Origin of the sequence: Petrotoga sp. 9PWA.NaAc.5.4, assembly GCF_002895485.1 — a bacterium.
GTDB lineage: Bacteria > Thermotogota > Thermotogae > Petrotogales > Petrotogaceae > AZRK01.
Genome location: NZ_AZRK01000006.1, coordinates 1 through 57,671 on the forward strand (window position 1 = coordinate 1; position 57,671 = coordinate 57,671).

Consider the following 57,671-nt stretch of genomic DNA (forward strand, 5'->3'; position numbering starts at 1 on the left):
AAGTGCCCAAGAGATGAGTTCAGCGATGGACAGAGTAGCAAAGGCAGTAACAGAAATAAGCCAGCAGTTAGAAAGATCGAGAAAGATAATAGACAACCAAGTAGAACAAGCTATAGGGATAAATGAAGATGCTAAAGAATTAAATGAAATATCTTCAGAGTTGAAAGGGTTAGTTGAGAGCTTTAAGATATAAATCCAAAAGGTAGTAAAAAATTTTCTAAAACAATGTTTTTGATTTTACAATGAGTTAAGGGCGGAGCCCTCTCCCCCTCTCTTGGTACAAGTACCGAAAAGTTAAAGAAATTTATATTTTGTAAGAATTAAACAGGTACTTTAGAAACGATAATTTTCAGAAAATAAGCTTTTGAATTTAAAATGGGCCCAGGGCGGAGCCCTCTCCCCCTTTCTTGGTGCAAGTACCGAAGAAGTTAAAAAAATAGAAAATTGGTCAAAATTATATAGTGACTTCAGAAATAAAGGTTTTCTAAAAATAAGATTTAATGTTTATAACAGGTCCAGGGCGGAGCCCTCCTCTCTCCTTCGGTAAAAATACCGAAAAAGTTAAAGAAATTTATATTTTGTAAGAATTAAACAGGTACTTTAGAAACGATAATTTTCAGAAAATAAGCTTTTGAATTTAAAATGGGTCTAGGGCGGAGCCCTCTCCCCCTCTCTTGGTACAAGTACCGAAAAGTTAAAGAAATAAATAATTAGTGAATATTAAAGTTATGAGGGTGTTTTTGAAAAAACTAAAAGTTAAAACATTGATAAAAATTATTTTTTAAAATTTGTAATGTGAGTAAAATATAAGAATTCAAGGAGGAATAATAAATTGCAAATATCTTTAAACGGAAAATGGAAAGTATATGACAATGAAAACGAGTTTAATTTTGAAGGAAACGTTCCAGGAACAGCTCAAGGTGACCTTGTAGATTTGAAACTTATGCCTCACCCTTATATAGGGAAAAATGAAAAACTTTTTAAAAGACTTGAATGGAAAGATTGGATTTATGAAAGAAATTTTAATATTGATAATATAAATCAAGAAAATAGGTATGATTTAGTTTTAGAAGGTGTAGATACACTTGCAAACATATACGTAAATGGTCAGTATGTAGGAAAAACCGAAGATATGTTCATTGAATACAGATTTAATGTAAAAAAATATCTAAAAGTTGGAGAAAATTCTATAAAAGTAGAAATATTATCTCCTATAGATATACCAACGAGATTAGAGAAAAATTATGGAAAGCTTCATGCAGGGGAAGAAACTGCAAGAGTTTATATAAGAAAAGCACAATATTCATACGGATGGGATTGGGGAGCAAGGATAGCTACAAGTGGAATATATAGAAATATATATATAGATAATTATAAAAACGGAAGAGTATTTGGTTCTACTGCATATTTAGAGGATTTAAACGGAAAGGTCAATTTTACAGGTTATGTTGATATTAATTCAGATAACCCAGAAGATTATAAAGTTGAAATAACTTTAAATGATTTCATAAGTTTTGTTTTGCCAGTAATTAACAGTAATAAAGGATATATATTTAGAGGAACCAAAATCATAGAAGATATTAAGTTATGGTATCCTCATGATTTAGGCGAAAGTTATCTTTACAAAGTTGAATTTAAACTTTTGAAAAAAAATGAAGAACTATATTCAGAAAAAAAGAGAATAGGATTTAGAATAGTAAAAGTTATAAGAGAAAACGATGGAGAAGGAGAGAGTTTCATATTTGAGATAAACGGAAAGAAAATATTTGCTAAAGGAGCTAACTGGATACCTGCAGAAAATATTTTAAGCTGGCTTAAAGAAAAAGACTACGAACAATTAATTAAAATGGCTAAAAATTCTAATATGAATATGTTGAGGGTTTGGGGTGGAGGACTTTACGAAGATACTACTTTTTACAATAAATGTGATGAGTTTGGCATTTTAGTTTGGCAAGATTTTATGTTTGCGTGTGCTGAATATCCCGATCATATTGAATGGTTCAGAAAATTGGCTAATGAAGAAGTAAAATACAATGTAACAAAGTTAAGATACCATCCATGTATAGTACTTTGGTGCGGTAACAATGAAAACAACTGGGGTTTTGAAGAATGGGATTACAAGATAAAAGTCGATGGGAAAAATTTAGGTAATAGATTGTATTTAGAAGATTTTCCAAAAATATGTGCTGAAGAAGACCCTACAAGATTATATTGGCCATCTAGTCCATATGGTGGGAGTAAGGCTAACTCCAATGAAGCAGGCGACAGACATGTTTGGGAAATTTGGTCCGGTTGGCAAGATTTTAAATATTATACGAAAGATACTTCAAAATTTGTAAGTGAATTTGGATTTCAAGCTGCACCAGATCCTAAAACTATAGATTTTTTTGCTATGGATGAGCAAAAAGAAATGTTTTCTGAAGTGATGTTAAATCACAATAAACAAGTAGAAGGACCTGAAAGGTTATTAAAGTTTATTAACTCTCATAACGGTTTGATAACTAATTTTGATTCTATAGTTTATTTGACACAATTGAATCAAGCTGAGGCCATAAAAACAGGTGTTGAACATTGGAGAAGTAGAAAATATAGAACAGCCGGCACTCTTTACTGGCAAATCAATGACTCTTGGCCTGTTTTTAGCTGGTCATGCATAGATTATTTTAAAAGACCTAAAGCATTATATTTTTATACTAAAAGGTTTTATAACCCGATATTACCAATCGCCAAAAATAAAGACGGGAAAATCATAATCTCTATTATTAACGATAGCTTTGCTACAAAAGTTGATTTGGAATTTCAACTGTGGTCTCTAAACGGAGAATTAATTAAAAAAGAAGAGTTTTTAAATGTAAAAATTGCTGAAGATTCTGTAATTACTGTTGAGCAATTGGATGTCTCAAACATTGATGTTGAAAACACTATTGCTTATATTAATTTAAAGCAAAACGGAAAAACAATAATTGAAAATCATGAATTATTCGCAGATCTTAGAATTAACAAATTAAAAGATCCTATGATAACTATTAACAAAGAAGGAAACGACCTAATTTTAAATTGCGAAAAACCTGCTTTAGGCGTGAATATAAGAGTGAATGAAGAAAACTATATTGACGATAATTTTTTTACTCTTTTTCCTTCTAATTCTAAAACATTAACAAACATCAAAGGAGATATAACTATAAAAAGTACTTATGATTTTTTAAGGAGATGAAATATTATGAATTTTGTGTTTGATCATTTAGCCATTACTGTTTCTAATTTAGAAGAATCCATCGATTTTTATACTAATATTCTTGGTTTTAAAATATTGGGAAAATTGGTTCAAGATAATGGAAATTTTACTATTGTATATCTTTATATGGGAGATAAAGTTTTAGAACTATTCTATTTCGTAGAGAAAGGTAAAAGTATAACTTCTTATAACGATAAAGATATAGGAATCAAACATTTCGCTTTCAAAGTTGAAAGTGTTGATAAGACTTTTGAATATTTAAAAGAAAAAGGAGTAGAATTCACTATGCAACCTACCGATGCTGAAGGAGGTGTAAGAATCGCCTTCTTCAAAGATCCTAATAATATATTAATAGAGATAATTGAAGGAAATCTTAAGTTAGAAAATTATTGAAATGAATTTTTTGAGGTGAGATAACTATGCCCACCATTAGAGATGTCGCTAAAATGTGCGGTTATTCTATTGCTACGGTATCCAGAGTTCTTAACGGTTGTGAAAACGTTTCAGAAGAAACAAGAAACAAAGTTTTGAAAGCTATAAAAGAAATAAATTATAGAAGAGGTGAAAACATAAAAGGTAGCTCCTATAGAGTAGTTGGAGTATTAGTTCCAGATTTAAAAGCCGATTATTATGGAATGATAGCTGAAGGAATAGAAGAATCTTTGATTATAAACAGTTACGAAATGTTTCTTTCAACTTATAGGCATTCTTTAAAAAAAGAAAAAGAAGCCTTAGATGAATTTTTCGCAAGGAAAGTAGATGGTATAATACTATGCACCACATATAACGATGATGAATTTTTAGAAAAATTCTTTGAAGCAGGCATTCCTGTTGTGGCGGTTGATAGAGAAAAATCAGACCTAAAAATAGATATCGTTAGTATAAACAATTATTCATCTTCTTTGGAAACAGCTAAATATCTATATAAAATGGGACATAGGAAAGTTCTTTATGTCGAAGGAATGATAGAGATATATTCTGCCAGGGAAAGAAAAAAAGCTTATATAGACTTTTCTTCAAAGAAAAATGATTTTGAAGTATTTTCTCTCCCCGGTGGTTTTAGTGTAGAAGAAGGTTATGAAGCTATAAAAAAATATCTTGAAAGAGACGGGAAAAATTTTACGGCTATTTCCTTCCCTAATGATTGGACGGCTTTGGGAGGTATTAAGGCTTTAAAACAAGCTGCCATTAATTGTCCAGAAGATGTTTCTGTGGTTGGCTTTGATGATGCGACATTTTCTAAGTATATTCATCCATCTTTAACAACTGTTAAACAACCCACCTATGAAATGGGGCTAAATGCTGCAAAACTTTTAATAGAAAGAATTGAAGGAAAAATTGAAAGCAAAACAAAAAGACGAATGATTCTTCCTACAAAGTTAATATTAAGAGATTCTGTAAAAAAAATCGATTAGACCCTCACTTTGACCCTAATATAAATTCAAATGCTTATTTTTACAAAATAAATTTTAAAAAAAAGCTTCTATATATTATAATATATTAAAATAAGGGAAAATATTTACTCCATCTGTTTTTAAAACATGGTCAAAAAGGAGGGCGCTTATGGGGGCTATTTTTCAATTAATTGCAGTAATAAGTGGGGGGATAGGTTTAATTTTTACTGTTTTCTTAGTTTTTAATATCTTAGAGAAACCAGCCGGAAATGAAAAGATGCAAAAACTTTCAAAGGCTATCCAAGTCGGAGCAAAGTCTTTCCTGTTCTCAGAATATAAGATACTTTTCTTAGTAATTATCCTATCGGCAATACTTTTATGGCAAATTTCTTCTTTTGAAATGTCTTTATCTTTTGGGTTAGGTGCAATGTTTTCAATACTTTCAGGTTTCTTTGGAATGTCAATCGCAACTCGGGCTAATACAAGAACTACTCAGGCAGCTATAAATAGTTTAAAAGGAGCTTTAACGATTGCTTTTAATGCAGGAGCTGTTATGGGAATAACTGTAACTTCTTTGGGATTGATAGGATTAGGGATGATTTTTTATTTTGGCGGTGGAAACACAGAAATGATGGGTGGTTATGCTATGGGAGCTTCTTTTGTTGCTCTTTTTGCAAGAGTTGGGGGGGGAATATTTACAAAAGCCGCTGATGTTGGAGCAGACTTGGTAGGAAAATTGGAAGCAAATATTCCTGAGGATGATCCAAGAAATCCTGCTGTTATTGCAGATAATGTTGGAGATAATGTGGGCGATGTTGCTGGAATGGGTGCTGATTTATACGAATCTTATATAGGATCTATATATTCTGCTTCCGTTTTAGGTGGACTTGCTTATTCTCTTAAAGGAGCAATTTTTCCTTTTTTTGTAGCCTCTTCTGGCTTAATTTTGTCTATCATCGGAATAGTCAGCGTAAATTATTTTATTAAAAAAGCTAAAAATATAAATCCACAAAAGGCCTTAAATTTTGGTACTTATCTGACAAGTTTCTTACAAGCAATAATTGTTTTATTTTTATCTAAAATTATTTTAAATACTTTTCAAGCCGGCTTGATAGTTATCTCTGGCATGATTGTTGGCATTTTAATTGGAGCTATAACTGAACATTATACTTCAAAAAAGCCTGTTTTTAAACTTGCTCAGAACGCTCCTTCAGGTTCTGCACCTCTTATTATAAATGGTTTAGCTTTAGGAATGGAATCAACCTTATTTCCCATAATTTTTATAGGGGCTTCCATTGTTATTTCTTTTACTTTTTACGGCCTATTTGGAATAGCCATAGCTTCAGTTGGAATGCTTTCAACCTTGGGTATGACGCTATCTATAGATGCATACGGACCTATAGCTGATAATGCGGGAGGAATTGCTGAAATGGCCGGACTTGAATCATCTGTTAGACAAAGAACGGATAAATTAGATTCGGTAGGAAACACCACAGCAGCTATAGGAAAAGGATTTGCTATTGGATCTGCTGCTTTAACAGCTTTAGCTCTTTTTGCTTCATATATTCAAGTTGCTAATGTTTCTTTGATAGATTTGAATAATGCAAATGTTTTTACTGCGTTATTAATTGGAGCTATGTTACCTTTTCTTTTTTCAGCATTAGTGATGAAAGCAGTAGGAAACGCTGCTACCCTTATGGTTCAAGAAGTTAGAAGACAATTCAACGAAATAGTTGGATTAATGGAAGGCAAAGCAGAACCTGATTATGGAAGGTGTGTTAAAATCGCAACCAACGGTGCTTTAAAGCATATGATCCTTCCTGCTTTAATAGCTGTTATTTCTCCTATGATTGTTTATTTTCTCTTAGGCAAAGAAGCAGTAGCAGGAATGTTGGCTGGAACTACAGTTTCAGGAGTTATGTTAGCAATATTTATGGCTAATTCTGGAGGAGCATGGGATAATGCAAAAAAGTATATAGAAGAAGGAAATTTAGGTGGAAAAGGTTCTATGGCTCACAAAGCTGCCGTTGTAGGAGATACTGTAGGTGATCCCTTAAAAGATACAGCCGGACCTTCTATAAACATTCTAATTAAATTAATGTCTATAGTATCTATAGTGGTAATTCCGCTTCTTATTAGAATTTTTGAGTAATTATATCATAATTTAGAAAATCAATCATTGAAAGGGGTGATAATAATGAAAAGAGTTGCTGTTTTGAATGTAGGAGGAGATTGCCCTGGTCTTAATGCTGTAATAAGAGCGCTTATAGTTAAAGGTGCTGATGATGATATCGAAATTGTAGGTGTATATGATGGATTTTTAGGACTTGTTCAAGATAAAATGACTATTATGGTTAAAGAACATGTATCAGGCAAATTACCAGAAGGTGGAATCATTTTGGGCTCATCAAAATATGATCCCACTGAAAATCCAGAAGACTTGAAAAAACTCAAGGAAAATTTCCAAAAATATCAAATTACCAGTCTTATTTTACTTACAGGACATACTGGTGCAAAGATTGCTTTAAAATTAGCCGATGAAGGTATCCCTTCCATTATAATACCTGCTACCATTGATAATGATTTAGCTTGGACAGACATAAGTATAGGATTTTTAACCGCCTTACAAGTAGTTTCCGATGCTTTGGATAGACTACATTCTACTGCAAGTGCAGGCCATCGAGTAATAGTGATTGAAGTAGGAGGAGACGAAGCTGGTTGGTTAGCTACAATTGGCGGTATGGCGGGAGGAGCTGACTACATTATTACCCCAGAAATTGAATTTGATCCTGATAACTTGTTAGAAAATATTAAAAAAAGGTATGAAATAGGTAGAAAATTTTCACTCATAGTAGTTGAAGAGAAGGTTAAACTTCCCGAGAAAATAAATGCTGTGGTTACAGATCCCAAAGTTAGAAATTTTATGAGACCTTCGGAATTAATTACAGAATATATAAAAGAAAATTTAAAAAATATAGAATGTAGAACTGTTAACTTAGATTACTTACAAAGAGGAGGTACACCCTCTTCCTTCGATAGATATTTAGCTTTTAAATTTGGTTTTAGTGCAATAGCTGCTGTTAAAAAAGGAAAAGCTAATATTGCTTTGGGTTTAAAGGGTTTTGAAGTCATAGAAAAACCTTATACATCTGATATTTTAAAAAATAAAGAAATAAGCAAAGAATTATATGAAATGGCAAAATTATTTTTTTAATAAATCATCTATTTAGCGATGCATAAAAACTCGCATCGCTAAATTTTTATTTCAAACTGGAAAGAAATTACTATGAAATTCGAAGTTTCCCCATAAGGCCCGGCCCATTGTAAACTATCTATTTTCCTTTCATCTTCATATGGAGTAGAAAGATCTATCTCTCCTTTCAAATATCTTTCAAATATCAATTTATAACTAACATTATCATTAAAAATATCTATACCTATTAAAAAACCTTCCATATCATTCCCATAATCAAATCCTATTGGGAATTCCTCATTCCCATAAAATGCAGTCCATTTTAAATAAGGTAACCATTGATTATACATCCAAGTATAAATTTTATAATATTCAATTTTAGGAGAAACATAGAAATTAGAACTTTTATAAACTTTTCTTGTACCAAAACTCCAGGCTAAGGCCGTTGGCTTGTAATCCTCTGCACCAGATTCTGTAGACTGTACAACAAAATCATCCATTGCAAATTGACCATATATTTGAAAACCATCGAATGGAATTAGAGAAAAATCTAAACCCATCATGCTATTTGAAAAACCTTCTCCTAAATTGTTATGAGAAACACCAAATGGATTTGCATCAGAAAGATCGGGATATTTACCTCCAATAAGATTTAATTCACTCAAAGATAACCTTAATTTTTCAAAAAAAATCCATTCTACTCTATGTATAAAAAGTACTTTGGATGGATCAGAATATCCAAAGTTTTCTATACGATATCTGTCCGAATTTCTATCGTAACTTGTGTTTCTTTGTCTTAAAAATGATTCTTCATCAAGATAAGGATCAAAAAAATATAATCCTGATATTATTCTCATATTACCTGCATCATATCCACCCATAAATCCTTTTACATATGGTATTGAATCAGATAAATACAATCCTCTTTCAAAATCCGACCAATTTGTTTTATAAATTCCACTAATCAACCATATTGGATCTATATCCCAATAAATAAAATAGGGTTCAAATCCAGAATAAGCTTCATCATAAATTGGATAAGGAAAAACGTTGGTGAAATCTTTTCCTTCATAAATTGATTTTAAAAGATATTTTTGATCTATGGCAACTTCACTGAACACAAATATATTACTGAACAATAACAACAATAAAATTGTAACCTTACCAAATTCTTTCATTTTCTCTCCCTTAAAATCATCCATATTAGAAGCTTTCAAATTTATACTTCATAACTATTTTATATCTATACTTTTCTGATCCTTACTAACTACAAATTTCTTTAATTTATCTTTTTTCTTTTCTATTGTAATCACGTTAATATTTATTAAAAAATTCTTCTTCTGTCATTATCAATGTTCCATATTGTTGAGCCTTTGCTAATTTTGATCCTGGATTTTCCCCTACTACAAGAATATCAGTCTTTTTAGTGAGAGTTTCTGTAAATGTACCACCTTTTGATTCTACATATTCCGCAAATTCTTGTCTCGTCATCCTTGATAGTGAACCAGTTTGACAAATAATTTTTCCGTTAAGAGGCCCTTCTTTTTTTACTTGAATATAACCCATATTAACTCCAGCGTCTTTTAACTTATCTATTATTTTTTTAACTTCTTCTTGAGAGAAAAAATTTATAATAGCTCGCGCTGTATCTTCACCAATTCCTTCTATTTCAACTAAATCTGAAAAACTCGCATTCATTAAATTTTCTATTGATTTGAAATGATAAGCTAAATCTTTCGCTGTTTTAGCTCCAACATTTGGAATCCCTAAGGCATTTATCAAACTATACAAATCTCGATTTTTTGAGTCTTCTATTTGATTCAGAATATTTTGTATAATTTTATCACCTATTCCTTTACCTAAACTTCTCAATTTCTCATCATTCAAATAATAAAGATCTGCTATATCTTTTATTAAACCCGCATCAATCATTCTTTTTAGAAGTTTTTCTCCTAACCCTTGAATGTTCATACACTCTCTTGATACAAAATTCTCAAGAGATCTCAATAATTTTTCAGGACATGAAGGATTTAAACATCTAATAGCAACCTCTTCAGATTTTATTTTCCCAACTTTTCCTCCACAAACCGGACATTCTTTTGGTGGTTCTATAATTTTTTCTTCTCCAGTTCTCTTTTCTTTTACTGGTCCAATAACTTGAGGTATTATACCTCCTGCTTTTTCAACAATTACATAATCGCCTTCTCTTATATCTCTCTCTTTCACATAATCAAAATTATGTAAACTTGCTCGTTTTACAATTGTTCCTTCCAGTCTAATGGGACTGAATTCAGCTACAGGAGTTATTATACCTGTACTTCCAACTTGAAATTTCACTTTTACTAATTTTGCTTCTTTTTGCTCAGCTTGAAATTTAAACGCTATAGCCCATCGGGGAGATCTAACAGTTTCTCCTAATATTCTTTGTATATCAAATTCGTTAACCTTGACAACTATTCCATCTGCCTCATACTCTAATTCTCTTCTCATGCTATTCCATTTTTTCCAAAAATCTATAACTTCATTTATATTTTCAGCTTTCTTGTAATTTAGATTTACTCTAAAACCTAACTCTTTTAAAAAAGTTAGAGCTTCCTCTTGCGTTTTTAAACCGTAATTTTCAGGAAATATTATATAATATATAAAAGAATTTAATTTCCTTTTTGCAACTTCTGTACTATCCAATAGTTTCAATGTTCCCGCAGTTGCATTACGAGGATTGGCAAATATTGATAATCCTTTTTCTTCCCTTTCAACATTTATTCTTACAAACTCTTTAATTGGCATATATATTTCACCACGTACTTCGATATCTATGTTCTTTCTTAGTTTTAAAGGAATACTCGCAACTGTTTTTACATTTTCTGTAATATCTTCGCCTATTAAACCGTCTCCACGTGTTAAAGCGAGATCTAATAGTCCATTAACGTATCGAATTGCTACAGAAACTCCATCTATCTTTAATTCACATAAATAATCCACATTATTTCTATTCGAATTTTTCAATACTCTTTTATGAAACTCCATAATTTCTTCTTCATTGTAGGTATTATCAAGAGATAACATGGGAACGGAATGAGCAACTTTATTAAAACCCTCTAAAACTGTACCTCCTATCCTTTGGCTCGGAGAATCAGGAGCTTTTAATTCCGGATACTTTTTTTCTATTTCTAAAAGTTCTCTAAAAAGTTTATCGTATTCTTGATCGGAGATTATTGGATCTGCTAATACATAATATCTATAGTTATGCTCTTCTATTTCAGCTTTCAATTGTTCATATCTTTTTTTTACATTTTCAGGAACTGACATTATTAAAGATCCTCCTATGATTCTTTCAATATACTTACTTTAGAAATTATGAAACTCAAATTCTATAAATGTTTTGACATTTAATTTTTTCAGAAATACTTTCTCGATTCTAATCCTTACAAAATATACACTTCTTTAATCTTTTCGGTGTTTTTATCAAAGGGAGGAGGGCTTCGCCCTTAACCCACTTTAAATTCAAAAACTTATTTTTATTTTTAAAAACTCTATTTAAACACTTCTTCACTTTAATCAATTAACTCTTAAAATAATAGCCGACTTTGCAGGAATTAACAATTCTTTTTTCCCATCATAATAGGATTTATCCTTTAGCTCAAAACTTACAGTTGAAAATATTAATTCCAAGTTTCCTTCTCGCTTATCTAATAACCATATTGGTAATTCTATTTCTTTTGAATCTTCTTCTCTATTAATTATAGTGATTATACTCTCATCTTCATTCCAACATGCATATGAAACGTATCCATCCTTCCAATCGATAAAATCAAAGGAACCTTTCCTTAATACACTATGTTCTTTATATATTTTTATTAAATCTTTAGTGAAATTCCTTATATCTACATTATTTTCGGTTTCTTTATCCCAGGGAAAAGGTCTCCTGTTATCTGGATCAGTCCAACCTGCCATCCCAATTTCATCACCATAAAATAAACCTGGAGAACCAGGTAATGTAAACATCATAACTAATCCTATTTTAAAAACATCTAAATCCACACCATTTTCGGCATCTTCATGAGTTTGCTGTCCCAATCTTCCCACTTTCTGGTTAGTACGGGTCATCCACCTTGAATGGTCATGGTTACTCAACTGATTCAAAGCTATAAATTTACTATTCATCGGAAGTTGTGATAAAGCCCATTTTACACAACTTACAAAATATTCGGAATTCTTCAAAAGCTCAGGTTTTGAAATTTCGCTATGCTTTTCAATTCCTGTAAGAAAATAACTAATCGGATCCATACAAGTTATATAATTCATTATAGAGTCCCAACATTTTCTTTCTATCCATGCTAAAGGTGATTTATATATTTCTGCAAAAATTATAGTTTCAGGGTTTGCCCTTTTAATGTTTTTATAAAAATATCTCCAAAAAGAACTGTTTGTTTCAAAAGATTTTCCCAAATCATCAGCTACATCCAACCTCCAACCGTCTGCATTAAAAGGTTCGCTAACCCATTTTACCCCAATATCACTAATATACTTCCATAAATAAGCATTAGAATAATTTAACTTTGGTAATGTGTGAAATCCCCACCAACCTTCATAATTACCTTTTGAATCCCAATAAAAATAAGATTTAAACGGTGAATCCTTTTTATTTTTAGCTCCATTGCCATACAAATTCATCTCATCCATCCATTTATGAAAAGATCCACAATGATTAAAAACCCCATCTAAAATAACTTTTATATTTTTATTATGAGCTTGACTTATCAAATTTTGTAATAATTCGTCGCTTTTTTGAAGATTTATTTCAGAAGTGGTTCTTATTCTATACTTTTCTTTTAAATCTTGTGAATCTTCCTCAATTACTCCAAAGTGAGGATCTACATGCTCGTAATCTTGTGTATCATATTTATGGGGGCTTGGAGAAACGAAAATAGGGTTTAGTAAAATTGTTTCCACCCCTAAATCATTTAAATAATCAATTTTTTCTATAATCCCTTTTAAATCCCCACCATAAAACTCTCTATGTCCATTTTTAGGATCTGGTAATTGATCCCAAGTTTTTTTTACGACTTCCTGACCATCATACTCATATTCATGATCTACTGGATCGTTCGATTTATCACCATTATTGAATCTATCAACAAAAATTTGATAGTATACAGTTCCTTGGGCCCAACTTGGAGTTTTAAATCCTGCTATAAGCCTAAAATCATGAACTTCGCGATTCTCAACTACTCCCATAGCATCAAATACAATTTTTTTATTTCTTTCAATTAGTTCTATTTCAAAATGATATCTTACTATTCTATCAGGCATTTTAAAAGCCCCTTGGAAGTAGTAATAATAGTTAGTTTCTTTGAAAAAGATCATTGGCCTGTGATGATAGTTTTTCAGATCTTTTTCTGGGGCAAAAATTACTTTACCTATACTTTTACCTAGATATTTCGGTATTCTTAACCTTACAGTAACTTCGTCGTTTATCTCCGGCTCTTCAGGAGTAAGAAAAATGTTTGTTTGATCAGAATAAATCCCTTTCATGATTTCCTCCACCTAATTCTTTTATAAATTCCTACATCATTTATCAGTTTATTCTCCATTTTCTAAGGAATAAAGTTCTTTTACTAATTCTTCTTCTAAAATCTCTAAATTTAATAATTCTTTTTCTTTTTTGCCTTTTTCTTCCATTAATTCCATAACTTTATTATAATCGTCTCCAACTTTAAAAAGTTTAGTTTCTATAAAATCCAGATCTTTAAATAAAATATCGGCTCTTTTTCTTATATCTGAAAGCTGAAGCTTTAAACTTTTTATTCTATTTTTAGCCCTTTTATTTTTCTCATAATCGATATTCTTTTTTTTGTATTTTTTTATTTTAAACGAAGAATTCTTTATACTATCTATTATATTATCAAAGTCTTCATCTATTTCACAAAAACCATCTTCTATTAAAACATACTTATCAGCTATATTCTTTATGAAATACTCGTCATGTGAAACAAAAATCATAGCCCCTTTATATTCTTTTAAAGTATTTTCTAACGTTTCGATCGTCAAAATGTCTAAATGATTTGTAGGTTCGTCTAATATTAGTACATTAGGTTTTTCAAGCAAAATTTTAGCAAGCGCAAGTCTTGTCAACTCTCCTCCAGACAATTCATTTATCTTTTTAAAAACTTCTTCACCATAGAAACCAAATCTACCTAAATACTTTCTAACTTCAAAGTCTTTCCAATCTTTTACTAAATTCCACGTTTCACTTAATATATCTGAATCCTGAAAAAGATTTAATATTACTTGGTCTAAATAACCTATTTTTATGTTGTGCCCCCACTTTACCTTTCCTGAATAATTTTTAACTTCCCCAATTAAAATTTTCAAAAGAGTACTTTTACCCGAACCATTTTTACCCAATATGGCTATCTTTTCTCCTTCAAAAACTTTAAAAGAAATATCCTTAAGAAGATTTTGATTTTTATGATATGAAAAAGATAAACTATCTACTTCTAAAATCTTATAACCTGTTTTTTCTGGCTGAGGAATATTTATTTTTATTGGTTTTCCATCTTCGATGTTTTCAATTTCTTCTAATTCAGCTTTTAACTCGTCTAATTTTCTCTCCCTTAAAACAGCTTGCCTCACCATTTTTTCAGTACCCCAAATTCTATATCTTTGAATCATTTTTTCTAATCTCGTTATTTCCTTTTGTAAATTTTCTTTTCTTGTATTAACAGAGTTTATATATATTTCTCGTAATTTCAAATATTCTCCAAAGCTTCCTTTAAATTCCCAAACTTTAGAATTATTAATTTCCCAATATTTACCACATATTTGTTCTAAGAAAGCTCTATCATGAGATATAACAACCAAAGCGCCTTTATAATTTTTTAAATATTTAATCAACCATTCTATCGAGTATAGATCCAAATGATTCGTCGGTTCATCTAACAATAATAACTCATGTTCAACAGCAAGAACTCTACCTAAGGATAACCTCGTCAATTCTCCACCACTCAATGTAGAAACTTTCCTTTTCCATTGATCTTCAGAAAAACCCAAACCCACTAAAATATTCCTCACACTTTTATCAACTATATAATCTTCAAGATTTTTTGATACACCTTCTTTTAAAAACTCATACAAAGATATATCTGCATTAGTAGTTCTATACTGAGTTAAAAGGGAGATATCTAAATTATTTTTTCTTATTACTTCTCCCTCTATTGGCTCTATCTCACCCATTATGATTTTAAGCAAGGTGGTTTTACCTGAACCATTTTTACCTATCAAACCTATTTTATCCATGGAGTTTATTTCCAAATTAACATCATAAAATAAGAAAAAATCTCCGTAGTTATGTGAAACATTGTCTAATCTTAAGATCATCTTCGTTCATCCTTAATAGCAAAATTAATATTATCTTTTAAGAAGGATTCGCCAAAACATAAGAATATATATCTTCTAAGGTCGGTCTTATTTTTTTTATAGATGCTTGAAAACTTTCTAATTTAAAATTGGAATTTTTAGAATCTACAACAATTTTTTCATGAGATATGGGTTTTATAGCTAAAACATCGTTATGATCTTTAAGATATGCCATTAAATTTTCATAATCTTCTTTTTTACAGTTAATTTCATATATATTTATAATAGAATCAAATCTATTGTAAACGTTGTCAATATTATCTTTTATAACCAATTTACCTTCTATTATTATTCCTATATTTGTTGCAAGTTGTTCTACTTCCCACAAATGGTGGGACGTTATTACTATCGTAGTTCCTTTATTAATATTTTCATTTATTATATATCTTCTTATGAATCTTGAAGACTCAACATCTATAGCATTTGTGGGTTCATCTAAGAGAAGAATCTCAGGGGATTTTAATAATGCTCTTGCTACATTTAATTTCTGCTTATTCCCAGAAGATAAGTGTTTTGTTAATTTATTTCGATACTTATTCAATCCAAAAGTATTTAGAAATTCCTCAATTTTAGCTTCAGCATTTTCAACCTGGGCTGCAATTGAAAAAACTTTTAAATTCTCGTATGGTGTTAAATCATCTTCTAAAACAGAATAGTCTGAAACAAGAGAAATTATCTTTCTTATAAACGTTTTGTTTTTAGAGATATCGGTTCCAAATATCGCTACTTTACCAGAAGTTGGATACAATAATGTAGAAATCATTTTCATTATTGTTGATTTGCCTGCACCATTTGGCCCAATAAGGCCAAATATTTCTCCCTTATTAATTTGTAAACTTACATTGTCTACAGCTACAGTTTTACCAAATCTTTTTGTAACATCTTTTATTTCTATAGCTACTTTATTATATTCATGTGATTTCATATTTTTTTTCTTTCCTTACTCTCCTTTCAAAATCTCTTTCTGCTATTTTTTCACGTTTATCATATTTTTTAAGACCTTTAGCCAACGCTATCTTAACTTTAATAATTCCTCTATCATTCACATAAAATTCTAAAGGTATTATGGTTAACCCTTCTTTTTTAACTTTTGTGTTCAAACGTATAATTTCTCTTTTATGTAATAATAACTTTCTTGGACTTTCAGGATCATGATTAAAAACACTCCCACTTGAATAAGGACTAATATGCACATTATATAATATAAGCTCTCCACGTTCTACTTTACAAAAACTATCTTTAAAGCTTATCTTACCTTCTTTGGCAGACTTTACCTCTGTACCTTTTAAGGAAATTCCTGCTTCTATGGTTTCTAATATCTCATAATCGTGAAAAGCTTTTTTATTTCTCGCTAATATTTTCATTCATACACCTCAATAATACTTAAGGATTTCTTATTTTATCTACCTCATCTTTCTCATCAGAAATAAGGTTTAATTCTGAAAGAGAAAAATCTTTACCTTTCCTTTTTTTATTTATAGCATCTAAAATAATCTTTGCTCTTCTTTTCCCAATTCCCGAAATATCTGTTAATTCATCATAAGTTGCTTTCATTAATTCCGGCAATGTTTTAAAGTTCTCAATCACATTTTTAATTGCTATTGATGGTAACTTAGTGGAATAAAGTATTCGATAACCCCTCGAAGTAAGTTTTTCTTCTTCTAATTCATCCTCTGAAGCAATATCATAGCCTAAAACCTTAGCTATCTCTAAAGGCTTTACCAAAGTATCTATGCTATAATTGTTGAAAATATCTACGGCTTCTTCTGGTCGCTGACATTTTATATTTTCTGAACTATAATCCATTATTATTGCTCCAACCAATTTAGGCATCGATCTTAGAATTTCTTCATGCTCGATTTTTGCGCTACCTGCTATTTCTCCAAGTTCTAACAAATATTTTTCAGCTCTTTGGGTAATCTTTATTGTTAATAAACCCTTAGACAAAGTTTCAACCACATAATCTAAAGAAACTTCTCCTTTTGCTTCTTCTAAATTTAAATATTCAACCAAGCTCATAAAATTTTGCCTATACCTTTGAGCAATTGTTATTTCCTGATTTAATCTTGCAAATAGAACATTTTCGGGTAACAATTCGTGTTTAATTTTATCATAATAAGCAGAAATTACATTTCTTCTTTTGGAGATGGCAACTGCCAAATCCCCCGTTTGAACTGAAATTTTTTCAGCAGTTTTATGCCTCATCCCTGTTTCAGAACTGCTGATAGTTTCATCAGGATTCAGCAAAGCATTAGCATATAAAATCTTCGTTCCATCAACATTAAGAATAATAGCCCCATCCATTTTGGAAAGTTCATATACTTTTTCTGGTAAAAATTCGCAATCAATTTTAAAGCCCAAATGAATCAAGCCTTTTTTCAAATGATCTTCGGCATCAGAAGAAAAAAATAATAAAGCTCCTAAATTTGCTTCTAAAATTCTATCTATTCCACTTCTAACAGGTTTGCCCGGAGCTAATATACTGAAAATTTTTTCAAGCTTCTCATCCAAAATTATCTTTCCCCCTTTCTAAATAATTTTATCAAATCTTTAACGTTTTCGGCAAATAATATTTTATCATTTTTAAAAATCTTGTTATTGGGAATAATAATAACCTCTACCCCCAATTTTAAAGCTATATCCACGCGCTTTTCCAAAAGGGATATACCTCTTACATTACCATCAAGCCCTATCTCTCCTAAAGCCACAGAAGTAAAATTAGGAGGTTCATCAAAGACTGACGAAATTAAAGACAGCGCTACTGCAAGATCAATTGAACTATCAGATATTTTTAAACCACCTGACGTATTAACAAAAATATCTTTACTATCCACAGGTAATTTTAACTTTTTAGAAAGAACCGCTATAACCATTAAAAGTCTATCCATAGGAATTCCTGAGGTAACTCTTCGAGGAGAACCATATACAGGATTACTAACTAAAGCTTGAATTTCAATAGGTAAAAATCTATGTCCTACCTTCGCAATTGTTAGAGAATTACCAGGTTCATTCGAATATTCGGAAAGAAAATATGAAGTTAAATTTTCTATGGGTTTTAAACCCTTTTCAGTAATTTCTAATAACACCAATTCATCAGTTGGACCAAATCTATTTTTTGTTACCTTTAGAAGCCTTAATCCAGAACTTTTCTCCAAATCCAACTGTAAAACACAATCAACCATGTGTTCTAATACTTTTGGACCAGCTATAGCCCCTTCTTTATTTACATGACTTATCATTATAACAGTAACGTTTTTTTTCTTGGCAAAATCTACAATCATCCTCGCCGATTCGCGCACTTGCATAATACTACCAGGCACTGAATCTATACTTTCACTTTTTAAAGTTTGTATAGAATCTATCAATACAATAGTTGGATCTTTATTTATATTATTAATGGATTTTAAAATCTTTTCAACATTACTCTCAAATATTAAACCAATATTTTTATCTTTTATTCCCAGTCTCCTAAATCGTTGTAATACTTGTTCAGTAGATTCTTCACCAGAAACGTACAATACGAACCCTTCAGATGTCTCAAAAGAGTTTGCTAATTGACTTAAAAGAGTACTTTTTCCTATTCCAGGTTCTCCACTTAAAAGATAAACACCACCTTTAACTATTCCGCCATTTAATGCTTCATTTATATCTTTCATTTTCAAAGAAATCTTTTCAGGTAAATCAATACTTTGATCTATATAAATTATTTGCTTATTTTCATCATTTGAACTATCAAAAGCAATATCCGCGGTATATTCTACCGCGGATTCTAATTCATTACAAACTGGACACTTCGCAAACCATTTGTCAGACTCATAACCACAATTATTACAAATATAATATTTCTCCGGTTTTCTCAAGTGTTAACCACTTTCTTTTCAACCTTTTTTTGACGATTTGGAGCTTTTCTAAAAGATAATTTGTTATCGTTCTTTTTGTATGTAATAATTATTTTGTCTCCTTCTTCATATTTACCTCTTAGAATTTCTTCCGATAAAGGATCTTCAATATATCGTTGTATAGTTCTCTTTAAAGGCCTTGCCCCAAAAACTGGATCATATCCTTTTTCTAATAAGAATGTCATCGCACTTTCTTTTACAGACAGTCCAAGATTTTTTTCTTCCAGTCTGCTCTTGAGATCAGAAAGTTGTATATTAATAATGTCTTTCAATTGTTCTTTTGTTAATGGATGAAATACAATTACATCATCTAATCTGTTTATAAACTCAGGTTTGAAAGTTTTCTTAACTGCAGACATTACTTGTTCTTTAATATCTTTGTATTCGTTTTCTAAATTGTTTTCTTCAACAAAACCTAAGCTTCTCTTAGATTTATTAATTTGTTCAGAACCTAGATTAGAGGTCATTATTATAATAGCATTTCTAAAATCAACGGTTCGTCCTTGGGAATCCGTGAGTCTTCCTTCGTCCATTATTTGTAAAAGTATATTATAAACATCAGGGTGAGCTTTTTCAATTTCATCTAATAAGATCACAGAGTATGGTCTTCTTCTTACAATCTCTGTCAATTGACCTCCTTCATCGTATCCAACATATCCAGGAGGTGCACCAACAAGTCTTGAGACACTAAACTTTTCCATATACTCACTCATATCTATTCTCACCAAATGCGTATCATCACCAAACAAATAACTGGCCAACGTCTTTGCTAACTCAGTTTTTCCTACTCCCGTAGGCCCTAAAAACAAGAATACACCATTTGGACGTCGTGGATCTTTTAAGCCACTTCTTGCTCTTCTTATTGCTTTAGCAATCGATTTTATAGCTTCATCTTGTCCCACTACCCTTTTGTGTAACACTATTTCCAAATTCAAAAGTCTCTGCATTTCTTCAACCTGTAATTGTTGCAAAGGTACTCCTGTCCAATTCGAGATAATTTCAGAAATATTTTCCTCTGAAATAGGAATAATTTTATTTTCTGCTTCATTTCTCCACTTAACATATGTTTCCTTGTACTTTTCTTTCATTTCTTCTCTCTTTTTTTCAAGTTTTTCAGGATCTTTATTACTAATTTCTAAATTTTCAATCTTTTCAGCTTCTATTCTTAAGTCTTCAGGAAGTGTAAGAGCTTTTAATCTTGCTTTAGCTCCAGCTTCATCTATAACATCTATAGCTTTATCCGGCAACTGACGATCTGTTATATATCTTGCTGAAAGATGTACTGCCGCTTCGATAGCACTGTTAGTATATTTTACTTTATGATGTTCCTCATATTTAAATTTTATGCCTTGAAGAATATTAATTGTCTCTTCTATGCTTGGTTCGGATACATAAATTTTTTGAAACCTTCTTTCCAACGCAGGATCTTTTTCAATAAATTTTCTATACTCGCTTGAAGTAGTCGAACCTATAATAGTAATTTTCCCATTGGCTAATGCAGGTTTCAAGACATTCGCAGCATCCATTGACGATCCTTCAGCTGCTCCAGCTTCTACTATCATGTGTAACTCATCTATAAAAAGTATAATATCTTCTGTTTTCTCCAATATTTGCATCAACTTCTTCATTCTTTTTTCAAATTCGCCTCTATATTTAGTTCCTGCAACTAAAGCCGTAATATCTAAGGAAAATATAGTTTTACTTTTTAAAATTTCTGGGACAGAACCATTGGCTATTCTCTGTGCTAAACCTTCAACAACCGCACTTTTTCCTACCCCTGCTTCACCAATTAAAACAGGATTATTTTTCTTCCTTCTTACCAAAATTTCCATAACCCTATTTATTTCTACTTCTCTTCCTATAACAGGATCTAATTTATTATTTTCTGCCAATGCCGTAAGATCTATCCCAAATTCCTCTAATTGTTTAAGTGCGTTTTGCTTTTGTCGTTTACGTTCTTCCAATTCCTCTGTTTTTAATATTTCTCCTTTTCCCAAAGGCTCGCCTTTCATCATAATTTCAGCTAATTCTTTTCTCATTAAGGAAAGATTGATTCCATACCTTTTTAATATGTGAGAAGCTATTCCTTCTGCTTCTCTACATATTCCTAACAACAAATGCTCCGCATCAATCTTGCTAAAGCCCATTAATTCAGCTTCATCATACGCTAACTCTAATATCCTTTTAGCCCTGGGAGTTGGCTGAGGAGAACCTATAATTCCTTGTGTAGAATTTGTTCCCACAACATTAGTAATTTCCATTTTTATGGAATTATAGTGAAGATTAAATTCTTCAAATATTTTATCTAAATACTTTCCTCCTACTCTCAATAATCCCAAAAGAATGTGCTCGGTTCCTACATATGGATGTCCCATTTCCTTCGCTTCGTTCTGAGCTTCTATAAAAACTTTGGCCGCTCTTTCTGTAAAATTATCAAACATGGATATGCTCCTCCTTCTTGATACACTATACTTTAAAATTGCACAAATCACTAATTTCAAATTTATATTAAACAAACGATTCATATTCGCAGTATTTTCACTTTTTCATTATAATTGTATCACGAATATTGTTAAAAACAAAATATTTAAAAATAAATTCTTTGCTAATTTTAATAAAAAAGCCTTTTTTGATTTTTCTTAAAAAATGAAAAGGCCCTCACGAATAATGTAGTAATTAAGCAGTTTTTTATTCAATATTTTAATCACAATGATACCAATTTTTTTACTCATTGTTCATGCCTTGTTTTTTTATCTACCGTTTTTGGAAGAGAACCATTTAAATAAAGTTTTTAATATATTGTTAACTTAAATGAAATTGACAAGAATACACTCCTTTGATATAATCAACTTCGGTTAAGAAAAGAATTTTTGCCGATGTAGCTCAATTGGCAGAGCGGCTGACTTGTAATCAGCAGGTTGGGGGTTCAAGTCCCTTCATCGGCTCCAAATTATTGGTGAGGTGCCCGAGAGGCCAAAGGGGGCGGACTGTAAATCCGCTGGCAGACTGCCTTCGAAGGTTCGAATCCTTCCCTCACCACCATTTATTTATTTTTATTTCTATATTCTTTAAAGAGGTGAGTGAAATGGCATCAAAAACTCAAATAATAATTTTTTCTTTAAAATGTACAGAATGCAACAATAGAAACTATTATAAAAGAAAGAATAGAAATTTTAAAGAAAAAATAGAACTAAAGAAATATTGCCCTCATTGCAAAAAACACACTCTTCATGTAGAAGCAAAGATTTAGTTATTTGCTATTTTATGTTTCGTGCAGTAATTCAGATATTATTTTATAATAAACGGGAGTGTTAAATATGTCTAAATTTTGGATTTTTTTAACTTCTGTTTGGCAAGAAGCAAAAAAAATTAATTGGCCAACTCGTAAGGAGTTGCTTAATTCTACAATTATTGTTTTGATAATAATAGCTTTTGTTGCTGTTTACTTATTTGCTGTAGATTTCGGTTTGTTACAATTTTTTACTCTATTGGTTTATCCTGTTTTTTTGAGAAATCAAGGTTCAGGAATTCCATAAAGTCTATGGTTGTTTATTTTTTGATCTTCAAATTAAATTATAAATGTGGTGAAACTTAAAATATGCGTAAAGAATGGTATGTACTTCAAGTTTATTCAGGAATGGAGAATAAAGTAAAAGAAACATTAGAAGAAAGAATTAAATCGTTAGGATATGAAAGGTATTTTGGAAAAATTATTATACCTGAAGTAGAAGAATTGAATTATTCAAATAAAAAGACTGATAGGGTTTTTGTTTCTAAAAATGCAGAATTATATGTAAAAAAAGGCAGAGACGTAAAAAAAGGCGATCTTTTGGCAAAAGATACCGAAATACGTGTAAAATCAAGTGGAGTTATTTTAGAACTAAAAAATTATAGAAGGATTACCGTTGAAACCGAAGGAAAAAAATATTATAAAGCTTTTTTAATTCCCGAGAGTGCAGGTATAATTTCAGGGTTAAGAATAGGAAAAAAGTTGAGAGCAGGTACCCCCTTAAGTAAAAACATGGAATACGAAAGTGATGTAGATGGAGAGATTGTATCAAGCGAAAAAGTTAAAAGAATAGTTCTAAAAACAGATAATGGAGAAGAAGAAGTTTATATAGTTCCTAAAGAATGTTTTAAGAATGAGTTATATAAAACGGGAACTTATGTAGAACAAGGAACTGTAATAGGGAGCTCTCGTCAATATCAAGCCAAGTTTTCTGGAAGAATAGATATTAGAGAAACTGCTTTCTATAGAGAAGTTAAAATAGTAAAAACTAAAAGGCGGAATCTTTTTCCTGGATATGTGTTTATAGAAATGATGTATCTAAAAGAAACAGAAAATTTAGTAAAAAATATAGCTTATATTTCTTCTTTTTTGAGTATTGGAGGTAAACCTGTAAAATTAAAAAGACAAGAAATCAGAGCTATTTTGAGATTAATTGGAGAAGAAGAATATGAAAAGAAACAAATTAAAGAGATTAGAACAGATTTCGAAATAGGTGAACATATAAAAATAATAAGCGGACCTTTTGAGTATTTTACAGGGAAAATAAAAACTATCGACTTAGAAAAACAGGAAGTTAGTGTAGTTGTTACTATGTTCGGAAGAGAAACTGCTGTAACATTATCTCTAAGTGAAATAGAAAAAATAATAGATTAAAATATAAAGTAAGTGGGAGGGATTTTAATCAATCCCGATATACCACAAGGAGGTTATAAAGTATGGCAAAAAAACTTATAAGAGTGGTGAAGCTTCAACTTGAAGCTGGAAAAGCAACTCCTGCACCACCAGTAGGTCCTGCATTAGGACAATATGGTGTGAACTTAATGGAGTTTTGTAAAAAATTTAACGCTGCAACTGCGGATCAAGCTGGTACTCTTTTGCCAGTAGAGATTTCTATTTTTGAAGATAGATCTTTTACATTTATTGTTAAAACTCCTCCCGCTTCTTTCTTGCTTAAAAAAGCCGCTAATGTTAAGTCTGGCGCAAAACAACCGGGTAAAGAGATGGTTGGAAAAATAACGAAAAGTCAATTAAAAGAAATAGCTGAGCTCAAGATGAAAGATTTAAACGCTAAAGATATAGAAGCCGCTATGAAAATAATTGCCGGAACTGCAAGAAATATGGGAATCGAAATCGTAGAAGGTTAAAAAGGGAGGAGAAAATAATGCCAAAAAGAGGGAAAAAATACCAAGAAATCGTAAAATTAGTTGATAAAACTAAAAGTTATAGTATAGATGAAGCTTTGGAACTTGTAAAAAAGGTTTCTTATAGTAAATTTGATGGTACAGTTGAAATGCATGTAGTTTTGGGAATAGATCCAAAAAAAAGTGATCAAAACGTTAGAGGCACAATTTCTCTGCCAAAAGGAACCGGTAAAAAAGTAAGAGTGTTAGTCTTTGCAGAGGGAGAAAATGCTGAACAGGCAAGACAAGCTGGTGCTGATTATGTTGGTTCTGATGATTTTATAAATAAAATAAGTTCTGAAGGATGGACTGATTTCGATGTAGCCATTTCTACACCCGATATGATGCGAAAAATAGCAAAACTGGGAAAAGTTTTAGGACCAAGGGGTTTAATGCCTTCTCCAAAAGCCGGGACAGTTACAGAGAATGTTGCCCAAGCTGTTAAAGACTTCAAATCAGGAAAAGTTGAAATTAGAAACGATAGGACGGGAAATGTTCATATACCAATTGGTAAAGTCTCTTTTGCAAAAGAGGATTTAAAGGAGAACTTATTATCTGCGTTGGAACAGTTATCAAAAATGAAGCCCGAATCTGCGAAAGGCAAATTCATTAATAAAGTTGTTATTGCACCAACTATGGGCGTAGGAATTAATATAGATCTCAGTACAGAACAATTAAAAGTTGCCTGATTTTTATAAAATTTTCATTTTAACGTGCCAAAGAAAGTTGGTCAAATTGAAAGTTAAAGAGCTTTAATGCTCGCCTACTGAGGCATGTGGAATAGAAATAGATAAAAAGTTATCTATTTCTTTAATCCGCGGCCGTGAGCCGCTTTTTTTATAAGGAGGTGCTCTTTTGCTAACTAAAGAAAAAAAGAAAAGTTTGATAGATGAATTCATCCAGGCTCTTCAAAATTCACCTATCATTTTATTTGTTGATTTTACAGGAATGTCTGTGGATCAGACAAACGCTTTTAGAATAGAATTATTTAAAAATTTTGGAAAGGATGTCACTTTTAAAGTTTATAGAACATCACTTTTAAAAACCGCTTCAAAATTAGCGTCAATGGAAAAAGATTACCAAAAATTCTTTGAAGGTAGCACAGGAGTAATTTATGCGAAAGACCGTGACCCCATAGAGGTATTAAAAGTAGTTCAAAAATTTTCTGATTCAAATAACCAACTTCCTCAGATAAAAGGTGGTATTTTAGAAGGAGCAATAATTGATGCTGAGAAAGTAAAAGAATATTCCAAACTACCTTCAAAACAGGAACTTTATGCTATGTTAGCAAGGTCATTAAACAGTCCTATATCTGGCTTAGTAAATGTTTTATCCGGTACTTTGAGAAGCTTTTTATATGTTTTAAATGCAATTAAAGAAAACAAATAAAATATTTTATGGAGGTGTTTTTAAATGACAAGGGAAGAACTTATCAATGAAATAAAAAATATGACTGTGGGAGAACTAGCTGAATTGGTAAAGGCTTTAGAAGAAGAGTTTGGAGTTTCTGCAGCGGCTCCTGTAGTAGCAGCTGCTGTTCCCGGAGCAACTTCTGCAGGACAAGCTCAAGAAGAAGAAAAAACTCAATTTGATGTAATACTTAAAGGTTTTGGAGATAAGAAAATCGGCGTTATTAAAGTTGTTAGAGAACTTACAGGTTTAGGTTTGAAAGAAGCTAAAGATTTAGTTGAAAAAGCTGGAACTCCTGATGCTAAAATAAAAGAAGGAGTTACAAAAGCAGAAGCAGAAGATGTCAAGAAAAAATTAGAAGAAGCTGGAGCAGAAGTTGAAATCAAGTAATTGAATTAAAAGTTTAACATTAATTTTAAAAAAAAAAGTTATAATTGAAGTTGCATTGGGCTTATCCCGATGCACTTTTTTCGTTTTTTCTTTATTAAATGATAGAAAACGAGGTGGTTCCATTTGAATACTATTTTAAGAAAAGTAGGTAAAAGAGAAAGAAAGTTTTTCGGGAAAGTACCGGAGAATATGTCTATTTATGAAGATTTGGTAAAAATACAAAAGGATTCTTTTAATAACTTTCTAAATAAAAGTTTGATGGAAAGTATTAAAAGATATATGCCAATAAGAGTTCCTATTAAAACCGCTGCTAAAAAGAACAAAGAAATTTTAATTGACTTTGTTGATGTCACATATGAAAATCCTTCGATTAGTGAAAGTGAATGCCTTGATAAGGGTTTGACATATTCTGCAAAAGCCTTTTTAAAAGTTAGAATTACAGATACCTCCACTGGTGAAATGATCGAAAAAGACGATGTTTTTTTATGTAACATCCCTTATTTAACAGATAGAGGAATTTTTATAATTAATGGTGCTGAAAGAGTAGTGGTTAATCAGTTGGTCAGATCTCCTGGCATATATTTTATAAAAGAAGAAGAAACCGACTCAACTAAAGAAATGTTGATTGCTCATTTTTTACCAGTTAAAGGAGCTTGGTTAGAAATACTTATTAACCCTAATCCTGGTAAAGAAATTCTCCAAGTAAGAATAGATAGGAAAAGAAAGTTTAATTTATTCCTATTTTATAGAGCTCTTGGATACGAAAATGATTTAGACATTTTAAGTCTTTTCCCTGAAAATGTAGATTTAGAAGATGAATTTGAAGTTTCAAAATATAAAGACTGTACAGTGTTATCTGATTTATTCTTTGAAGAATTAGAAAAACTTGAACCTCCTAGGAAAACCACCAAAGGCATGATACTTTCTGATGTTATAGAGTTGTTTAAAAATAATGGAATTAAAAATATAAAAGTTGCTAACAGAGTTGCTCAAATTACATTAGACAGAATGAAGAAAAGATATGAAAAAGAAGGTAATTTAACTTCTTTGGAGGCTTATAAAGAAATATATTCTAAGCTAAAACCTACTGAAATTCCGAGAGCTCAAAAAGCAAAAGAAGAAATAGAAGATATGTACTTTAATCCATCAAAATTTGATTTTTCCGAGATTGGAAGGCAAAAAGCACAAACTAAATTGACACAAGCTTATATAGATTATTTAAAAGAAGTTGAAGGCAAAGAAATTCCTCAAGAGACAGCAGAAAAAATTAAATATCCTATAAGTTCTTTAGCAATAGATAAACTCGATATAGTTCTCGCAACCAGATATCTGTTAAAATTAGAAGAGTACCCTGAAGGATTAGATACGAGAGATCACTTAGGTAACAAAAGAGTTAGATCCGTGGGTGAACTCATGCAAATAGAATTTGAGAGAGCTTTCTCTAAAATGATTCAACACATTCCAGAGAAAGTTGCTATGTCACCGGCTCTAAATAAAATTAATCCCCAATCTTTAATAAATTCAAGAGCAATTATGATTGCTTTTCATCAGTTTTTTGCTTCCAGTCAATTATCTCAGTTCTTAGACCAAGTAAATCCTTTAGCTGAATTAACACATAAAAGAAGGCTTTCCGCCATAGGACCTGGAGGATTAAAGAGGGAACATGCAAAATTTGAAGTAAGAGACGTTCATCATTCGCATTACGGTCGAATGTGTCCGATAGAAACTCCGGAAGGAGCTAATATTGGTCTTATTACTTCTTTAGCCATTTTAGCAAAAGTTGATGAATATGGCTTTTTAAAAACACCGTACTATAAAGTAAAAAATGCAAAAATAGATTATAAAAACATAATCTACTTAACTGCCGATGAAGAAGAACTCCATAAAATTGCGCCGGCATCGATAAAAATCACTGAAGATGGAGTTTTAGAAGACGAATATGTTGAAGCAAGATATCTTGGAAAAGTCACACTGTTCCATAAAGATGAGATTGAATATATTTCAGTCACTCCAAAACAAATAGCTTCTGTTTCTGCAGCTCTTATACCCTTTTTGGAACATGATGATGCCAATAGAGCTTTGATGGGATCTAACATGCAAAGACAAGCTGTCCCACTTTTAAAGCCAGACGCCCCTTTTGTTGGAACGGGTGTAGAATGGCTTGCTGCTAGGGATTCGGGATATTTGATAATGGCTAAGCACAGAGGTATTGTAGAATATGTAGATGGAAGGAAGATTATTGTTAAACGGTTGAATAAAAATAATGAGCCCGAATTGGATTCAGATGGTAATGAAATTAAAGATCAATATCACTTGATGAAATATGTAAGGTCTAATCAAGACATGTGTATAAATCAAGTGCCTATTGTGGATATGGAAGATATAGTTGAAGAAGGAGAACCTTTAGCCGATGGTCCATCTATGGATATGGGTGAACTTGCTTTAGGAAAAAATATTGCGGTTGGATTTTTATCGTGGGAAGGTTATAATTTTGAAGATGCTATAGTAGTTAGTCAGGAATTATTAGAAAATGATACTTTTACATCTATTCATATAGAAGTCTATGAAACTAAAGCTATGGATACTCAATTAGGCCCAGAAGAAATAACCGCAGATATACCCAACGTTAAAAAAGAACTTTTGAGAAATTTAGATGAAAACGGAATAGTTAAAGTTGGATCTTATGTATCTTCTGGCGATATATTAGTTGGAAAGGTTACTCCAAGGGGAGAATCAGATACTACTCCTGAAGAAAAACTTATTAAATCTGTTTTTGGAGATAAGGGCCGAGACGTAAAAGATACCTCCTTGACTTTACCTCATGGAGTAGAAGGAAGAGTAATAGATGTTCAAATTTTTGATAGGAAAGACATTCCTTCATTGGAAATAGGCGTTAATAAATATGTTAAAGTTTTTATTGCTACGAAAAAAACTCTTGAATCGGGAGATAAACTGGCAGGTAGGCATGGTAATAAAGGAGTAATCTCTACAATTTTGAACAAGGAAGATATGCCTTTCTTGCCTGATGGAACACCTTTACAAATGTTATTGTCTCCATTAGGGGTACCTTCTCGTATGAATATAGGACAAATTTTAGAACTTCATTTAGGATGGCTTTCGATGTTAACTGGAGATTATTATGCATCCCCTATATTTGATGGGGCGTCAGAAGAAGAAATCATGACTGAACTTTCAAAAATTAGAAAAGAAAAGGGATTATACTTAGGAGATGATGAAAAAAATCCCACAGGTAAGATTATATTAAGAGATGGAAGAACAGGTGAGCCTTTTGACTTTCCAGTAGCTGTAGGTTCAATGTATATGCTCAAACTTTCTCATATTGCAAAAGATAAGATTCATGCTCGATCGACAGGTCCATATTCTCTAATTCACCAACAACCCTTAGGAGGAAAAGCTCATTTCGGTGGACAAAGATTTGGTGAAATGGAAGTCTGGGCACTTGAAGCACACGGAGCAGCACATACATTGAATGAAATGCTAACTTATAAATCTGATGATATAAAAGGTAGAAATGAAGTTTATAAATCTGTATTGAAAGGAGAAAATTTACCAGAACCTGGAATACCAGAAAGCTTTAAAGTTTTGATGAAAGAACTACAAGGTTTATTGTTGGATATTAAATTATACGATGAAGAAGGTAATGAATTAGACATTGATAAACTCTAAATTTTTTATATATAAGCGCATCAGAGTAATTGAGAAATTGTATTTAATATAATGTAATGTTCAACAAAAGGAAATAAAAAACCCTCAAGGAGGGAAAAGAATGGCAAAAGTATCGTCTTTTCAAAGAAAGATTGCAAAAATTAAAATAGGTATCGCTTCACCAGAAAATATATTAAAAGTATCGAACGGTGAAGTATTAAAACCTGAAACTTTGAATCATAGGACGGGAAAACCTGAAAAAGACGGCCTTTTTTGTGAAAAGATTTTTGGACCAATAAAAGATTATGAATGTGCTTGTGGAAAATATAAAGGCAAGAAATATGAGGGTACAGTCTGTGAAAGATGTGGAGTAAAAGTAGAATCTAAGGAAGTAAGAAGAAGAAAAATAGGTCATATTGAACTTGCTTCACCTGTATCCCATATTTGGTATTTAAAATCTTCTCCTTCTGTAATTTCTATATTATTGAATATTAGTGTAAAGGATTTAGAAAATATTATTTATTATGGATCCAAGAGAGTAATTGAAAGAGCTTATCTGGTTACAGAAGGATCTGAGAACGAAGCTTTAGGTTATTATCCAAGCGAAGTTTTATATCAGAGAGAATTCGAAATATATAGTGAATATTTAGACTTAAAAGTAGAACCAGCTGTAAAAGTATCTGGAGTCAGAGGCATGCCTATAGCTGATATCAGCGGTAAAGTTGAAATAAAAGTAGAAATGTCAGAAACGGAAAGAGAAATAACATGGATAATAGTAAGAGATGAAACTGGAGTTGAAAGAAAGTACCCTGTTTTTGAAGGTGCCTCTATAATGGTTGAAGAAGATCAAGAAATAGAAAAAGGGACGCCACTGGCTGATAGGTTTTTATTCGAAGAAGATTATTTAACTCAAAAAGAATATTCTTTATTTTTAGAGTATTATCCTGGATTAATAGATGTAGAAAGAGATATAGAAAGAGATACCCCCATTGTTGTGATAACTGATATTGATAAAAGATTTGCAAAAAGAATAGGAAAAAAGATCGGCGATATATTGCTCGAAGATGAAGCCAAAGCTTATGAAGAAGTGATGGAAATTTTAAATTCAAGGATAAAAGAAGAGCGAGAAAATATAGTCGATAAAATTTTAGCCGAAGAAATAGTTATAGGAGAAAAGAAATTTAACAAAGGCCTTAAAATAACTCAAGAGATATTAAACGAATTAGAGGAAATTGGCATAAAAGATGTTTTAGCCAAGGATGAAAACGGCGATGAAAAAGTATATCAAATTAATAAATATGAAAAATTTGAAGCAGGTTATGGTGCGGAAGCTGTTCAAAAGCTTCTAAAAAAAGTAGATCTTGAATTATTAAAAGCAAGATTAGAATCTGAGCTGGAAAAATTAGATAAAAAGAGTCAAAAAGCTTTGAAAATTTTAAGAAGATTAAAATTGGTAAGAGATTTTATAAATTCAGGAAATAAGCCAGAATGGGTTGTTACAAATATTATTCCTGTAATACCACCAGATTTAAGACCTTTAATTCAAATAGAAGGTGGAAGGTTTGCTGCTACTGATTTAAACGATTTATATAGAAAAGTTATAAATAGAAATAATAGATTGAAGAAACTTTTGGCTATGGAAGCACCCGAAATTATAATAAGAAACGAAAAAAGAATCCTTCAACAAGCAGTAGATTCTTTGATTTATAATGGTAGAGTCGGTAAACCCATGACGGATAGAAATAGAAGACCTTTAAGATCTCTTACAGATTTATTAAAGGGTAAAAAAGGAAGATTTAGAAGGAACCTATTAGGTAAAAGAGTTGATTATTCCGGAAGAGCAGTTATAGCAGTCGGACCGGATCTTAAGATTCATGAATGTGGTCTTCCTAAAAAGATGGCCTTAGAACTTTTTAAACCTTTCGTTTTAGCAGAATTATTGAAAGATTCAAATGTTGCAAGTAAAAGTGCAAGAAAATTCAAAAAAACTATTATAGAAAAAGAAATGCCTGAAGCATGGGAGGTACTGGAAGAGGTTATAAAAGGACATCCAGTTTTATTAAACAGAGCTCCCACTCTTCATAGAATTTCTATCCAAGCTTTTATACCTAAATTAATAGAAGGAAACGCTATAAGATTACATCCTTTAGTATGTCCCCCATTTAACGCTGATTTTGACGGAGATCAAATGGCTATCCATATACCTTTGTCGAGTGTCGCTCAGGCAGAATCTAAATTCTTAATGCTTTCAAGATACAATATAATTTCACCTGCAAATGGAAAACCTGTTTCAATGCCAGGAAAAGATATAATTGCAGGGGCTTATTATTTAACTATGCATGAAGAAGACAAATTTCAAAATACAAAAATACCACAAACATATGAAAACATGGGGAAAAAAGGTTATGTAAAACATATTTTTGCGGATGATTTTGAAGCAATATATGCATATGAATATTTAAAAATTATAGATGCAGATATATATATTCAAGATAATATTTTAACAATGAAAAATTCGAATATATCCCTACACGAACCTATTGGATACAAAGATAAAAATGGTAATATAATTAAAACAACTATAGGAAAAATAATTTTTAACCAAGCAGTTCCTGAAAATTTCAGAGATTATTCAAAAATGATGGATAAAAAAGGTCTAAAAGATTTAATATTCAAAACCTTCCAAGAATATGGAATAGATAAGACTGCTGATCTATTAGATAGCATAAAAGATTTTGGATTTCATTACTCAACTATTTCTGGACTTACAATATCTATTAGAGACGTCTTAATATCCCCAAAAAGAGAAGAAATAATCGAAGAGGCAAAAAAAGAAGTTCTGGAAATAGAGTCGCTGTTTGAAGAAGGATACTTAACAGAAAATGAAAGATACAAAGAAATTATTAGAATTTGGGAATCTGCTACTGCAAAAGTAACGGAAGAAACAGCTAAAACTTACAGAAACTATACTTTCAATCCTATATGGATGATGATAGAATCAGGAGCAAGAGGAAACATTGATCAATTAAAGCAATTAGCTGGTATGAGAGGATTAATGGCCGATCCTTCAGGAAAAATCATAGAAGTTCCTATTACCTCTAACTTTAAGAATGGTTTATCAGAATTAGAATTTTTCACTTCTACGCATGGTTCAAGAAAAGGTTCCGCTGACACGGCTTTAAGAACATCTACAGCAGGGTATCTAACAAGAAGGCTTGTGGATGTCGCACAAGGAATTACTATCACTGAAGAAGATTGTGGTACTGATAAAGGCGTAGAAGCTAAAGAACTTTGGTCAGATGATTCAAAAGTAGAAAATCTCTCCGATTTCCTATTTGGAAGAGTATTGGCGCGAGATGTACTTGACCCTGAAACAGAAGATATTATATACAACAAAGACTTTGATAAAAAATATGAAAAAGACTTGTTGTTAAAAGAAGAAGATGCAGAGTTTCTTGCAAATTATAGAAAAGAAATTCCACTTTATATAGAAAAGGAAGAAAAAGTTGAGAAAATATCTACAAAACTTTATTCTGAGTCATTAGAAGATATAGAAATAGATAATAAAACAATTGTTAAAAAAGGTGAAGAAATTACGCAAGAAATATTAGAAGAATTAATGTTGCACAATATTGCAAAATTGAAGATAAAAGAATATAAAGCCATAGATTTTGTATATGTGGGAGAAGATTTGGTAGTTCAAGAAAATAACAAACCTATAACTCTTTTGAAATATCAAGAAAGAATTGACATAAAGACTTCTAAATTACTTGAAAAATATGATATTAAAAAAGTAGTAGTTAGACCTTTGATATATATAAGGTCTCCTCTGACCTGCGAAGCAAAAGAAGGTATTTGTGCAAAATGTTACGGCATGGACCTTTCAAACTATCAAATAGTAAATACAGGCGAAGCAGTTGGAGTAATTGCCGCTCAATCAATCGGAGAACCTGGAACACAACTTACAATGAGAACATTCCATACTGGAGGAATAGCGACTGCTTCTGACATAACACAAGGTTTGCCAAGAGCTGAGGAACTCTTTGAAGCCAGGAAGAAAACAAAAGGACCAGAAGGGATATTTGCAAAAACAAAAGGTATTGTTAGAGAGATAGAAAGAGAAGAAGAAAATAAAAGAGGAAGAAGATTAAGAATAATAATCGAAAACATGGATGGTGATTTAGAAACTTACGATGCAGATTATAGGACAAAAACTGTGATAGAAATTGGTGATAAAGTATTACCAGGTCAAAGACTAACAACTGGCAATATTAAGCCAAGAAAAATTTTAAAAGACTTAGGCATAGACGCCTTAGCTAATTATCTATTAAGCGAAATAAAGAAAATATACGCTGAACAAGGTGTTGATATACATGACAAACACTTTGAAATAATAATTAGACAAATGATAAACAAAGTAGAAGTTTTAGATGGTGGAGATACTTCTTACATGCCAGGTGATTTAATAAATTACAATAAAGTTCAAAAGATTAACGCTGAGATCTTGGAAGAAAACTCCCATATATCTGAAAATAGAGAAAAAATAATAGGAAAAAAACTTGCTAAAAAAGTCATTATTCCTTCTCAAAACGAAGAAGAAGAAATTACAATTTATTCAGAAGGAGAAACATTAACTAAAGAAATTTTAAATGAAATAATAGAAGCAAATATTAAAGAAATAGAAGTATACGAAGATTACAAAGAAATTAAATTGGAAGACAATTCTACTCAAATTGTTGGAACTACGAAGAAATACTTAATAAATCCAAAAAATACGATTACTTATGATCGAAGATTATTGAGAATAACTAAAGCTTCGTTAGAAAGGGAAGGCTGGTTATCAGCGGCTTCCTTCCAGCAAACAGTTCAAATTTTAACAGAAGCTTCTATTGAAGGAAGAATAGACCAACTTAAAGGCCTAAAAGAGAATGTCATCGTAGGTCAACCAATACCGGCAGGAACTGGTTTGAAATTATATTCTGAACTTAACTATGAGGTAATTCAGGAAGAGAAGATTCCTGTCAGTGAAAAAGAAAAATCTGTTGGATAAAATTGTTAAAAAAACAAAACAGTGCTGTTTATTAACAGCACTGTTTTTTATTATTTTAATATTTTCATTTATTACTTGAAAATGCATTTTGTATATACAGCCCTTGAGCTGACATCTGTTGAATTGCTCGTTCCATAGCAGTAAACTGAGCATAATACATTGCTTCTTTTCTTTGAAGTCGATCTAAAAGATTTGTCATATCTTTTGCAAGAAGTCTCATTTGGTTTCCTATCGTTCCGTTTGTTCCGGCTATTCTATCAATATATCCGTTGAATTTAGTGACTTCGTAAAGATAATTTTGAACGCGCTGAGAAACTCCGTATTCATTATTTACTTTATCATTTGTAGCAAATAATTTCCATACATCTTCAGGATTTTCTTCTAAAGTTTTTCTAAGCTTTTCTTCATCTAAGGTTAAAAGTCCCTTCATTGTATTTTGATAATTAGCTCCCGCATCTCCTGATGATATACCTATACTAAAAAGACTATTGTATTGAGAACCGGCATTATCTAAATTAACGGAAGAATAAAGAATATTTCTAAGGTTATAAAATATATTTTCTAAATTTCTATTTCCTTTAAGTGCTCCTTTCATGTAATCTTCTTCAGTCATATCCTCTTTAGATTTATTAGTAACTTTTTCTTCATGTAATAAATCATATATATAAGTAATAGTTTCGTTGTATTTGTCAACAAATTCTTTAATAGTTTCCACACTTTTATCTATATCTTGCTCAACAGAAACCTTTACATAAGTATTTGATGTGGATTTTAAATCTATATTTACTCCGAAAATGTTTAAAGTATTATCTTGTAAATTGTCGTAAGTTGCACTTTTATTAACCCCATTAAAAGATAACTCAACTTGACCATATTGCCCAACAGTTTTTGAAACACTTGAATCATCAATTTTAAGAGCTTCTATCAAAGTTTGACCATTTGAATCAGACTCGGCAGTTACATTAATATCAACACCCCCATTTCCTTTGTTTAAAATAAAAAATTTCCCATTATATTCATCAAATCGTGCTTCTACGTTCAAACCAGAATTATTGATTTTGTTTATAAAATCTTCAATGGTTTCTTCTCCTGAAACGGATAAATTTACTGATTGTGTACCCTTTGTAATGCTTACAGATGCTTCCTCAGTATCTCCAACAATCGAACTAATAGTTGAAGACTTTTTGATAGAAGGATCTATACCCTCACCTGCTAAAATTGTTGGAGAAGCTAAAGAAACAACTTTGAGATAAAATGTCGAATTTTCAGCATCTGCAGGAGCATTTGCTGTTAATACCTGTTCATTTGAAGACTCTGCCTTTTTGGGAATCAAATTGCTTTTTAACTTAAAGGATATCAAATAATCATAAAAATCTTCTAATTTATTGTCTATTTCCATCCAAAGCTTTTGCTGATATTTTAAAGTATCAAATTTTTCTTGTGCCCTATTAAGTGGTTGTTGTTCTATCTCTAATAATTTTTTTACCATTGCCTGAGTATCTACTCCTGAAGCTATTCCGCTTAATTGAAAAGACCCTAAATAAGGATTAATATTCACTTTTCCCACCTCTTTAACATTATATTATATTTAACCTTAGTTTTTTTTATTTTCATTATTTTATCGTATTTTTGTTCCAAAACTTTAATTTTTTTGTTTTTATTTTCTTTACATTCTTATTTTACTATTTTTTGTGATATTATCTAAATAGAAATAGTTGATTAAAAGCACCTTAAAATACAAAAAGAAGGTATAAAAGGAATGATTACTGTAAAAGGACAGTTTAACGAAGCTAAAATATTTGCCAAAAGTGTAGAAGAAGAAGCTATAAAACAAATTAAAGAACTATGCGATCAAGATTTTGTTAAAGATAGTAAAATTAGAATAATGCCTGATGTACATACAGGTATTGGATGTGTAATTGGTACTACAATGACTATAAGAGATAAAATAGTTCCTAATTTAGTTGGAGTAGATATTGGTTGCGGTGTCGAAATATGTAAATTACAAGAAAAGAACATGAATTTTGATAAACTTGATAAAATCATAAGAAAAGAAATACCGTCAGGTTTTAATATTAGAAAAATTCCACATTCATATGTAGAAAAAACCGATATTTTAAATTTAAAATGTGTTGATTTTATAGATATAAATAGAGCAATTTTGAGTATTGGTACTTTGGGTGGAGGGAACCATTTTATAGAATTAGACAAAGATAATGAGTCTCATTTATATTTACTTGTTCATTGTGGTAGTAGATTCTTAGGTAAAGAAGTTGCAGAATACTATCAAAATTTAGCTTATTCGATTCTAACGGGACAATCTACACTAAAGATCAAAAAGAAAAAAATAAAAACAAATCAAACTTCTATACCGAAACATTTAGCCTACCTTGAAGGTGAGCATTTTCATAATTATCTTCATGACATGAAAATAATTCAACAATACGCTGTGTTAAATAGAAAAGCTATAATTGATGAAATAGTTAAAAACATGAATTTGACAATTACGGAACGATTTACAACCATTCACAATTACATAGATATGGAACATATGATACTACGCAAGGGAGCTGTTTCTGCTCAAAAAGGTGAAAAATTGATTATTCCAATAAATATGAAAGATGGTAGCTTAATCTGTATAGGTAAAGGAAATCCTGATTGGAACTATTCCGCTCCACATGGAGCTGGAAGATTATTAAGTAGAAGACAAGCTAAAAAAATTTTAAATGTTGATGAATTTACAAAAGTTATGAAAGACATTTATACAACTTCTGTTAATAATAAAACATTAGACGAAGCTCCTATGGTTTATAAACCTTTAGAAGAAATAGAAGAAATAATAAAAGATACAGTAGAAATTGTTACAAGAATAAAAACTGTATATAATTTTAAAGCAGGATAGCCACTTATTATTTATGCTATAATATAATTTAGGTTATTAAACACTCTAAAACAACTACTCACCATTTACATAAAAGGAAAGTTTTTACCACAAAACAATCAAAATTGATCTTAAGTGCTTTAAAAAAGTAAGTAAAATATGGCTACTGTGGAGGTAAGAAATGGTTATAGTCAGTGGAATGAGGGCAACAGGAAAGTTACATATAGGCAATTTCGTAACTTTGGAAAAATGGGTAGAATTACAAAAAAAATCGGATCATAACTTTTTTTTTGTTGCTGATTGGCATGCTTTAACTTCCCACTATGACGAAGTTGAGATTATTGAAGAATCAACTCTTGATATAATAAGACATTACTTGGCAGTTGGCTTAAATCCCAATCAAAGTGTAATTTTTATACAATCAGCGATAAAAGAGCACGCTGAATTATATTTGCTTTTCGGAATGATTGCGTCAGTTTCACGTTTAGAAAGAATACCGACTTACAAAGAACAAATAACTAATATTTCTGATAAAGATTTGACCACATTAGGATTTCTCGGATATCCTTTGCTTCAAGCTGCAGATATACTAATATACAAAGGAGAAAGAGTCCCTGTAGGAGAGGATCAAATTTATCATATTGAATTTACAAGAGAAATTGCTCGAAAATTTAACTTAAGATATAAAGAAGTTTTTCCAGAACCCGAGGCCATTATTTCAAACGTTCCAAAACTACCGGGTACAGATGGTAGAAAAATGTCTAAAAGTTATGGGAATATTATTAACATAGAAACCAACGAAAAAGAGCTTAAAGAAAAGATATTACCCATGATAACTGATCCTGCAAGAAAAAGGAGAACTGACCCAGGAAATCCTGAAAAGTGCCCTGTGTGGGATTATCATAAGGTCTTTACTGAATCTCAAGAAGAAAAAGAATGGGTAGTAAAAGGTTGCACAACAGCCGGAATTGGTTGCATAGATTGTAAAAAATTATTGATAAAAAATATGAAAAACAAAATGGAACCAGTGTGGGAAAATCTTGCTAAAATTTCTAAGGAAGATGCAAAGAAAATTGCTATTGAAGGTAATGAAAAAGCAAGAAACATTGCCAAAGAAACAATGAAAGAAGTTAAAGATGCTATGCATATGAGATGGTAGACTGTATGAGTATAAGTTTTGAAGAATTAGATATAAAACTTGATATTTTTTCTGGGCCTTTTTACAAACTTGTGGAATTGATAAAAGAAAAAAAGATACCTGTGAGAAAGATATCAGTGAGTCGTATTTCTGATATCTTTCTAAAATATATTAACGAAAACTTTCAAGATTTAAATTCTATAGGAGAATTTTTAGAATTAGCTTCTTATTTAACCTTTTTGAAATCGAAAGAAATGTTACCTAATTCAGATAAAGACAAAGAATTTAAAAAGCATAGAGAATATATCTATACTTCAATCGAAAATTACGATATTATAAGAAAAGCGCAAGAAATTATAAAGAAAGATTTTGGAGAAAACAAGAAAAAATCCATTGGTATTAAAAATAAAGCTAAATTTGATAAAAACCAAGTCGGTTATCAACTTGTGAAATTTTTTGATGATTACATAACTAAACAAAAAAAATTAGAAGTCATTAAAGAAAGTTATAAAATAGAAGATGCAATTAAAGAACTTAAAACTAAAGATCGTTTTGATACTTTTCAAATTTTCGAATATTCGCACCATAATAAGCTCAATTTTGTTGTTATGTTTTTAGCAGCTTTAATCCTTGTTAATCAAGGTTTTTTTAATTATGATGGAGGAATTTTTAATCGCATTTCAACATAAGGAAGTATAGAAAATGAAAAATAGCAAAAAAGTTGACGTAGAAATAAGAATGATAGAAGCTTTAATATTTTCTAAACCTGATGGAATCTCTTTTAACGAAATTTCAAAACGTTTAAAAATAAAAAGTGATGAATTGAAAGAATATATAAATACTATAGAACTTCACTATATGCAAGATCAACATGGAGTAGAACTGGTAAAAGTTGGAAACAAATATAGATTTGAAATAAAACCTGAAATCAAGGTGATGATTCTTCCTAATGTCAAAAAATTAGAGTTAACGGAAACTCAATTTGAGGTACTTGCCATATTATTCATGAATGGAGAAAGTCGATTAATAGAGATAGAAAATATTAGAGGTAAAAATAGTTACTATCAATTAAAAAAACTAATGGAATACGAATTGGTCAAAAAAATAAAAAAACAAAATCAACCATTTTATAAACTAACAGAGAAATTTTATGAATCTTTACCCGATAACACCTTAAAAAAATTGGAGGATATTAAGAAAAATGAATCTTCAAAAAGCACTACAAATATTAAGTCTTAGTAGAAGAAAATCGTCTGAATACATTTTCAACAAAGGAATAAAAGTTAACGGAATACTGATAAAAAAACCATGGTATGAATTAAAAGATAATGATCTTATAGAGTTTGAAAATCAAATTTACAAAGTTTCTGAAATTTTGAAAATCACTCAAAATAAAGTTTATTATTTATTCAACAAACCAAAAAATGTTTTGTGCACTTTCAAAGATAATTTTGGAAGAACGACTATTCAAGATTTGATAAAAGATAAAATAAAAGAAAGGGTTTTTTATGTAGGAAGACTTGATTACGATGCTCAAGGAGTTTTGTTACTAACTAATGATGGAAATTTAGCTAATTATCTTTTAAGACCAGAGAACAAAGTTGTAAAAATATATCATGTTTTAATTGATGGAATACCTTCTAAAGAAGATTTATTAAAATTAGAAAATGGAATAGTCTTGGAAGATGGTTATAAAACCTTAAAGGCTCACGTATCACTAATAAAAAAAATGGAAAAACTTTCCTTGATTAAAATTAATATCCACGAAGGCAAAAAAAGACAAATCAAGCTCATGTTTAAAGCCTTAGGATTCAGTGTTTTAGAACTAACAAGGGTAAAGTTTGGTCCCTGGGGTATAGAAATAGTTCCCCATCCTGGAGATATTAAAAAAATTGATATTAAATACGATTTGCCTAATAAAGCAATGAGGACGCAATAGCGTCCTCATTGGATGGGCCGAAATATCAATTATGATGTTTCGGGGGGATGGGTAAATAAATTATATCTAATAATTATTAAAATTCATAAACGATAAAATTAAGATAGTTTTCAGTTTCTTCTCTTTTATTTTTATTAGACATTTTTAGAATAAAACTTTTTAAAATAAAGCTTTAAATTAAATGTTTACAAAACAATAGTTTCAATCTCCTTTTAAATTTTTTAAAATGTATATATTAGTTGAAGCGCAAATAAAGATTGTGGGGAAACGAATGAGCAGAAATATATACAAACTTAGAGGCTTAAATCTGAATAGATTAATAGAATTATCTCAAATAGGAGATAAAGAAGCTTTAGGAATGATACTTGAAAAGTTTGAACCGATGATAAAATCAATAGTTTCCAATTATTATGGGACATGGTTAGAATATGAAGACTTTTTACAAATTGGTTTTGTTGGTCTAATTCAAGCTGTATACAACTTTAGAAATGACGCCAACACAAAGTTTTCAAGCTTTGCTTACATGAATATTTCATCTGAAATAAAGTCTTTTATTACATATTTAAACAGAAACAAACACAAAGTATTGACAGAAGCCGTTAGCATAGAAAATACAGACGAAAACTTCAGTGAAAGTGGAGATTATTACATTGAAAACATAGATTCTCAAGAAAAAGATTTTTTAAAGGAATACTTATTTTCCAAAAGTGTTGAAGAACTTAAGGAAGATGAAAAAAATATTATAAAATTATGGGGTTATGGTTATTCTTATCAAGAAATAAGTGATAAACTCAAGGTATCAACAAAAAAAGTTGATAATACTCTTCAAAAAATTAAAAAGATTCTGGAAACAAAAGAAGAAATATACACAAATATTAAAAATATGTTTGGAGGATACTTATGAAGTTTAAAATAACGCTTTTAGTCGTGAGTTTAGTTGCCATAGTTTTGGCAATAACAAATGAAATTAGATTTATTGAATTAAAAAAAGATTTACAAAGTCAATTCAATAGACTAAATACTTCTTTAAATCAAAAGTTAAGCGAAACAGATAAAAAACTTTTTGAAATTGAAAGTTATTTTAATCCAAATGGAATAGTTGAGAAATTTATAGTTGCCAACAACTTTTTAGAAAAGAACATGAGCGATTTAGACAAAATTATTACCAATTTGGACGAACCGGCTGATGCCGGATATATTCAAATATATATCATAGGCCATAATGATGTATGGACAGCGTTTAGAAACTCTGATGGAAAATATGTATTTCAGGGAAATCTTAAACCTGGTTTAAACCCATATAAATTTTACTTTTTTAAAACTCCAAAAGTTGAAACTCAATATACTTATCAAATTCCTTCTAATGCATCCTTTAAAAGTGGGGTACCTGAAAATACCTACTTCCTAATTAAAGAACCTGGTCAATATAGATTATTAAAACATCCTAACAAAGATATTACTAATATAATGGTAGATTTAAATCTCTATATTCCAACAGTTACTGGAAAATAAATGTGGTATAATTAACAATATACTCGATTTTTTCTTAAAGAAGTTGCCTTTTCAAAAAAACTAAAACTTAAGTTTTACAATTTCTAAATGACTTATAATTCTAATCACCGGAGGAATAACAATAGATGGAAAAATCTTACAATCCTAAAGAAATAGAGAAAAAATGGCAAGAAATTTGGAATGAAAAGCATATATTTCAAACTCCAAATAAAAGCGAAAAACCCAAATATTATGATTTAGTAATGTTTCCTTATCCTTCTGGGACACTACATGTTGGCCATGTTAAAAACTATGTAATAGGAGATGTTGTAGCTCGTTATAAAAGGATGAAACAATTCAATGTGTTACATCCTTTTGGTTTCGATGCTTTTGGCCTACCTGCTGAGAATGCAGCTATAGATAAAGGAAACATACACCCAGAAGACTGGACATTAAAAAATATAGAGATAATTAGAAATCAGATTAAAAAATTAGGAATTAGTTATGATTGGAGCAGAGAAGTTATTACTTGTAAAGAAGATTATTACAAGTGGACTCAATGGATATTCCTTCAATTATATAAAAACGGTTTAGCATACAAAAAGAAAGCACCTGTTAATTGGTGTCCACATTGTAAAACTGTACTTGCAAACGAGCAAGTTGTTAACGGCAAGTGTGAAAGATGTGGTACTAATGTAGAAATAAAGCAATTAGAACAATGGTATTTTAAAATAACTGACTATGCAGAAAAGCTTTTAGAAGATTTAGAAAAACTTCCTGGGTGGCCTGAAAACGTTAAAACTATGCAAAAGAACTGGATTGGCAAAAGTATAGGAGCGGAAGTTGAATTTAAGATAATAGGAACTGATAGAACTTTAAAGATTTTTACAACGAGACCCGATACATTATGGGGAGTTACTTTTATGGCTTTAGCCCCTGAATCCCCATTAGTTGAAGAATTAACAACTTCTGATAATATAGGAAAAGTACACGAATTTTTAAGAAAAGTTAGCTTAGAGGATAGATTTAAAAGGATTGCGGAAGAAGCGACAAAAGAAGGAGTGTTTACTGGAAGTTATGCTATCAATCCTGTTAATGGAGAAAAAATACCTATTTATGTTGCTAACTATATTTTGTATGAATATGGAACTGGAGCTATTATGGCTGTCCCTGCTCATGACCAAAGAGACTTTGAATTTGCAAAAAAATATAATATCCCTATAAAAGTAGTTATAACACCCAAAGATGACGTAATAACAGAAAGCAATATTGAAAAAGCTTATACGGGAGAAGGTACTTTGATTAATTCAGGTCAGTTCAGTGGATTAAACAGCAAAGAAGCTATAGAAAAAATTACTCAATGGTTAGAAAGAAATAATTTTGGGAAGTTTACTATCCAGTATAAATTGAGAGATTGGTTAATATCAAGGCAAAGATATTGGGGAGCCCCCATTCCTATTATTTATTGTGAAAAATGCGGTGTTGTTCCTGTAGATGAAAAAGATTTACCTGTCAAGTTACCAAGAAACGTTAAATTTGAACCAACGGGAAAAAGTCCTCTAATAAACCACCCTGATTTTGAAGAAACAAAATGTCCTAATTGTGGTGGAAAAGCAAAAAGGGAAGTTGATACTATGGACACCTTTGTGGACAGTTCATGGTATTATTTGAGATATATAAATCCAAAAATGGAAGATAAACCTTTTGACAAACAAGATGTAAATAATTGGTTGCCTGTAGATCAATACATCGGAGGAGTAGAACATGCTATTCTTCACCTTTTATATTCAAGATTTATAACTAAAGTTTTAAAAGATTTAGGTTTTATAGATTTTGAGGAACCTTTTCAAAACCTATTTACACAGGGCATGATATACAGAAATGGTGCTAAAATGTCTAAATCTAAAGGAAATGTAGTCTCTCCAGATGAAATGATTAATTATTTTGGTGCAGACGCTTTAAGAACTTACATACTCTTTATGGCTCCACCTGAAAAAGATGCTGAATGGAATGATTCCGGAATAGAAGGTACTTATAGATTTTTAAATCGGATTTGGAATACTTATTTTGCTATTAAAGACAAAATAAGAAATATAAAGTTTCAACACGTTGATAATCTAAAAAACAAATCGGAAAAATATTTAAGAAGAAAACTTCATCAAACTATTAAAAAGATAACTAACGATATAGAAGGGGATTTCCAATTTAACACTGCTGTAAGTTCTCTTATGGAACTTTTAAATGATTTAAATGATTACTTAAATAAAGTAGAAGAAAAAAACTGGAACTTATATCTTCTTAAAGAGTTTTCAGAAAGTTTTTTACTGATGTTATCGCCTATGGCTCCACATATTAGTGAAGAACTTTGGAGCCTTTTAGGAAAAGAAGAATTAATTACAGATGCTCATTGGCCTGAAGTAGATGAAAAAGCTCTTGAAATTGAAGAAATAACCTTAGCAATTCAGATAAATGGAAAGTTAAGATCACAAATAACAGTTGATGCTGATTTATCTGAAGACCAGATTAAAAATAAGGCTTTAAACGAAGAAAAAGTCAAAAAATATCTTGAAGGAACAGAGGTAAAGAAAATTATTTACGTTCCAGGAAAAATAATAAACATAGTTATAAAATAACTTTTTTCTATTGATAATTAAAAAGTGATTAAGAAAATAGGGACTTTAGAAATGAAAATTTCCTAAAAATAGAATTTTGAATTTAAAATGGGTCTAGGGCGGAGCCCTCTCCCTCTTTCCGCGCTACAAATACCCAAAAAGTTAAAAAATTAAGAATTAGCAAGAATTAGAAGTGGGGAGGTGTTTTTGGAGAAACTAAAATTCAAAACATTTATAGAATCAGAGTTTCAGAATTTCTAAAGTAAGTAAAGTACAAATATCAGAGGAGGTGAAAAAATTTTGTCACTTAATAAACTTTTAACGATACTTTGAGTGACAAAATTTAATACGAAATATGAAAAGTTCAAAAGTTCCCAAACCAACAATAAAAAGACTTGCTTTGTACAATAGATTTCTTACAGAATTAAAAGAATCAGGTGTCAACAAAACTTCCTCTAAAGAAATTGCCGAAGTCCTTAATATCAAAGCGTCCCAGGTAAGAAAGGATCTCTCTTATTTTGGAGAATTTGGTAAAAGAGGGTTTGGTTACGTCGTAGATGATTTGCTTTTTAGAATACAAAAAATTCTTGGCACTGAAAGGATTTGGAACATTGCTTTAATAGGAATAGGTAACTTAGGGAAAGCCATTTCACATTATCCCGAATTAGAAAAGAATAAATTTAAAATCGTATCTGCTTTTGATGTTGATAAAAGAAAGATAAATTCAATATTACTTCCTGGAATTACTATAAAACACATAAATGAAATACATCAAGAAAAACAGAAAAAAAACTTTGAAATAGCCATATTGACGGTTCCAGCAACAGCTGCCCAGCAAGTCACAGATTTATTAGTAAAAGAACAAATAAAAGGTATTTTGAATTTTACCCCCACAACACTTAATGTACCTGATAATATTATGGTTGAAAATGTAGATTTTGTAATTTCACTGAAAACTTTAACTTACGAAATAGTAACTCAGTCTGATATAAATTTTGAATCTAAATAGTGAGTGAAGGAAATCGAAGGAGGAAAAATTATTTGATTACAGTAAATTATCCAATTTCTTTAGAAAGCTTAAAAAAACTAAAAAATGGAGATAAAATATTGTACAGCGGAAAAATAATATTAGTAACCCCAGAGGCATTAAAACGATTAAATAAATACTATCAATTAGAGGGAGTTCCTTTGTTTAATTTTCTCGGAGAAATAGTAACTTGCGGTACTTTAAATTTAGCTCACGGAGAAATCAAAAATATTGACGTTTCCAAAATTTCAGAATATTTTGAATTTCTGTTTTCTGGAGGGACCAATTCTTTAATAGTCGATAAAATCTCCAATAAAATTTTGAATCTTCTTACAATGTATAAAAGACCAATATTTAAAACTTTAGAAAAAACCATAAATTGTGAAAATTCTAAGGTTCTTTTCTATAAAGATATTAAAAACGGTGGAATTATAGAATGCTGGACTAAAAGGCATCCCATCGAAATTATAAGCTTCGAAAATTATGATCTAATTGGAAATATAAACAATGCCTAACTTCAAAACACATATTAGTACAGGTATTTTTATATTTCCTTTTTTCTTTTTGTTGTTCAATTCTATTTACAGTCACCTCTTCTATCCTATTTACTATGTTTCTCATGAAATTTTCATATCTTTCTTACTGTTTGTACTCGGTAGCGACTTCCCGGATGTTGACCATAACTCTTCTTTTATCAACAAACTTTTCAGGTTGCTTTTAATTTTTGGTAGCGTTTTTTATCTTTTTGAATACGATTATTTATATAAAAAATACTTGCGCCCATACTTCAACAACAATGTTTATAGTTTTTTTATAATTCTTGTTGGTACACTTATAGGTATAATTTTGGGTAAAATTTTCAACAAACTTACCAAACATCGCGGAATGTGGCATTCTATAATTACAGGAATAGTGTTGTCTCTTTTTATTTATTTATTAAATTTTAAATATAGATTACCTATAAAAATTTTTTATAGTCTGAGTTTCATGAGTGGATTTAGCATCCATATTATTTTAGATAAAACTTTTCCTTCAAAAAATAACTAAATTTTTTCCTTCTAATCTCAATTTCTTAAAAATTCTTTCCTCAATTTTTTTAAATTCTTAAACATAAGGTTTCGGTTGTTAATTGCTATTATTCTTGAACAAATTAATTTAATTGCTTATAAACGACGTTAAATGAATTTGCATTTTTAGTAAAAATATAATATACTGAAAATGAGAAATGATTCATATATTATTTTTTTATTTTGTAAGAGCTGATTCATATATCATAAATGAAGGAGTGACTTTATGGACAATATTGGAATAATGGGCTTAGGAGTTTACATACCTGATAATTATATTTATGCTGATGAAATAGCAAAAAGAACTAATATACCTCAATGGGTAATTGAAGAAAAATTCGGAATTCTAAAAAAACCTATTCCAGGTCCAAATGATACAACTAGTTTTATGGGAATTCAAGCTGCAAAGGACGCTCTTTCGGATGCAAATATTGATCCTAAAGATATTGATTTAGTTATTTGGAACGGAGCTCAACATAAAGACTATCCATGCTGGCTTGCAAGTTTAAAAGTAGCATATGAAATAGGAGCAACCAATGCTTGGGGATTTGATATGGAAGCTATGTGTGGTTCTATGATGGTAGGAATTGAAACAGCGAAGTCACTTATGATGAATAATGATAGTTTAAACACAGTTCTTCTTGTCAGTGGGTACAGGAACGGAGACTTAATAAATTATTCTGTTCCAGAAACATCTTTTATGTTTGATTTAGGAGCGGGTGGAGCTGCAATGATTTTGAAAAAAAATTTAAATAAAAACATAGTTTTAGAATCTTCTTTTAAAGGCGATGGATCTTTTTCTGAACAATGTGTAATAGAAGTAGGCGGAACTAAAAAGTGGCCCATGCAACCAGAAGATACCACAAAATATTATTTCACGGTCAACGACGCTGAGAAATTTAAAGCTAATCTGAATGAAAAAACCATGCCAAATTTTTATTGGGTAATCAGAGATTCGCTAAAAAAATCTGGCTATGATGAAAAAGATATTGGTTATCTTGCCATTCTTCATTTTAAAAGATCTGCTCATAAAGCTGTCTTACAAGAATTAGGATTAAAAGAAAATCAGACAACTTATTTAGAAAACTATGGCCATCTTGGGCAAAATGATCAGGTTCTATCTATGAAATTAGCTATAAAAGACGGAAAATTAAAGTCTGGTGATTTAGTAGTAATGGTGGGAGCTGGATTAGGTTTCGTATGGGCAGCAACTACAGTAAAATGGGGCACTTTTAAATAATATATGAGTACTTTATAAATAAAGATTTTTTAAAAATAAGCTTTTGAATTTATAGTGGGTTCAGGGTGGAGTTCTCTTCCCCATCTCTGACTAAAAGTATCGAAGAAGTTAAAGAAAAATAGAGAATATCTCAAAATTAGAATTATGGAAACATTTTATAAAAATTCGATGCTAAATATTGGTAAAATCTGAATTTTAGAATTTCTAAAGTGAGTAAAAATCATAATTATAGGAGGCATTAAAATGGATAGAATGAAAGGAAAGGTTTGTGTGGTAACAGGTGGAGCCAGGGGAATTGGTAGAAGTATAGTTGAAAAGTTTTCTGATGAAGGTGCAGAAGTTGTTTTCGCTATAGATATGAACAAAGAACTTCTCGATCAATTAGATAAAGAAACCAAAAAAAATATAAGAGGATATCAGTTAGATGTTACAAATAGAGCTGATATTCAAGAATTTGTTAACAATGTAAAAGAGGAATTTGGAAGGATAGATGTACTTGTAAACAATGCTGGAATCACAAGGGATGCTTTATTGCAAAAAATGTCAGAAGAAGATTGGAATTTAGTAATTGATGTTAATTTAAAAGGTGTATTCAATATGACTCAATTCGTTTCTAATCTCATGTTGGAAAACGGAAAAGGTAGCATAGTAAACATTTCTTCTATTGTAGGTGAAAGAGGAAATATCGGACAAACTAATTACTCGGCATCAAAAGGTGGAGTCATATCAATGACTTATACTTGGGCAAAAGAATTAGCTAGAAAAGGTGCAAATATAAGAGTTAATGCCATAGCTCCAGGATTCATAAAAACACCTATGACTGAAAAAATGCCGGAAAAAGTCTTAGAAAATATTCTTTCCAAAATCACTTTGAAACGTATGGGAGAACCGGAAGAGGTTGCTAATGCTGCATTATTTTTGGCTTGCGATGAATCTTCTTATGTAACGGGACATGTTTTAGATGTAAATGGAGGCACAGTTTTATAAATTTACGGAGGAGGAATAACGTAATGTGGAAAGATAAATATAGAGAAAAATTAAGATCTCTTGATGAAGCAATCTTATCATTACCCAAAAGATGTACAGTTATTGTAAGCATGGCTGCAGCTGAAGCCCAAGGTTTTTTAAGCAATGTACATAAATTCAAGAGTCACTTCGAAAAAATAAAGATAGTTACTTGCTTAGACACAGGTTATTATGATTTCTTTTTGAATAAAGACTATGAAGACAATTATCAATTGCATACCTGGTTTTTCTCTGATTCAACTAGAAAGTCAAAATATAAAGACGAATTAAAAATCTTAGATTTTATCCCCAATAATTTACACATGGCTGGTTTAGATAAAGTTATGGCAGAAAAAGAAGAAGGAAATACAGTAGTTTTTTGGGGAACCTCCGCACCTTTTCAAGAAAAAGCAGGTTATTTTAATTTAGGAATATCAAATGTATATGAAAAAGATATAGCGGAAAATGCCGATATAGTTGTTATGGAAGTTAACGAAAAAATGCCTTTTGTACATGGTGACACTGAATGGCATATAAACAATGTTAATATGATAGTCGAATCAAGTTGGGAAATTCCAGAAATTCCAATAACCGAACCAAAGGAAGAAGAAAGGAAAATTGCTCAACATATAGCTGATCTTATTCCTGATGGAGCTACTTTACAGATAGGAATTGGTGGAATACCCAATGCTGTTGGAAAACTCCTTGAAGATAAAAAAGATTTAGGAGTTCACACAGAGATGCTAACGGAGTCTATGATAGATCTTTTTGAAAAAGGTGTCATAACAAATATGAAAAAATCTTTATGGAAGGGAAAGTTTATTATTGCTTTCGCCTTAGGTACTAAAAAAATGTACGATTTTATAAACAATAATCAAGGAGTTTTTGAACTTAGAGGTAGATACGTCAACGATCCTTATGTAGTATGCCAAAACGACAATATGGTTAGTTTGAATACCGCGATTTCTGTAGATCTCACAGGCCAAGTTGTCTCTGAAGCTATAGGAACTCAACAAATTTCCGGACCCGGCGGACAATTGGATACTCACAGAGGAGCTATAAAGAGCAAGCATGGAAAAGGCATAATTGCACTGAGATCTACGGCAAAAAATGGAACTATTTCTACTATTGTTCCTATGCTACCCCAAGGGACTCCTGTTACAGTCCCAAGACATGATTTAGATTATGTGGCAACAGAATGGGGAATTGTTCATTTAAGAGGCAGAAGTGCTGGAGAAAGGGCGCGAAAATTAATCTCTATAGCTCATCCGGATTACCGAAAGGAATTGGAGAAAAAAGCTATAGAAATGGGATTAATATAAAAATTTTTGAGGTATTTTTGAAAAAATCAAACGTCAAAATATTCATAAAATCTGAGTGTCGTAATTTCTAAAGTAAGTAGTAAAATTCTTAGGCCCTTTAGAAATGAGAACCTTTTAAAAATAAGCTTTTGAATTTATATAGCGAGGTTAGAGGATAGATCCCTCACCACACTCTCGATACAAGTAGCGAAGAAACTAAAAAATAAAGAACAGGTCAAAATCAGAATTGTGGAGGCGTTTTATAAAGATTTAACGTCAAACCATTGATAAAATTTGAATTCTAAAATTTCTAAAGGCAGTATATAAAATTCTTATTAGGAGGTAAGAAATGAACAAAGTTTATATAATATCTGCAAAGAGAACCGCAATCGGCACCTTCGCAGGAACTTTAAAAGACATCTTGGCACCAAAGTTATGTGCAGAAGTGATTAAGAAAGTTATAGAAGATAGCAAAGTAAAGGTAGAAAATATTGATGAAGTGATTGTAGGTAATGTATTAATCGCAGGGCAGGGAATGGGACCAGGTAGACAAGCATCAATATATGCGGGTATACCAGAAGACAAACCTGCATATGTAGTAAATATGCTATGTGGAAGCGGTATGAAAAGCATAATGATTGGTGCTAATGATATTAAAAATGGTGATGCAAATTTAGTTATAGCTGCAGGTATGGAAAGCATGTCAACAGCTCCTTACCTTCTACCTTATACTACACGATTCGGAACAAAATTCGGATCCTATCAAATTCAAGATCATATGATTTTAGACGGCCTAACAGATGTATTCAACAACTATCACATGGGAGTAACGGCTGAAAACGTTGCAAAAAAGTACAATATTTCTCGTGAGGAACAAGATGAGTTTGCATATAACAGCCAAATGAAAGCTAAGATGGCTATTGAATCTGGAAAATTTAAAGACGAAATTATCCCAATAGAGATAAAAACGAAAAAAGAATCCATTATTTTTGCACAAGACGAACATCCAAGGTTTGATTCTTCCTTAGATAAACTCGCTAAATTACAACCTGCATTTATAAAAGATGGGACAGTAACTGCTGGAAATTCTTCAGGTATCAACGATGGAGCAAGTGCCATTTTGTTAGCTTCTCAAGAAACTGTCGAAAAATATAATTTGACCCCTATAGCAGAATTGGTTGGTTACAATCAAGCAGGTGTTGATCCAGCATACATGGGATTAGGACCTGTTCCAGCTATCAAAGGTCTTTTGGAAAGGGTAAAGATACCTTTAGACCAAATAGAATTAATCGAATTAAACGAAGCATTCGCAGCTCAATCATTGGGAGTTATAACTGAACTATCAAGTATTTATGGGAAATCAAAAGAATGGTTTTTGAACAGAACAAACGTTAACGGTGGAGCTATAGCATTAGGACATCCAATAGGTGCCTCTGGAAACAGAATAGTGGTAACACTTCTTCATGAAATGAAAAAAAGAAATATCGAGTATGGTTTAGCTTCTTTGTGTATTGGTGGAGGAATGGGAACAGCAGTTGTTATAAAGAATGTTTAGTGAAAAAAAGAGGAGGCGATAAGAGACTTATTTTAACTTTTTTGTTTTAAGTTGAATTATCAAAATATTGGAGGTGAAACAAGTGAAAAGATTGTTTGTTGTGATGTTGAGCTTTATCATGATTTTTTCTTTCCTCATTGGAGCTGTAAATCCTATAAAAATAGGCGCTGTAAATCCATTAGGAGATATAACTGGTAACCAATCCACTAAAGCCATGAAATTAGCAGTAAAAGAGATTAACGATGCAGGAGGGGTATTAGGTAGACCTATAGAACTCATAGTTATAGACGATGAGATGAATCCAGCAAAAGGTGCTGCTGCAATTGAAAGGCTTGCAACAGTTGAAAGAGTAGATTTTTTTGTGGGTGGAATGGGTAGTGGAGTTCATTTAGCTCAAATCCCTATTTTGAAAAAATATCAAAAAATCACTGTATGGATAGGAGCAGCTTCACATCAAGCTGAAATAGCTATTGGTCCAAATGCAGATTGGTACTTTCATCTTCATCCTTGGGATTACCAACAAGGAGAAGGTTACGGTTTAGGCTGGAGAGAAATTAATGAAGCATATCCAGATTTAAATATTAGCAAAATTTTCCTTGCTTACGAAGAAGGGGCTTTTGGTACTGATTCATATACTGCATATTTAGATCTATATGAACAGGCTAAGAAAGGAGAAGGCCCTTGGAGAGGAATAATGGATGAATTTAAAGGTGCTTCCTTCAAAAGTGCTGCCCTGGGAGGAGGAGATTATAGGGCGATGCTGAATCAAGCTAAATCCTTTAACCCCGACCTTTTTGTATGGGCAGGATATGACGCTGATGCTATACCAATTGTTGCTCAAGCTAAAGAAATAAATTTCCAACCTCAATTATTTGTAGGTGCACCTCCGGGATGGCCAGCTGATTTTGGTAAAAATCCATTATCCAATAACGTAATCTTATATGGTATGTGGTCTCCAACTTTAAATCAAGTTAGTCCAGCTGCAAAGCACTTTTATGATGCCTATGTTGAAATGTGGAAAGAAGAGCCTGCAACATACTTTGCTCCTTTGGGATACATGAACATTTATTTCTTAGTTGAAGGTATTAAAAAAGCAGGAACTTTAGATAAAGAACCTTTAATTAAAGCCCTACAAAGTTTGGAATTCGAAGATACCGCTTTAGGAGAACCTTTGAAGATACAACCGAGTAATATAATTAAAAATCAAGGGTTTAAATATCAAAAAATTTTACAGTGGCAAAATGGGAAACAAGAAGTTATCTGGCCTTTAGATTTACAAACCGCTGATTTAGTTTATCCATTTACTTTCTAAAAATAGTTGTAGTTTAAAAAAGGTGGCTGGATTTTGCCTTCCAGCCCCTTTTAAATAAAAGCTTTTAAGGTGGTGTTCAACTTGGAGAAATCTATTTTCCGAATAAACAAAACATTTTTAGCTTTCATAATTTTTTTAATAGTAGTTGCAGTATGGAATCCTTTGGCATTAATATATGGAATCCAAAGAGGTGGATTATATTCACTGATAGGATTACCTTTAGCATTAATATTAGGCATTGTGGGGATATTAAATTTAGCTCACGGAGATTTTTTAACTTTAGGATTATACATCGGATACATTTTTTTTAATTTGTGGGATGTTGACCCATTAATTTCATCAATTCCTTTATTTTTTATATTCTTTTTTATTGGTATTGGTTTATATTTAATTTCTATTAGATATGTATTAAAAGCAGGACATTTGAATCAACTATTATTAACGTTTGGTATATCAATGATACTTATAGAATTCATCAAAATAATATGGACAACTAGACCAAGAAGTGTTTATACTCCTTATGCCTCAACATCTATTCCTGTAGGGAACCTTTCTATAGGAATTTATGAATTTATTTATCCTGTTGTTGCAATAGCCATACTCATTCTTCTTCAACTATTTTTAAAGAAAACCCGGCTGGGACAAGCCGCTTCTGCAGTAGGTCAAAATCCTAAGGGTGCAGAAATAATCGGGATAAATACTAATTTTGTTTATCTGATGGTTTTTAGTATCGCCTTTGGGATTATTGGTATAGCTGCATCAATTATGCTTCCAAGAACTCCCGTTTTTCCTTTGTCAGGGAATTCTTTTACACTTAAGTCTTTCGCCCTTGCAGCCATGGCTGGATTAGGAAATTTAAAAGGCATATTAATAGGTGGAATTACCCTTGGGGTTGCTGAAGCTATAGTTCAATCTATTCCAGGTTATAGTGGCTGGTCAGACGTCGTATTCTTCGGTGTCCTGATAGTAGTCATATTGATAAATGCCAATAGGAGGCTTGAATCATGAGAAATATTTTAATATTTATTATAGCCACTTTAATATTAATATCTTTACCTTTTTTTACAGGAGCTTATTTTCTACATGTTCTAATGACAATTTTAATATATATGACCTTAGCATTAAGTTGGGATATAATGTTGAGAACCGGGCAATTATCTTTTGGTATAGCGGGTTTTTTTGGAGTTGGTGCATATGCTTCCATAATTACTTTTTCAAATTTTGGATTTTCTCCTATCTTAAGCATTTTTTTTGCTGCAGGCTTGGTAGCTTTAATAGCTGCTGTATTAGGTTTCGCAGTCCTTAAATTAAGAGAAATTTATTTCGCAATCACAACTTTGGCTCTGACTATGGTTTTTTCTGTAATTATAAGAAACATCCCAAAATTGACAGGCGGTGCAAGTGGTAAAGTTTTATCAAATGTTATTTTTAATGGAGACTCCACAAAAATATATTGGTTAATATTATCAATAGCTTTAATAACAATAATAATATCGGAAGTTTTTACCAAAACCAGAATACAGTTTGCTATTAATTCTATAAGAAACGATGAAATAATAGCTAAATCTAGCGGAATAAATATATTCAAGTACTTAATTTTTGTTTTTATTATAACTTCAGCACTTCAAGGGGCGACTGGTGCTATTTATGCTCAACAGTATGGATTTGTTTCACCTGAAACAACATTTTCTTTAGATTTTCTACTATTACCTATGGCTATGGCACTTGTTGGAGGAATATATTCTACCTGGGGAGCCGTAATAGGAGCTATAATTTTAGGTTTTGCTTCAGAATATCTAAAACTCATAATGCCCTATGGCCACTTAATTATCTACGGAGTAATGATAGTTTTAATAATACTATTTTTACCGAATGGAATATACGGTACAATAATAGATAAAATGTATGCACGTAAAGCAGAAGCAAAGAGCAAAACTTAGGAGGAATACTCGATGAATATAATGGAAACTAAAAATTTAACAAAAAGGTTCGGAGGTTTAATTGCAATAAATAACGTAAATTTAACCTTAAACGAAAATGAAATATTAGGAATAATTGGTCCTAACGGTGCAGGTAAAACAACTTTTGTTAATTTGATAGCAGGTTTAACTTATCCTTCTGAAGGTGAAATTATCTTTAAAAATCAAAACATTGAGACTCTTCCGTCTCATGTTAGGAACAGAATGGGAATAGCACGTACTTTCCAATTGGTCAGATCTATCAGAAATTTTACAGCATTAGAAAACATAATGGTTGGAGCTTTATTTGGAGCAGGAGAAAAACTAAATGACGCTCGAAAAACAGCCTATGAAATATGTGAACTTTTAGAATTAAAAAGGACAAACTTTCTGGTTGATAAACTTACAGTCCTTGATTTAAAAAAGGTGGAAATAGGACGTGCATTAGCCTCAAAACCTAATATTTTATTTCTGGATGAAGTAATGGCGGGTCTAAATTCTGATGAAACTTGGCAAATGATAACTTTAGTCAAAAAATTGAGAGACACTGGTTTGACAATTGTAATAATAGAACATGTCATGGGAGTAATAAAAGAATTAACTGATAGGGTAGTAGTACTAGAATCAGGGACAATAATTGCTGAGGGAATTTATGAGGAAGTTTCCAAAGATCCTAAAGTTGTATCAGCATATTTAGGGGAGGAAGATTAATGTTAGAAATAGAAAATTTAAATGTAAAATATGGGAAAATACAAGTAATATGGGATTTATCAATTAATATCCAAAATCAAGAAGCTATAGGAATCTTTGGACCAAACGGTGCGGGTAAAACTACTTTGATAAATACTATAATCGGATTAGTTAAAGCTGAATCAGGAAATATTTATTTTGAAAAAAATTCTTTGATTGGATTAGAAACTCACAAAATTGTTAGAAAAGGTATTTCTTTGGTTCCTCAAGAACGTGAACTTTTTCCGTCAATGACGGTTGAGGAAAATTTAAAATTAGGTGCAGCTTACATACCAGAAGCCAAAAATAAAATTGAGGAAAATCTGGATTTTGTTTTTTCAATTTTCCCAATATTAAAAGAGAGAACAAAACAAAAAGCAGGTACTATGAGTGGAGGCCAACAAAGAATGTTAGCAATAGGAAGAGGGTTAATGGCAAATCCAAAACTTTTAATATTGGATGAACCTTCGTTAGGCCTTCAACCTTCACTTGTTATAGAACTTTTTCAAAAACTCAAAGAAATAAAAAAGACAGGAATGTCCATATTATTAGCAGAACAGAATGTAAAACAAGGATTAAAAGTAATAGATCGAGGATACGTTATTGAAAATGGAAGAATAATTATGGAAGATACTTCTGATAATCTTGTTGATAGCGAACATATAAAAAAGTCATATTTGGGTGTTTAATAATCTCTAATTTAAAAATTTGTACTCAGACTTTCATAAAATTAATTTCATCGGTTATTACAATTCAATATAGAAATTCCTTTAACTGAAAAAAACATTTTTTAATATTTAAAAAATTATTTTAATAGTTTTTTAGGTTAGGAGGCTTTAATGTATTGAAAAATAGTATAAAAGTTCGTATACCACTTATTGTAATAATTATGTTTATTTTATTTGGCTTATCAATCTCATTTAACATAGTATCTCTGTTTAATTCTAACAAAGGATTAGAAGAATACAAAAAAATGGCTGAAGATGTAAATTATTTTTCACAAATCGAAAGTGATTTATTTCAAGCTACTTTAGCTCTAAATGATTACATCAAAGCTTTTGAAAAACAAAAAGAAGATGAATTTATCGAATACATTCAAAAAGCTGAAAATATTCTTTTTAACCTTGAAAATTATAATATCGGAAAATTGGAAAGCGCTATATTTGAATATAAAACTCTTTTTAATCAGCTAATATCTTCAAATCAAGAAAAAATTTCTTTTATTGAAAATTTCATGGAATATGGTCCTAAATTGGAAAAAGTTGTTAACGAATTTATCAATTTAACTCAAGAAAAAAGAGCTTCATCTTCATTAACTATATATTCTCAAAGGATTTTAGATGGGAAGGATAAAATTTTTGAGGCTTCCTCACAATATTTCAAAACTTTATCAGAAGGAGATAAAAATAATATCAATAGTGCATTTGAAAATTTAGAACTTCAGTTATCTACTTTAGAATACAGCATTGTAGATGATGAATTAAAAACTAGTTTTTTAAAAATAAAAGATATCTTTAACTCATTTAAAGAAAGTTTCATCCAAATAGTTGAGACAATAGAATCACAAGAA

46 protein-coding genes and 2 tRNA genes (1 of these 48 running past the window's edge) are annotated in these 57,671 nt (G+C 30.9%); 38 read left to right on the top strand and 10 right to left on the bottom strand.

The genetic code is table 11. The annotated features are described in order from the left end of the window. The 6 genes from X924_RS03195 to X924_RS03220 form a co-directional block, all read left to right on the top strand. The coding region (locus X924_RS03195; protein ID WP_146255661.1) for a hypothetical protein at window positions 1-193 on the top strand (193 nt) is incomplete at its 5' end. A gap of 639 nt (window positions 194-832) precedes the next feature. After that, entirely contained in the window at window positions 833-3,214 is a 2,382-nt protein-coding gene (locus X924_RS03200; protein ID WP_121957508.1) for a sugar-binding domain-containing protein, read from the top strand. 6 nt (window positions 3,215-3,220) lie between these two features. Next, complete coding sequence (locus X924_RS03205) at window positions 3,221-3,628, top strand: VOC family protein (protein WP_121957509.1); 408 nt, start codon at window positions 3,221-3,223, stop codon at window positions 3,626-3,628. Window positions 3,629-3,654: 26 nt separating this feature from the next. Then, a complete protein-coding gene (locus X924_RS03210; RefSeq protein WP_121957510.1) occupies window positions 3,655-4,650 on the top strand; it encodes a LacI family DNA-binding transcriptional regulator in 996 nt (331 codons plus the stop codon). A gap of 148 nt (window positions 4,651-4,798) precedes the next feature. Then, window positions 4,799-6,781, top strand: a complete 1,983-nt coding sequence (locus X924_RS03215; protein WP_121957511.1) for a sodium-translocating pyrophosphatase — start codon at window positions 4,799-4,801, stop codon at window positions 6,779-6,781. A gap of 45 nt (window positions 6,782-6,826) precedes the next feature. Then, window positions 6,827-7,843 (top strand): 6-phosphofructokinase, encoded by a 1,017-nt coding sequence (locus X924_RS03220; RefSeq protein WP_121957512.1) that lies wholly within the window; start codon window positions 6,827-6,829, stop codon window positions 7,841-7,843. Between the two features lie 38 nt (window positions 7,844-7,881). On the opposite strand, the gene X924_RS03225 is transcribed toward X924_RS03220, so the two are convergent. From X924_RS03225 to X924_RS03265, 9 genes are all read right to left on the bottom strand, one after another. Then, the gene (locus tag X924_RS03225; RefSeq protein ID WP_146255662.1) at window positions 7,882-9,000 is read right to left on the bottom strand and encodes a hypothetical protein; all 1,119 of its coding nucleotides are present in this window, start codon (window positions 8,998-9,000) and stop codon (window positions 7,882-7,884) included. Window positions 9,001-9,136: 136 nt separating this feature from the next. Beyond that, window positions 9,137-11,131, bottom strand: a complete 1,995-nt coding sequence (ligA, locus tag X924_RS03230) for an NAD-dependent DNA ligase LigA (RefSeq protein ID WP_121957514.1) — start codon at window positions 11,129-11,131, stop codon at window positions 9,137-9,139. A gap of 249 nt (window positions 11,132-11,380) precedes the next feature. Next, window positions 11,381-13,357, bottom strand: coding sequence for a glycoside hydrolase family 13 protein (locus tag X924_RS03235; protein ID WP_121957515.1), 1,977 nt, complete (start codon window positions 13,355-13,357; stop codon window positions 11,381-11,383). A gap of 48 nt (window positions 13,358-13,405) precedes the next feature. Next, entirely contained in the window at window positions 13,406-15,202 is a 1,797-nt protein-coding gene (gene abc-f / locus X924_RS03240; protein ID WP_121957516.1) for a ribosomal protection-like ABC-F family protein, read from the bottom strand. A gap of 37 nt (window positions 15,203-15,239) precedes the next feature. Then, the gene (locus X924_RS03245) at window positions 15,240-16,166 is read right to left on the bottom strand and encodes an ABC transporter ATP-binding protein (protein WP_121957517.1); all 927 of its coding nucleotides are present in this window, start codon (window positions 16,164-16,166) and stop codon (window positions 15,240-15,242) included. Further along, entirely contained in the window at window positions 16,153-16,605 is a 453-nt protein-coding gene (gene smpB, locus X924_RS03250; protein WP_121957518.1) for an SsrA-binding protein SmpB, read from the bottom strand. The genes X924_RS03245 and smpB overlap by 14 nt, the downstream gene beginning before the upstream one ends. A gap of 19 nt (window positions 16,606-16,624) precedes the next feature. Beyond that, window positions 16,625-17,752, bottom strand: coding sequence for a DNA integrity scanning diadenylate cyclase DisA (gene disA / locus X924_RS03255; protein WP_121957519.1), 1,128 nt, complete (start codon window positions 17,750-17,752; stop codon window positions 16,625-16,627). A gap of 2 nt (window positions 17,753-17,754) precedes the next feature. Then, window positions 17,755-19,101, bottom strand: coding sequence for a DNA repair protein RadA (radA, locus tag X924_RS03260; protein WP_121957520.1), 1,347 nt, complete (start codon window positions 19,099-19,101; stop codon window positions 17,755-17,757). Next, window positions 19,098-21,581, bottom strand: coding sequence for an ATP-dependent Clp protease ATP-binding subunit (locus X924_RS03265; RefSeq protein ID WP_121957521.1), 2,484 nt, complete (start codon window positions 21,579-21,581; stop codon window positions 19,098-19,100). Before X924_RS03265 ends, radA begins: the two co-directional genes overlap by 4 nt. A 431-nt stretch (window positions 21,582-22,012) precedes the next feature. Between X924_RS03265 and X924_RS03270 the strand changes: the two genes are divergently transcribed. The 11 genes from X924_RS03270 to X924_RS03320 all read left to right on the top strand — a co-directional run bounded on the left by X924_RS03270 (window position 22,013) and on the right by X924_RS03320 (window position 34,846). Then, window positions 22,013-22,088, top strand: a tRNA-Thr gene (locus tag X924_RS03270). Window positions 22,089-22,095: 7 nt separating this feature from the next. Beyond that, window positions 22,096-22,182: transfer RNA gene (locus X924_RS03275), tRNA-Tyr, on the top strand. Window positions 22,183-22,225: 43 nt separating this feature from the next. Beyond that, complete coding sequence (gene rpmG, locus X924_RS10465) at window positions 22,226-22,390, top strand: 50S ribosomal protein L33 (protein ID WP_121957522.1); 165 nt, start codon at window positions 22,226-22,228, stop codon at window positions 22,388-22,390. 67 nt (window positions 22,391-22,457) lie between these two features. Beyond that, a complete protein-coding gene (gene secE / locus X924_RS03285) occupies window positions 22,458-22,676 on the top strand; it encodes a preprotein translocase subunit SecE (RefSeq protein ID WP_121957523.1) in 219 nt (72 codons plus the stop codon). A 62-nt stretch (window positions 22,677-22,738) separates the two neighbouring features. Further along, window positions 22,739-23,803: a transcription termination/antitermination NusG family protein gene (locus tag X924_RS03290; protein ID WP_121957524.1), complete on the top strand. Its 1,065-nt coding sequence runs from the start codon at window positions 22,739-22,741 to the stop codon at window positions 23,801-23,803. Window positions 23,804-23,865: 62 nt separating this feature from the next. After that, window positions 23,866-24,294, top strand: a complete 429-nt coding sequence (rplK, locus tag X924_RS03295) for a 50S ribosomal protein L11 (protein ID WP_121957525.1) — start codon at window positions 23,866-23,868, stop codon at window positions 24,292-24,294. A gap of 17 nt (window positions 24,295-24,311) precedes the next feature. Then, a complete protein-coding gene (gene rplA, locus X924_RS03300; RefSeq protein WP_121957526.1) occupies window positions 24,312-25,019 on the top strand; it encodes a 50S ribosomal protein L1 in 708 nt (235 codons plus the stop codon). A 166-nt stretch (window positions 25,020-25,185) separates the two neighbouring features. After that, complete coding sequence (gene rplJ, locus X924_RS03305) at window positions 25,186-25,719, top strand: 50S ribosomal protein L10 (protein ID WP_121957527.1); 534 nt, start codon at window positions 25,186-25,188, stop codon at window positions 25,717-25,719. A gap of 24 nt (window positions 25,720-25,743) precedes the next feature. Then, window positions 25,744-26,130, top strand: coding sequence for a 50S ribosomal protein L7/L12 (rplL, locus tag X924_RS03310; protein ID WP_121957528.1), 387 nt, complete (start codon window positions 25,744-25,746; stop codon window positions 26,128-26,130). 123 nt (window positions 26,131-26,253) lie between these two features. Next, window positions 26,254-29,817: a DNA-directed RNA polymerase subunit beta gene (locus X924_RS03315; protein WP_121957529.1), complete on the top strand. Its 3,564-nt coding sequence runs from the start codon at window positions 26,254-26,256 to the stop codon at window positions 29,815-29,817. 100 nt (window positions 29,818-29,917) lie between these two features. Further along, window positions 29,918-34,846, top strand: a complete 4,929-nt coding sequence (locus X924_RS03320) for a DNA-directed RNA polymerase subunit beta' (protein WP_121957530.1) — start codon at window positions 29,918-29,920, stop codon at window positions 34,844-34,846. A 64-nt stretch (window positions 34,847-34,910) separates the two neighbouring features. On the opposite strand, the gene fliD is transcribed toward X924_RS03320, so the two are convergent. Beyond that, entirely contained in the window at window positions 34,911-36,404 is a 1,494-nt protein-coding gene (fliD, locus tag X924_RS03325; RefSeq protein ID WP_121957531.1) for a flagellar filament capping protein FliD, read from the bottom strand. A gap of 201 nt (window positions 36,405-36,605) precedes the next feature. On the opposite strand from fliD, the gene X924_RS03330 reads away from it, so the two are divergent. The 21 genes from X924_RS03330 to X924_RS03430 form a co-directional block, all read left to right on the top strand. Beyond that, complete coding sequence (locus X924_RS03330; protein WP_121957532.1) at window positions 36,606-37,748, top strand: RtcB family protein; 1,143 nt, start codon at window positions 36,606-36,608, stop codon at window positions 37,746-37,748. Window positions 37,749-37,908: 160 nt separating this feature from the next. Beyond that, a complete protein-coding gene (gene trpS, locus X924_RS03335) occupies window positions 37,909-38,886 on the top strand; it encodes a tryptophan--tRNA ligase (RefSeq protein WP_121957533.1) in 978 nt (325 codons plus the stop codon). A gap of 5 nt (window positions 38,887-38,891) precedes the next feature. Next, window positions 38,892-39,554, top strand: a complete 663-nt coding sequence (locus tag X924_RS03340) for a ScpA family protein (protein ID WP_158245300.1) — start codon at window positions 38,892-38,894, stop codon at window positions 39,552-39,554. Window positions 39,555-39,567: 13 nt separating this feature from the next. Then, entirely contained in the window at window positions 39,568-40,104 is a 537-nt protein-coding gene (locus X924_RS03345; RefSeq protein WP_121957535.1) for an SMC-Scp complex subunit ScpB, read from the top strand. Then, window positions 40,067-40,804 carry a pseudouridine synthase gene (locus X924_RS03350; protein WP_121957536.1) on the top strand — a complete coding sequence of 246 codons (738 nt, stop codon included), beginning with the start codon at window positions 40,067-40,069 and terminating at the stop codon, window positions 40,802-40,804. The genes X924_RS03345 and X924_RS03350 overlap by 38 nt, the downstream gene beginning before the upstream one ends. A gap of 271 nt (window positions 40,805-41,075) precedes the next feature. Further along, the gene (locus tag X924_RS03355) at window positions 41,076-41,708 is read left to right on the top strand and encodes a sigma-70 family RNA polymerase sigma factor (RefSeq protein ID WP_121957537.1); all 633 of its coding nucleotides are present in this window, start codon (window positions 41,076-41,078) and stop codon (window positions 41,706-41,708) included. Further along, entirely contained in the window at window positions 41,705-42,316 is a 612-nt protein-coding gene (locus tag X924_RS03360; RefSeq protein ID WP_121957538.1) for a hypothetical protein, read from the top strand. The genes X924_RS03355 and X924_RS03360 overlap by 4 nt, the downstream gene beginning before the upstream one ends. A 125-nt stretch (window positions 42,317-42,441) precedes the next feature. After that, window positions 42,442-44,928 carry a leucine--tRNA ligase gene (gene leuS, locus X924_RS03365; protein WP_121957539.1) on the top strand — a complete coding sequence of 829 codons (2,487 nt, stop codon included), beginning with the start codon at window positions 42,442-42,444 and terminating at the stop codon, window positions 44,926-44,928. A 334-nt stretch (window positions 44,929-45,262) separates the two neighbouring features. Beyond that, on the top strand, window positions 45,263-45,916 hold the full coding sequence (locus tag X924_RS03370) for a redox-sensing transcriptional repressor Rex (RefSeq protein WP_121957540.1): 654 nt from the start codon (window positions 45,263-45,265) through the stop codon (window positions 45,914-45,916). Window positions 45,917-45,948: 32 nt separating this feature from the next. Further along, window positions 45,949-46,449, top strand: a complete 501-nt coding sequence (locus X924_RS03375; protein ID WP_121957541.1) for a hypothetical protein — start codon at window positions 45,949-45,951, stop codon at window positions 46,447-46,449. Next, the gene (locus X924_RS10470; protein ID WP_121957542.1) at window positions 46,442-46,981 is read left to right on the top strand and encodes a metal-dependent hydrolase; all 540 of its coding nucleotides are present in this window, start codon (window positions 46,442-46,444) and stop codon (window positions 46,979-46,981) included. The genes X924_RS03375 and X924_RS10470 overlap by 8 nt, the downstream gene beginning before the upstream one ends. Before the next feature lie 246 nt (window positions 46,982-47,227). After that, window positions 47,228-48,241, top strand: a complete 1,014-nt coding sequence (locus X924_RS03385) for a 3-oxoacyl-ACP synthase (protein WP_121957543.1) — start codon at window positions 47,228-47,230, stop codon at window positions 48,239-48,241. Window positions 48,242-48,484: 243 nt separating this feature from the next. After that, window positions 48,485-49,228 (top strand): 3-oxoacyl-[acyl-carrier-protein] reductase, encoded by a 744-nt coding sequence (gene fabG, locus X924_RS03390; protein ID WP_121957544.1) that lies wholly within the window; start codon window positions 48,485-48,487, stop codon window positions 49,226-49,228. Between the two features lie 23 nt (window positions 49,229-49,251). Further along, window positions 49,252-50,568, top strand: coding sequence for an acetyl-CoA hydrolase/transferase family protein (locus tag X924_RS03395; RefSeq protein WP_121957545.1), 1,317 nt, complete (start codon window positions 49,252-49,254; stop codon window positions 50,566-50,568). A gap of 328 nt (window positions 50,569-50,896) precedes the next feature. Then, a complete protein-coding gene (locus X924_RS03400; protein ID WP_121957546.1) occupies window positions 50,897-52,102 on the top strand; it encodes an acetyl-CoA C-acetyltransferase in 1,206 nt (401 codons plus the stop codon). A gap of 82 nt (window positions 52,103-52,184) precedes the next feature. Beyond that, window positions 52,185-53,414, top strand: coding sequence for an ABC transporter substrate-binding protein (locus X924_RS03405; protein WP_121957547.1), 1,230 nt, complete (start codon window positions 52,185-52,187; stop codon window positions 53,412-53,414). 81 nt (window positions 53,415-53,495) lie between these two features. Next, complete coding sequence (locus tag X924_RS03410; protein ID WP_121957548.1) at window positions 53,496-54,422, top strand: branched-chain amino acid ABC transporter permease; 927 nt, start codon at window positions 53,496-53,498, stop codon at window positions 54,420-54,422. Continuing rightward, entirely contained in the window at window positions 54,419-55,354 is a 936-nt protein-coding gene (locus X924_RS03415) for a branched-chain amino acid ABC transporter permease (RefSeq protein WP_121957549.1), read from the top strand. Before X924_RS03410 ends, X924_RS03415 begins: the two co-directional genes overlap by 4 nt. 12 nt (window positions 55,355-55,366) lie before the next feature. Beyond that, window positions 55,367-56,083, top strand: a complete 717-nt coding sequence (locus X924_RS03420) for an ABC transporter ATP-binding protein (RefSeq protein WP_121957550.1) — start codon at window positions 55,367-55,369, stop codon at window positions 56,081-56,083. After that, on the top strand, window positions 56,083-56,790 hold the full coding sequence (locus X924_RS03425) for an ABC transporter ATP-binding protein (RefSeq protein WP_121957551.1): 708 nt from the start codon (window positions 56,083-56,085) through the stop codon (window positions 56,788-56,790). The genes X924_RS03420 and X924_RS03425 overlap by 1 nt, the downstream gene beginning before the upstream one ends. A 155-nt stretch (window positions 56,791-56,945) precedes the next feature. Continuing rightward, window positions 56,946-57,671: part of a methyl-accepting chemotaxis protein coding region (locus X924_RS03430; RefSeq protein WP_233186570.1), annotated on the top strand (this coding region is incomplete at its 3' end). 442 nt of the annotated region lie beyond the right edge of the window; the window shows 726 of its 1,168 annotated nt.

Bases quoted from the DNA above. Each gene is read 5' to 3' on its own strand.
- X924_RS03420 (WP_121957550.1), top strand. From the start codon at position 55,367: ATGAATATAATGGAAACTAAAAATTTAACAAAAAGGTTCGGAGGTTTA.
- X924_RS03385 (WP_121957543.1), top strand. From the start codon at position 47,228: ATGGACAATATTGGAATAATGGGCTTAGGAGTTTACATACCTGATAAT.
- abc-f (WP_121957516.1), bottom strand. From the start codon at position 15,202: ATGATCTTAAGATTAGACAATGTTTCACATAACTACGGAGATTTTTTC.
- X924_RS10470 (WP_121957542.1), top strand. From the start codon at position 46,442: ATGCCTAACTTCAAAACACATATTAGTACAGGTATTTTTATATTTCCT.
- X924_RS03340 (WP_158245300.1), top strand. From the start codon at position 38,892: ATGAGTATAAGTTTTGAAGAATTAGATATAAAACTTGATATTTTTTCT.
- rplK (WP_121957525.1), top strand. From the start codon at position 23,866: ATGGCAAAAAAACTTATAAGAGTGGTGAAGCTTCAACTTGAAGCTGGA.
- X924_RS03345 (WP_121957535.1), top strand. From the start codon at position 39,568: ATGAAAAATAGCAAAAAAGTTGACGTAGAAATAAGAATGATAGAAGCT.
- X924_RS03415 (WP_121957549.1), top strand. From the start codon at position 54,419: ATGAGAAATATTTTAATATTTATTATAGCCACTTTAATATTAATATCT.
- ligA (WP_121957514.1), bottom strand. From the start codon at position 11,131: ATGTCAGTTCCTGAAAATGTAAAAAAAAGATATGAACAATTGAAAGCT.
- X924_RS03205 (WP_121957509.1), top strand. From the start codon at position 3,221: ATGAATTTTGTGTTTGATCATTTAGCCATTACTGTTTCTAATTTAGAA.
- X924_RS03330 (WP_121957532.1), top strand. From the start codon at position 36,606: ATGATTACTGTAAAAGGACAGTTTAACGAAGCTAAAATATTTGCCAAA.
- X924_RS03370 (WP_121957540.1), top strand. From the start codon at position 45,263: ATGAAAAGTTCAAAAGTTCCCAAACCAACAATAAAAAGACTTGCTTTG.
- X924_RS03320 (WP_121957530.1), top strand. From the start codon at position 29,918: ATGGCAAAAGTATCGTCTTTTCAAAGAAAGATTGCAAAAATTAAAATA.
- leuS (WP_121957539.1), top strand. From the start codon at position 42,442: ATGGAAAAATCTTACAATCCTAAAGAAATAGAGAAAAAATGGCAAGAA.
- secE (WP_121957523.1), top strand. From the start codon at position 22,458: ATGTCTAAATTTTGGATTTTTTTAACTTCTGTTTGGCAAGAAGCAAAA.
- X924_RS03290 (WP_121957524.1), top strand. From the start codon at position 22,739: ATGCGTAAAGAATGGTATGTACTTCAAGTTTATTCAGGAATGGAGAAT.
- X924_RS03220 (WP_121957512.1), top strand. From the start codon at position 6,827: ATGAAAAGAGTTGCTGTTTTGAATGTAGGAGGAGATTGCCCTGGTCTT.
- fabG (WP_121957544.1), top strand. From the start codon at position 48,485: ATGGATAGAATGAAAGGAAAGGTTTGTGTGGTAACAGGTGGAGCCAGG.
- X924_RS03245 (WP_121957517.1), bottom strand. From the start codon at position 16,166: ATGAAATCACATGAATATAATAAAGTAGCTATAGAAATAAAAGATGTT.
- X924_RS03215 (WP_121957511.1), top strand. From the start codon at position 4,799: ATGGGGGCTATTTTTCAATTAATTGCAGTAATAAGTGGGGGGATAGGT.
- X924_RS03425 (WP_121957551.1), top strand. From the start codon at position 56,083: ATGTTAGAAATAGAAAATTTAAATGTAAAATATGGGAAAATACAAGTA.
- X924_RS03350 (WP_121957536.1), top strand. From the start codon at position 40,067: ATGAATCTTCAAAAAGCACTACAAATATTAAGTCTTAGTAGAAGAAAA.
- X924_RS03235 (WP_121957515.1), bottom strand. From the start codon at position 13,357: ATGAAAGGGATTTATTCTGATCAAACAAACATTTTTCTTACTCCTGAA.
- smpB (WP_121957518.1), bottom strand. From the start codon at position 16,605: ATGAAAATATTAGCGAGAAATAAAAAAGCTTTTCACGATTATGAGATA.
- X924_RS03265 (WP_121957521.1), bottom strand. From the start codon at position 21,581: ATGTTTGATAATTTTACAGAAAGAGCGGCCAAAGTTTTTATAGAAGCT.
- rplA (WP_121957526.1), top strand. From the start codon at position 24,312: ATGCCAAAAAGAGGGAAAAAATACCAAGAAATCGTAAAATTAGTTGAT.
- X924_RS03210 (WP_121957510.1), top strand. From the start codon at position 3,655: ATGCCCACCATTAGAGATGTCGCTAAAATGTGCGGTTATTCTATTGCT.
- trpS (WP_121957533.1), top strand. From the start codon at position 37,909: ATGGTTATAGTCAGTGGAATGAGGGCAACAGGAAAGTTACATATAGGC.
- rpmG (WP_121957522.1), top strand. From the start codon at position 22,226: ATGGCATCAAAAACTCAAATAATAATTTTTTCTTTAAAATGTACAGAA.
- X924_RS03395 (WP_121957545.1), top strand. From the start codon at position 49,252: ATGTGGAAAGATAAATATAGAGAAAAATTAAGATCTCTTGATGAAGCA.
- X924_RS03355 (WP_121957537.1), top strand. From the start codon at position 41,076: ATGAGCAGAAATATATACAAACTTAGAGGCTTAAATCTGAATAGATTA.
- X924_RS03400 (WP_121957546.1), top strand. From the start codon at position 50,897: ATGAACAAAGTTTATATAATATCTGCAAAGAGAACCGCAATCGGCACC.
- rplL (WP_121957528.1), top strand. From the start codon at position 25,744: ATGACAAGGGAAGAACTTATCAATGAAATAAAAAATATGACTGTGGGA.
- X924_RS03360 (WP_121957538.1), top strand. From the start codon at position 41,705: ATGAAGTTTAAAATAACGCTTTTAGTCGTGAGTTTAGTTGCCATAGTT.
- X924_RS03225 (WP_146255662.1), bottom strand. From the start codon at position 9,000: ATGAAAGAATTTGGTAAGGTTACAATTTTATTGTTGTTATTGTTCAGT.